We start from the raw sequence: 55766 nt of genomic DNA on the forward strand, positions 1-55766 counted from the left end.
CGGTCGTTCCCCGCCCGGGAACGACCGCGACCCCGTCCTCGGCACCGTGGGCTCCGGCGCATGAAAGGGTGGTCCCCGTGAGCTGGAACCCCCTCGTCGGCGCGTGGTCGCGCCGCTCCAACCCCGAACGGTTCGACACCTACACGCGCTGGTCGCTGTACGTGGTGGCGACGTTCGAGCTCTACGTGGTGCTCTGGATCGTCGGGGAGAGACCGACGGGGCACCCCGCGCTGCTCGCCCCGCTGATCGGGCTGAGCCTCGCGCACACCGCGTCCTGCATCGTCGTGATCCGCTACGGGATCACCCGGTTCCTCGGGGGTCCGCCGCCGCCCCGCTGGGCGCTCGGCAGCCTGGGGGCCCTGGCGGTCGCGACGAGCGTCGTCGGTGTCGCGGCCTACCCCGTGGGGGACGGGTCGATCTTCCTGGGCAACACACCGGTCCTGGTCGTGACCGCGACCGCCGGCTTCTCGGTCGCCGCCTGCGCGCCGCTCCTGACCTTCCGGTGGTTGGCGCTCGGGGCGCTCGGCGTCGCGGCGGCCTCGGGGCTCGTCGCCTGGCTCGTCGCCCCGGTCCGCGACGAGACGGCCGCGGGCATGGCGGTCGGCCAGGGCGTCGCCGTCGCGATCATGTGCGTCGGCGTGTTCGCGTCCTACCGCGTGTCGGTCTGGATGCTGGGGATCGTGTGGGAGCAGGAGCGCAACCGCGTCCTGCACGCCCGCCTGGCCGTCGCCGAGGAGCGGCTGCGGTTCTCGCGCGACCTGCACGACGTGTTCGGCCGCACGCTCTCGGTCGTGGCCGTCAAGAGCGAGCTGGCGGCCGAGCTCGCGACGCGCGGTCGCCCGGGAGCCGCCGAGCAGATGCTCGAGGTGCGCCAGATCGCGCAGGACTCGCTGCGCGAGGTGCGGGCCGTGGTCGCCGGGTACCGGGCGACGGACCTGCCGGCCGAGCTCAGCGGGGCCCGCTCGGTCCTGCGGTCTGCCGACATCGAGACCACTATCGAGTCCTGCGGCGACGATCACGAGGCCGCCCTGCCCCTGGCCACGCAGGAGGCGCTCGCGTGGGTCGTGCGCGAGGCCGTGACGAACGTGGTCCGGCACTCGGACGCCGCGCGGTGCGAGATCACGCTGCGCGTCGACCGCGGCGAGGCGGTGCTCACCGTCACGAACGACGGCGTCCCCGACCTCGACCGCACCACGACCAGCCCGGGGAGCCCCAGCGGCTCCGGCCTGATCGGCCTGGGCGAGCGGCTCGCCGAGACCGGTGGTCGCCTCGAGACCCATCTCGCCCCTCCCGTGTTCCGGCTCACGGCCAGCGTCCCGCTCCCGGGCCCCGGCATGGGTAGCCTCGTCCCGCGCATGCCGCGCGGCCCCCGGGGTCGCGGGTCGGCCGCCCCCAGCCCCGCCGAGGAAGGCACCACCGCGTGATCCGCATCCTGCTCGCCGACGACGAGAACCTCATCCGTGACGCCCTCGCGACCCTGCTCTCGCTCGAGGACGACCTCGACGTCGTCGTCCAGGCCGCGTCCGGGACCGAGGCGCTCGCGGCCGCACGCAAGCACACCCCCGACGTCGCGGTGCTCGACCTCCAGATGCCCGGCCTCGACGGGATCGAGGTCGCCCGGGCGCTGGCGGACGAGGTGCCGGGGTGCCGGGCCGTCATCGTCACGAGCCACGGTCGGCCCGGGTACCTCAAGCGGGCGCTCGAGGCAGGCGTCGGGGCGTTCCTGCCCAAGACCGTCTCGTCGCGCGTCCTCGCGGACGTCGTGCGCCAGGTCCACGCCGGGGGGCGCTACGTCGACCCCGAGCTCGCGGCCGAGGCCATCGCGGCAGGCGCGAGCCCCCTGACGCCCCGTGAGGCCGACGTACTGGAGCTCGCCGCCGGGGGAGCCCCCGTCGAGGAGATCGCGACCCGCGCGTCGCTCGCCCCGGGCACGGTGCGCAACTACCTGTCCTCGGCCGCCGCGAAGCTCGGCGCGACCAACCGGCACGAGGCCGTCCACCTGGCGCGCCGCCACGGCTGGATCTGAGCCGTCGTGGCGGTGGCGCCGGACGCTGCCGACGTGGTCCTCTGCCGGGCGTCGTGCGTGCGCACCCAGGGCGTGCGGCGCCGTCGGGCCCGACGACGGCACGCGGCCCGGTAGGCTCGGTGACCGTGCCGAAAGCTCATCCTGACAGCCGCGCGTACCGCTTCGTCGCGCTCATCGTGCGACCACTCATGTTCACGATCACCCGCCGTGACTGGCGGGGCGAGGAGAACATCCCTGCCACGGGCGGGTTCATCGCTGCGGGCAACCACATGTCGAACATCGACCCGCTGACGTTCGCCCACTTCCTGTACGACAACGGTCGGGCGCCCAAGATCCTCGCCAAGGCGTCGCTGTGGAAGGTCCCGCTCCTCGGTGGTCTCCTGAACCGCACGGGCATGATCCCCGTCCAGCGCAACACCGTGGGCGCCGCGTCGTCGGTCAGCGTGGCCGTCGACCAGCTCGCGCTGGGCGAGTGCGTCGCGGTCTTCCCCGAGGGCACGCTCACCCGCGACCCCGACCTGTGGCCCATGGTCGGCAAGACCGGCGCCGCACGCCTCGCCCTCGCGAGCCGCATGCCCGTGGTGCCCATCGCGCAGTGGGGCATGCAGGACCTCCTGCCCCGCTACAGCAAGCGCTTCCGGCCGTTCCCGCCCAAGAACGTCGCCGTGCACGCGGGGCCGCCGGTCGACCTGTCGGACCTCTACGAGCGTCCCGTCGACACCGCGACCCTGCGCGAGGCCACCGACCGCATCATGGACGCCATCACGGGTCTCCTCGAGGACATCCGCGGCGAGAAGGCCCCCGCCGAGCGCTTCGACGTCCGCAAGAACCCCGGCTCGGAGGAGCGCAAGTGAGCGACCAGCAGATCATCGCGACCGTCCTGGGGTCGGGGGCCTGGGGCACGACGTTCGCCGCCGTCCTGGCCGACGCCGGCTGCGAGGTCCGCCTCTGGGGCCGCAACGCCGACGTCGCGGCCGACATCGGCTCGACCCGCCGCAACTCCGCGTACCTGCCCGGCATCGACCTGCCCGCAGGGCTCACGGCCACGACCGACGCGGCCGAGGCCCTCGCCGGGGCGCAGCTCGTCGTGGTCGCGATCCCGTCGCAGAGCGCCCGGGCGACGCTCGCGCCGCTGCGTGAGCACCTCGCGGAGGGCGTCGTCGCGGTCTCGCTCATGAAGGGCGTCGAGCTCAGCACCGACCGCCGGATGAGCGAGGTCGTCGCCGAGGTGTGGGACCTGCCGCTCGACCGGGTCGCGGTCGTGTCCGGACCGAACCTCGCACGCGAGATCGCCGAGCACCAGCCGACCGCGACCGTCGTCTCGGCCACGAACGAGGAGACCGCGCGCTTCGTCGCGGCCGCCTGCTCGTCGTCGTACTTCCGCCCGTACACGAACTCCGACGTCGTGGGCGTCGAGCTCTGCGGGGCCGTGAAGAACGTCATCGCGCTCGCCGTGGGCATCGCCCAGGGCCGAGGGTTCGGGTACAACACGACGGCCACCGTCATCACGCGCGGGCTCGTCGAGATCACCCGGCTCGGGCTCGCGCTCGGAGCCGACGCCGAGACGTTCTCCGGGCTCGCCGGCATGGGCGACCTGGTCGCGACCTGCACGTCCCCCCTGTCGCGCAACCACACGCTCGGCAAGCACATCGGCCGCGGCATGAGCCTCGACGAGGCCGTCGCTGCGACCGGGGGCACCGCGGAGGGCGTCAAGTCCTGCCGGTCGGTGCTCGAGCTCGCGCAGAAGGTGGGCGTCGACATGCCCATCACGGCCGGCGTCGTCGCCGTCCTGCACGAGGGCATGCCCGTCGACGACATGGCGCGCGGGCTGCTCGCGCGGCCCCAGAAGTCCGAGGGCGTGACGTCGGGGCGCTGAGCCGACCACGCAGCCGCCGCCTCCGGCGCCGACGAGCGATCCTCCCTCGCACGAGGGGCGACAGCGTGAGCCCGTCGGCCCTACGGTGGCTGCATGCCATGGATCAGCAGTGCGGGCGGGCCGCTCTTCTTCGTCGTCGTGCTCGTGATCGTCGCGGTCGTCGCGATCGAGCGCATGGTGAGCGGGCGCTCCCGGGACCGGCGGACCGGGGACGGGCGAGGGGCGGGTGAGAGCGCCGGAGCCGGTGCGTTCGGGGAGCTCGTCGACGTCTTCCAGCCGAGCAGGGTCCACCTGACCGAGGAGAAGGAGCGTCAGCGGCTCGACATCGCGCAGGCGCCGTCCACCGCGCCCCCGATCGACGTGGACCTCGAGTCGGGCGTCGTCGTCTTCAGCGCGGACGCGTACGAGCCACGTCCCGCTGGGTCGGAGGGGACCGAGCCGCGGACCACCGAACCGCAGGGGACCGAGCCGCGGACCGTCGCGCCGCCTGTCGGCCGCTAGCCGCGGACCGCCGCGCGCAGGGCCTGGTCGAGGTCCGCCCACAGGTCCTCGACGTCCTCGATGCCGACGCTCAGGCGCAGCAGGTCCTCGGGGACCGTGTGCGACTCGGTCGCGAACCGGCGTCGCCGCTCGAGGCTCGACTCGACGCCTCCGAGGCTCGTCGCGGGGACCCAGAGCTCGACGGCCTCGACGAGCGCGTCGGCGGCCTCGCGGCCGCCCTGGGGGCGCAGCCCGAGGATCGCGCCGAAGCCGGTCATGGTGCGGGCCGCGCGCTCGTGACCAGGATCGGTCGGCAGGCTCGGGTGGTGGACCTCCTCGACGAGCGGGTGCACCGCGAGGCGCCGGGCGATCTCGGCGGCGTTCGCCTGGGAGCGCTCGACGCGCAGAGCGAGGGTGCGCAGCCCGCGCAGCGCGAGCCACACCTCCCACGGCCCGGCGATCGCGCCGTGCAGGGTCCGGTACGCGCGCACCGTCGCGGCCACGCCCGGGTCGTTCGTCACGACGGCCCCGAGCACGACGTCGGAGTGTCCCGCGAGGTACTTCGTGACCGAGTGCACGACGACGTCCGCGCCCAGGGTGAGGGGCTGCTGCCCGAGCGGGGTCGCGAAGGTGTTGTCGACCGCCGTGAGCACGCCCTGGTCGCGCGCCGCGGCCAGGAGCACGGGGAGGTCGGCGACCTCGAGCATGGGGTTGGTCGGTGACTCGACCAGGAGCAGGTCCGCGCCGACGATCGCGGCGAGCACCTGGTCGGTGTCGGCGACGTCGACCCGGACGACCTCGACCCCGTGGCGGGCCGCGAGGTCGTCCGCGAACCCCAGAGTGACCTGGTAAGCGTGCCGGGGCAGGACGACCTTGCCGCCCGCCGGGACGAACGAGAAGACCGCCGCGATCGCGGCCATGCCGCTGCTGAACACGATGCCGGGCTCCGTGGCGCCCTCCAGGGTGGCCAGGGCTTCCTCGAACGGGTGCCACGTCTCGGTGTCCATGCGGGTGTAGAGGAGCTCGCCCGGCTGCTGCACGCCGCGCGACACGTACGTCGAGGACAGGACCACGGGCGGGTTGACCGGCCCGCCCTGCTCGCGCGGCGGGCGCCCGGCAGCGACCGCGATCGTGGCGGGGGACAGCGGGGAGCGGTGGACGGTGGGCTCGGTCGTCATGGGGGTGAGATTACGCCTGGCCGCAGGGTGGGTGCCGCGGGCAACCGCAGGGGGAGACGGGGGGTGGTGCGTCGAGTGTGCAGTTCTGGTTGTCGCCAGCCGTGCCGGGACGACCCGAACTGCACACTCGACGCGACCTCAGCCTCCGTCAGTCCTCGACCGGCCCGAGCAGCGCGCTCGCGAACGTCGAGTGCGCGGACTCGTCGTCGGACGGGTGGAAGATCCCGGCGAGCACGTCGCGGTAGAGCCTCCCGAGCTCGGAGGACGCGAAGTACGACGACCCACCGGACACCCGGATCGCCTGGTCGACGACGACGCGCGCGGTCTCGGTGGCCCGCACCTTGAGGCCCGCGACGGCCGTGAACCAGCCCGCACCCCGGTCCACGAGGGCGTCGATCTCTCCCGCGATCTGGTCGATCTGCGGGTAGATCCCGTCCATCGCGATGCCTGCGTCGGCGACCCGCCAGCGGATGTCGGGGTCCTGGGAGAGCGGCCTGCCGCCGTTCTTCATCGAGGTCCGCCGGTGCGCGTTCTCGACCGCGAGCTCGAGCGCCCGCTTGCCGATGCCCGTGTACACCGACGCGAGGAGGACCTCGAACGTCGTGAAGATCGCGAGCACGAGCGGGTCGGTCGAGGGCCCGGGGGCCAGGCGACGCACGACCCGGTCGGCCGGGGCGTGCGCGCCCACGAGCAGGGTCGTGCGGCTCTGGCTCGCGCGCATGCCGACCGTGTCCCAGTCGTCGAGCACGTCGACCCCGCCGCCCTCGCGCGTCACGAACGCGTGCACGAGGCGCGGGTCGCCCTCGAGCGAGGGGCCGTCGTCGGTGGCCGTCTCGATCCCGAGCACCCCCAGCCGCGTCCAGGCGGGAGACAGGGACGTGAAGATCTTCCGGCCGTGGAACGAGTACCCGCCCTCACCGTCGGGACGGGCCTGCGTCCTTGACCCGAACAGCACCAGGTCGTTGCCCGGCTCGGAGTAGCCGAACGCGAAGACCTCGCCGCGCGCGGCCTCCTCCAGGACGAAGTCGAGCGAGTGGTCCCCGCGCTCGTACAGGTAGCGGGCGACGCCGGTCCACACGTGGTGCATGTTCACGGCGAGCGCCGTCGCGGGCGCGGCGCCCGCGAGGCGGATCTGCTCGTGCGCGACGTCGCGCAGGCCCAGACCCGGACCACCCATCGCGGCGGGCACGAACGCCGTGAGGTAGCCGGCCGCGGTCAGCTCCTCGAGGTCCTCGGTGAAGAACGTGTTCTCCCGGTCGTAGGTCGCGGCGCGCGAGCGGATGCGGTCGAGCAGGTCGTCGGTCAGCAGCGGAGAGGTCATGCCCCCGTTCTACCACCGCTCCTCCACCTCCCGGGCACCCTGCCCGCGTGCTCCTGTTCACGCTGTCGAGCGCGGTTCCGGTAGGGTCGTCGGCGATGTCCAGCCAGCCAGAACCCAGTGCTCCCGCGCGCAAGACGCGCGTCCTCATCCTCTTCGGCGGACGCTCCGGCGAGCACGTCATCTCGTGCGCCACCGCGGGTGGCGTGATGCGCGCGATCGACCGCGAGCGCTACGAGGTCATCCCCGTCGGGATCACCAAGGCCGGGCAGTGGGTCCTCGCGGCCGACGAGCCCGAGCGCTGGGAGATCACGCCCGGCAACCTGCCGGAGGTCACGGCGACGGGCGGCGAGGTGCTGCTGCCGCTCGCGGTGGGTCAGCGCGAGCTCCGGGTCCTGGAGCCGGGCCAGTTCCCGCGCGAGCTGGGCGAGGTCGACGTCGTCTTCCCGCTGCTCCACGGTCCCTTCGGCGAGGACGGCACGCTCCAAGGCCTGCTCGAGCTCGCCGACGTCCCCTACGTGGGTCCAGGCGTGCTCGCGTCGGCCGTGGGCATGGACAAGCAGTTCATGAAGCTCGTGCTCGCGGGCCAGGGGCTGCCCATCGCGCCGTACACGGTCATCCGTCCGGGGGAGTGGGACCGCAACCCGGCCGCCTGGACCGAGACCGTCGCGGGCCTGGGCCTGCCCGTGTTCGTCAAGCCGGCCCGTGCGGGGTCGAGCCTCGGGATCACCAAGGTCGACGACCTCGCGGACCTGCCCGCGGCGATCGCGGAGGCCCGCCGCCACGACCCCAAGGTCCTGGTCGAGGCCGGGGTCGTGGGGCGCGAGATCGAGTGCGCGGTCCTCGGCGGTCGTGAGGGCGAGCGCCCGCGGGCGTCGCTGCCCGGCGAGATCGTCGTGACCGACGCGCACCACGGCTTCTACGACTTCGAGGCCAAGTACCTCGACGAGGCGGGCGTCGAGCTGAGCTGCCCGGCCGACCTTCCGCCGCACCTCGTCGACGAGGTCCGCGACGTCGCGGTCCGCACGTTCGAGGCCGTGGGCGCCGAGGGGCTCTCGCGCGTCGACGTCTTCGTGACGACCGACGGTCAGGTCATCGTCAACGAGATCAACACGATGCCGGGCTTCACGCCGTTCTCGATGTACCCCCGTATGTGGGAGAAGTCCGGGATCACGTACCCGGAGCTGATCGACGAGCTCATCCAGCTCGCGCTCCAGCGCCCGACCGGGCTGCGCTAGGTCAGACCGGCGTGCGCTGGGCGCGGTCCCGTCCGGGCGCCGCGCCCGGCACGGCGCCCGGACGGGCCGCGGGACTCACAGGCAGTAGCGCGTCTGCTCGACCTTGGACACCGCCCGGTTGAGGTCCGAGACGAACGACGAGGTGCGGCTCGTGCTGACGGCCGGGGGGAGCTGGACCTCGACCGCGGGGTCGCGGCCGTACGTCACGAACGTCCAGGTGTCCTTGCCGTCGTCGGTGACGATCCAGTCGACGCTGCCTGCGTTGCTCGGCACGCCCATGCACCCGGCCGTGGTGGGCTCGGGCGGGGTGACGCCGCAGCGCAGCGTCACGGCTGCTCCGGGCTCGCCCCAGGCGGCGGTCGCCTGGCTGTCGGTCTTGATCTTGGGGAGGCCGGCGAGCTCGTCGGGGACCGCGAGGACGACCTCGGCGCACTTCGGGTTCGCGGCGTCGTCGGCGACCGGGACGCCGATGGTCGGTGCGCAGGCGCCGAGGCCCGCGGTGACGGCGACCAGCAGGATCCCGGCGAGCGTCCGGCGTCGGGCAGGGGTACGGGGGGCGTTCAGCACCCTCCAACGGTAGCTGCTCCGGCGGGCGTGCCGGTCCCGCGTAAGGTGGCGCCGTGACCGATCCGAACGAGAACCCGACCCTGGTGCGCGAGACCTCGGAGGAGGAGCTGCTCGCGGCGATCTTCCCGCTCCTGCCGACGGGCGAGGCGACGCTCGTCGGGCCGGGCGACGACTCGGCGGTGGTCAGCGCGCCCGACGGGCGGTTCGTCGTCTCGACGGACGTCCTGGTCGAGCGCCGCCACTTCCGCGCGGAGTGGTCCACGGGGTACGACGTCGGGTGGCGAGCCGCGATGCAGAACCTGGCCGACGTCGCGGCGATGGGGGCGCGGCCCACGTCGCTCGTGGTCTCGCTCGTGGTCCCGGGGCACCTGCCGGTCGAGTGGGTCACGGGCCTCGCACGCGGCCTCGCCGCGGCGTGCGCGCCGAGCGGCGCGGCCGTCGTCGGGGGAGACCTGTCGAGCGGTGACGACGTGGTCGTCGCGGTCACCGTCCACGGGGACCTGGGCGGGCGGGCGCCGGTCCTGCGGTCGGGTGCCCAGGTGTCCGACGTCGTCGCGCACGCCGGGCGCAGGGGCTGGTCCGCCGCGGGGCTCGCCCTGCTCGATCAGGACCTGGGGGACGTGGACCGCGAGCTGGTCGACGCGTACCTGCGGCCCGAGCCGCCCCTCGCCGCGGGGCCTGCGGCGGCCGACGCAGGAGCGACCTCGATGCTCGACCTGTCCGACGGGCTGCTGCGGGACGCGGGCCGTGTCGCCCGCGCGAGCGGTGTCGGGATCGACCTGGGCCTCGACGCGTTCGCGGCGGACCTCGACCGGCTCGCTCGTGCGGCGTCCGCCGTGAGCTCGGTGACGGGGCGACGTCCGGCCGGGGAGTGGCCGTCGGCCGCGGAGGACGTCGCAGGGTCGGGGGACCGGGCCGCGCTGGCTCGCGACTGGGTCCTGACGGGCGGCGAGGACCACGGGCTGCTCGCGACCTTCCCGGTGGGGACGGTCCTCCCCGAACCCTTCCGGGCGGTCGGGCGGGTCGTGGCCGCGGGGCACCCCGGGCAGGACGCGCGTCCGGCGGTCACGGTCGACGGGGCCGCGCCCCGAGCGCACGGCGTCGGGTGGGACCACTTCCGGGGCTGAGGCCCTCGGACGACGGTCGAGGGGGCCACCCTCGCGGGTGACCCCCTCGACAGGAGGATGTGGGCGCCGGCGTCAGGACCTGCGGCGGTACCGCACCTGGGTCAGGTCACGGCCGCCGATGTCGTCGCGCCGCTCGACACCGTCCGGGGCGAACCCGTGGCGGCGGTAGAAGTGCTGGGCACGGTCGTTGTCCTTGAGCACCCACAGGGAGACGGGGGTGCGCGGGGGGACCTTGCCGAGCATGGTCCGCATCAGGTCGCGGGCCACCCCACGGCCCCAGGCCTCGGGGTCGAGGTAGATGGCGTAGATCTCGAGGTCGCCGTCGTCGGCGTCCTCGTCGCGGGCCGGCCCGATGCTGGCGAAGCCGAGGGCGCGCCCGTCGGCCTCGGCGAGCAGGATGTCCGCCCCCGAGCTCGTGAGGTTCGTGGTCCAGGCGGACTCCCGCTGGTCGTGGTCGAGCGAGGCCAGGTACTCGTCGGGGACGATCCCGGCGTAGGCCCCACGCCAGGAGGCGATGTGCACCTGAGCGATCGACGCCGCGTCCTGCGGTGTCGCCGTGCGGATCGTTACCTCGTTGAGTTCCGTCACCATGACCAAATCCTGCCACTTCCGTGGAGATTCGCCAACCCTTTTTGTCCAGATCTTCAGCAAATCTCCCCAAGGGGATGTGTTGTCGGCTTCGACGAGGGGGAGCGGGCCGTCGGCGTCGCCCCTCGCGGCCCGTCGTCCACCGATCCTCTCAGCCTTTGTCGGCGGACGCCTGCCGGGTGTCGGCAGGGTGCCCCGCGACCGCTCGTCGGACGTCGTCGGCGATCAGCCCACCGTTGATCGCGGCGGCGACCTGGACGCCGGCGGCGGCCGCGCCGACGACCTGCGCCATCAGGTTCGTGACGTTGCCCGCGACGTGGACCCCGGGCAGCGCGGTCGCCCCCGTCGGGTCGGCGGGCACGTACGTCCCGACCACCGTGCCGTCGACGACCTGCTCCGCGGTCTCGATCCCCAACGACTCCAGGACCGCGGACCGGGCGGTGAAGCGGGGCGCGACGACGAGCGCGGCGCACGGCACCACGTCGCCGGACTCGAGGCGCACACCGACCAGCCCACCGTCCTGGACGTCGAGCGACTCGACCACACCGTCGACCAGCGTGATGCCCCGCGCGTCGAGCGCGGCGAGGGTCGTCGCGTCGGGCGAGGGCGACCCGTGGAGGAAGAGCGTCACGTCGTCGGTCCACTGGCGCCACATCTGGGCCTGGTGCAGCGCCATCGGGCTCGTGGCGAGGATGCCCACGGCCTGGTCGCGCACCTCCCAGCCGTGGCAGTACGGGCAGTGCAGGACGTCCTTGCCCCAGCGCTCGGCGACCCCGGGGACCGCGGGCAGCTCGTCGACGAGGCCCGTGGTGACGAGCAGCCGGCGGGCGCGCAGGTCCCGGCCGTCCGTGAGCCGGACCTCGAACGTGCCGTCCGCCAGCCGGGCGGCGGTCTCGACCGTGCCCTGCGTGACGCGTCCGCCGTACGCCGTGACCTCGCCGCGTCCGGCGGCCAGGAGGCCCGCGGGTTCCTCGCCGTCGCGCGACAGGTAGCCGTGCATGTGCGCGGCCGGGGCGTTGCGGGGGCGCCCCGCGTCGACCACGAGCACGCTGCGTCGGGCGCGGGCGAGCGTCAGGGCTCCGCTCAGCCCTGCGGCGCCACCCCCGACGACGATCACGTCGTGGACGCCGGACGTGCTGTCGGTGTGCGTGATCTCACCCGTGGCGGGTGTCGTGCTCGTGCGGGTCATGGGGACCACCTCCTCGACGAGCATCGGTGCGTGGAGTCGAAGGTGGCAATTCCTGTTGCCGGAGTGGCAAACTCGGGTGCATGGACGCACCAGAGGACGACCCGTTCGCAGCAGCCCTCGAGGCCGTCGGCCCCCGGTTGCGCGCGCTGCGCCGGCAGCGGCAGCTGACCCTCGTCGAGCTCTCCGACCGCACGGGCATCTCCGTGAGCACCCTGTCCCGCCTGGAGTCGGGCGGGCGTCGCCCCACGCTCGAGCTCCTGCTGCCGCTCGCCCGCGAGCACGAGGTCCCGCTCGACGAGCTCGTCGGCGCCCCGCCCACGGGGGACCCGCGCATCCACGCGCGGCCGGTCAAGCGGGGCGACTCGACGATCCTCCCGCTGTCCCGCCGGCCCGGCGGGGTCCAGGCCTACAAGCAGGTCCTGCACGGACGGGCCTCGGACGTCCTGCCGGAGACCAAGGTGCACGAGGGCTACGAGTGGCTCTACGTGCTGGGCGGGCGGCTGCGGCTCCTGCTCGGCGAGCACGACCTGGTGCTGGGCGAGGGCGAGGCCGCCGAGTTCGACACGCGCACCCCGCACGCCGTCCTCAACGCCGACGAGCACCCGGTCGAGCTGCTCGTCCTGCACGGCCCCCAGGGCGAGCGGGCGCACTTCCGGGCCAGGCCCCGGCAGCGTCGCGCCGACTGACGCGGCCGTCGCCCTCGACGACCCCGCGCACCGCGGCCCCCGCCCGCAGGGGAGCGCCGCCGTCGGGCACGGGAGTTCGCCCGGGGATGCTCCCCGGGAACGCGAAAGCCCGCCAGGACGAGTCCTGACGGGCTTTCGGCGAACGAGCGGGAAGGCTCAGACGTGACGGACGACCTTGCCGGCCTTCAGGCACGAGGTGCACACGTTGAGACGCTTCGGGGTACCCGAGACGATCGCACGGACGCGCTGGATGTTCGGGTTCCAGCGACGCTTCGTACGGATGTGCGAGTGCGAGATGCTGTGCCCGAAGCTCGGGCCCTTGCCGCAGACTTCGCAGTTGGCAGCCACGATTTCTCCTGATCGTCGTGCACGCCTCCGCGAAAGGACAGCGGCGACGTAGTGAATGGTCTGTGGGGTGAACGCTCCGAACCAGCACGCAGGCCGGGGAACGTCCGTGGTCGCCCGGATCTGTCCGGGCAACCTCCATAGGGTAGCCGATGGCCGCCCTCCACCCCAAACCGACCCGAGAGCGTGCATGGTGCAGCGCGCGGGGCGGACTACGGTGGTCCGGTAAGTATCGCAGGCTCTGCGGGGGTTCGGCACCCCCGTGCGCCCGACCCCGACGAAGGAGCCCCACGAGCGTGACGGACGGCACGGAGCACATCGAGCCCGCGGTGGTGCGGGCGTGGGTGGCGGAGACGGTCCGGACGCTCGGCGAGGCCAGGGCGCGCATCGACCGCGCGAACGTGTTCCCCGTGGCCGACGCCGACACGGGCACCAACCTCTTCCTGACCGTCACCGAGGGAGCGCGCGCCGTGAGCGAGGTGCCCGACGGCGCGCCCGTCGACACCGTGCTGCTCGCCTTCGCGCGGGGCGCCCTGATCGGGGCCCGCGGCAACTCGGGCGTGATCCTCAGCGAGTTCCTGCGCGGCTTCGCGGGCGCGACCACGGTCGCCGACGAGCCCGTGGGGTCCCTGCGGGTCGCGACCCGCCTCGAGGCGGCGGCGCGCTCGTCCTACGCGGCCGTCGCCGTCCCGGTCCCCGGCACGATCCTCACCGCGGCCGACGGGGCCGCCGTCGCGGCCCGCGCCGCGGCGGACGCCGGAGCGGACCTGGGCGGCGTCGTGCTCGCGGCGCGCACAGGAGCGCGCGAGGCCATGCTGCGCAGCCCCCGGGAGCTCGCCGTCCTGTCCCGTGCGGGGGTGCTCGACGCCGGAGCGTTCGGGCTCGTGCTCGTCCTCGGCGCGCTGTGCCGGGCGCTGGGGGCCGACGACGGTGCAGGCGGCGACCCTGCCGACGACGGCATCGGCCCGGACCGTCCTGTGTCGGTGGCCGACGGCAGCATGGCCTCCATGACGAGCGGGGCCGGCAGCGGCGACGTGATCGATGTCACGTCAGGAGGAGGTCCCGCGGCGGGTGCTGCCCCCGCGGCGAGCGCAGTCGCGCAGGGGAGCGACGTCGTCGGGCCGGCATCCGGTGGGGTGCCCGCCGAGCACACGCCCGTCGGGATAGACGGCGAGTTCGAGGTCATGCTCGTGGTCGACGGCACCGACGGCACAGGCACCCCGGTCCCCACGACGCCGCTCGCCGACGCGCTGCGCGCAGCCCTCGCGCAGGTCGGCGACTCGGTCGTCGTCGTGGGGGAGGGCGTCTGGCAGGCCCACGTGCACACCGACGACCCCGCGCGCGCCGTGCAGGCCGCCCGCACCGCGGCCGGCGACGCCCGGCTGCGCCAGGTGTGCGTCCGGCACCTCGCGACGCAGGTCGCGGCACGTGGGCTGCACGGGCACACGGCCCCGACTCCCGAGGAGGTCCCCGAGCACGGCGTCGTCGCGATCACCTCGGCCCCCGGCCTCGTGCCGGACCTGGCCCGCAGCGGTGCCGTCGTCCTCCTCGTGACCGACCGTGCGCCGACCCCGGGCGAGGTGCTGCGCGTGGCCGTGGACGCCGGAGCGCGCCGCGTCGCCGTCCTGCCCGGGAGCCAGGCCGCGGCCGACGTGGCCCGCGAGGCAGGCCGTCTGGTCGGACCGGGCACGGGCGACCTGCGGGGCATCGAGGTGCTCGACGCCCCCACCGACCTGCACGTCGTGGCCGCGCTCGCGGCAGCGACCCTGGGCTCGGCCGACGACGTCGTCTCCCTCATGCGGGAGACCCTCGACGACGTCCGGGCCGTCCAGGTCCCCGCGGACGGAGCGCTCGTGCGGCCCGCGCTCGAAGGCCTCCTCCGGGACGACGACGAGGTGCTGACCGTCCTGCCCGGGCGCCGGGTCGACCCTGTCGTGATCGACGTCGTCGCGGGCATCGCCCGCCAGCGCGTCCCGGGCATCGAGGTCGTCGTCCTCGGCTCCGGGCGCGACCACGCCGACCTGGAGCTGGGAGCAGAATGAGCAGCGACCCTCGTGCCACCGCCCCCGGGGCGGACGCGGACCACCTGACCGGCACCCGCCGCCTCGCGGGCGACCTGGTGACCGGACCCGTCGACCGCTTCGCCGAACCCCTCGCCACGGTGCTCGGGCCGCGCTCGGCGGGCGCCCTCGCCAAGCTGGGCCTCGAGACCACGGGCGACCTGCTGGGGCACTACCCGCGCAGGTACGGCGACCCGGGCAGGCTCACCGACCTCGGTGGACTGGTGCTGGGTGAGCACGTCACGATAATGGCCAGGGTCGTCCAGGCGACCGTGCGCGCCATGCGCTCGCGCGGCGGCGCCATGCTCCAGGCCGAGGTGACCGACGGCGTCCACCGGCTCTCGCTGACGTTCTTCGCCAAGGGCACCGGTGCGCTGCGCACGCACGAGAGCCGGCTCCAGCCCGGCCGCACGGGCCTGTTCACGGGCGTGGTGAGCGCCTACCGGGGGTCCCGCCAGCTCACGCACCCGGACTACCTCATCATCGGCGTCGACGCCGATGATGAGGAGGCCGCCCTCATCGAGGCGCGCCGCCCCATCCCGCTCTACCCGGCGAGCGCCTCGATCCCGAGCTGGCGCATCCAGAAGGCCGTCCGGCAGGTCCTCGACCCGCTGACCGAGGACGAGGTGCCCGACCCTCTGCCGCCCGCCGTGCGCGAGGCCCGGGGCTTCGGGTCCCGGCACGCGGCGCTCAAGGACGTCCACGAGCCCTTCGACACGCGCCAGTGGCAGCACGGCCGGGACCGGCTGCGCTACGAGGAGGCATTCGTCCTCCAGGCCGCGCTCGCCCAACGGCGCGCGCGGGCAGAGGCCGAGGAGGCGACGGCGCGGCCGCTGCGCGCACCGGGCGAGCCCAGCGCGCTCGCGGACTTCGACGCGTCGCTGCCGTTCACGCTCACGGCGGGCCAGCGCGAGATCGGCGAGGAGATCTCGGGCGAGCTCGCGCGCTCGCGGCCCATGCAGCGCCTGCTCCAGGGCGAGGTCGGCTCGGGGAAGACCGTCGTCGCGCTGCGCGCGATGCTCCAGGTGGTCGACGCCGGAGGGCAGGCCGCGCTGCTGGCCCCCACCGAGGTGCTCGCCTCGCAGCACGCCCGCACCCTGCGGACCCTGCTGGGACCGCTCGCGGAGGAGGGCATGCTGGGCGGCGCCGACCACGGCACGCGCGTCGCGCTCCTCACCGGGTCGATGGGGGCCGCCGCCAAGAAGGGCGCGCTGCTCGACGCCGCGAGCGGCCGGGCCGGGATCGTCGTCGGGACCCATGCGCTGCTGAGCGAGAACGTGCAGTTCGCGGACCTCGGGCTCGTCGTCGTCGACGAGCAGCACCGGTTCGGCGTCGAGCAGCGCGACGCGCTGCGCGCCAAGGCCCGCACCAGCCCCCACCTGCTCGTCATGACCGCGACACCCATCCCGCGCACGGTCGCCATGACGGTGTTCGGCGACCTCGAGACGTCGTCCCTCACCGAGATCCCGGCAGGCCGCGCGGGCATCACGACGCACGTCGTCCCCGCGGACAACGAGGCCTGGATGCACCGGACGTGGCAGCGGGTGCGCGAGGAGGTCGACGCCGGGCACCGCGCCTACGTGGTGTGCGCGCGGATCCACCCCGACGAGCCAGCGGCGGACCCGGGCGTCGACGGCGCGGGCGCACCTGCGGGCGCAGGCGCCGCCTCGAGGAGGAAGACCCGGACCGACGACTTCGACGAGGTGCCCGACTTCCTCGACCTCGACGGACAGGGCGGCGCCGGGTCGGACCGTCCGCCGCTGCGCGCCGTGCTCGAGGTCGCCGAGGAGCTCGCGAGCGTGCCGGCCCTGCGGGGGCTCGCCGTCGGGATCCTGCACGGGCAGATGGCGCCCGCGGACAAGGAGAAGGTCATGGCCGACTTCGCGTCCGGGGCCGTCCAGGTGCTGGTCTCCACGACCGTGGTCGAGGTCGGCGTGGACGTCCCCGACGCCACCGTCATGGTCGTGTTCGACGCCGACCGGTTCGGCCTCTCGCAGCTGCACCAGCTCCGCGGTCGCGTGGGCCGTGGGTCCGCACCGGGGCTGTGCCTGCTGGTCTCGACCGTCGAGCCCGGGACGCCCGCAGCCGTGCGCGTCGAGACCATGGCCGAGACGACCGACGGGTTCCGGCTCGCGACCGTGGACCTCGAGCTCCGCAGCGAGGGCGACGTGCTGGGCGCGGCCCAGTCCGGCAGGGCGAGCTCGCTGCGGTTGCTGCGCGTCGTCAAGGACGTCGCGGTGATCGAGCAGGCGCGCGCCGACGCCGCCGAGGTCGTCGCGGCCGACCCCGACCTCGAGCAGCATCCCGAGCTGCGGGCCGCGATCGCCAGCCAGCTCGACCCCGAACGCGAGGAGTTCCTGGAACGCGCGTGACGGTCCTGCTGGCCGAGGGTGACGGTTCCACCCGCCGAGGGTGACGTGCCGGGCCGCCGAGGGTGACGGTTCCACCCGCCGAGGGTGACGGTTCCACCCGCCGAGGGTGACGGTTCCACCCGCCGAGGGTGACGTACTGGGCCGCCGAGGGTGCCACCGTCGACGCCGGGGGACGCACAGGGCGACGGGAGCGCGAACTAGGCTGTCCGCATGACGAGGATCGTGGCCGGGACGGTCGGCGGACGCAGCCTGCAGGTACCCCCCAAGGGGACGCGTCCCACCAGCGACCGGGTACGTGAGGCGATCTTCTCGCGGCTCGAGCACTACGGGGTCCTCGACGGCGCCTACGTCCTCGACCTGTACGCGGGGTCCGGCGCGCTGGGCCTCGAGGCCGCCTCGCGCGGTGCGCAGAAGGTCGTGCTCGTCGACGCCGCCCGCGTCGCGGCCGAGGTCTGCCGGGCCAACGTGAAGACCCTCGGCCTGACGAACGTGCAGGTCGTCCAGGACAAGGCCGAGCGGTTCGTCCAGTCGCCCCCGTCGACCACGTGGGACGTCGTCTTCATCGACCCGCCCTACGACGTGTCGGAGGCCGTGGTCGCCGAGCTCCTGCGCCAGCTCGCGGCAACGTCGGCGCTGGTCGAGGACGCGGTCGTCGTGGTCGAGCGGTCGACGCGCAGCCCCGAGCAGACCTGGCCGACCGGGTGGGAGCTGCTCGCCCGCAAGGACTACGGCGAGACCGCGGTGTACTACGCGGGCCCCGCGACGGCCGAGGAGCCGCAGGCCGACGCCTCCTGACCTGGGGCCGCCTGGCACCGCTCACGGCACCAGACGGGTGCTTCGGTCCGAGACGGGTCTCCCGCCACGGTCCGAACCACCCGCCACGGTCCGCAGCACCCGTCTCGGTCCGAGCCACCCGTCTCGCGGACGGACGGGCTCAGCCCGCAGCGGGCGCCCGCAGCGAGGACCCGTCGAGCAGCCCGACGGGCACCCGGTCCAGCTCGTCGACCCCGAGCAGCGCGACCCTGTCGCCCGACAAGGCGTCGAGCAGGGCGCGGGTCGGGGCGTCGTCGGCCAGGGACCCCTCGCTGCCCTCGAAGTACTCCCGCAGGAACGTGCGCAGCGGCGCGGCAGGGACGCTCGTCGCCTCCGGGGCCTCGGTCGCGAGGGTCATGAGCAGCAGGGCCGGGACCCGCTCGGCCCCGGGCTCGTTGCCCGGCTGGAAGTACGGCACCGCGAGCACGCGTCCGCCGTGGCGGGCGTAGAACCGCAGCCGTGCCTCGGGGTCGCCGTGCGCCTCGCTCGCGGCATGGAAGCGCGGGTGCTCGACCTCTCCGAGCACCATGACCGGACGCAGGTTCGTCAGCCACGCGGAGACCGCTGCCCCGAGCAGCGCGGCGCCGATGCCACCTCCGCGGCGTCCCGGGGCGATCGCCAGGTACTGCACCAGCAGGACGCGTGCCTCGGCCGACCAGGACCCGACGACGCCCGCCACCACGCGGCCGGTCGGCTCCGAGCCGGTCGCGCCCGGCACGGTGCTCACCCCGTCGGGCCCGCCAGGCCCGGCGCCCACCCCGTCAGACCCGGTGCCCGCCCCGCCCGGCCCCGAGCCCACCGCGGCCGGAGCGGCTGGGGGAGCGGCGCCGTCGGGCACCTCGACGACGCCCAACGACTCCAGGTGACCTGCCGCGTGGTCGGCGAGGAACGAGTCGAGCGAGACGAGCTCGGCAGGCGGGAACGACGGGCTGAGCACGTCCCGGTAGAGCTGCGTGAGCTGCTCGACGGAGCGCAGGGGGACGACGACAGGGCTGGACGCGGGAGGCATGGCCCCATCCTGCCGCGCCCGTGGCTCCCGCGCAGGACGGTCGAGCGGGGCCCGGTCGGGCCGTCGTCCCGGCCAGGCACCGGCCCGGCGCCGGCCCGACACCGGCCCGGCATCGGCCCCCCGCAGGTTGCCCGAGCGCCCTGACCTGCCCGGATTCCCGGCGGGCGTGTACTACCGTGGCGAGGTGACCATCGCCGTCTGCCCGGGGTCGTTCGACCCCCTCACCCTCGGCCACCTCGACATCGTCCGCCGAGCGCGGTCGCTGTTCGACGAGGTGGTCCTGGGGGTCGCCCGCAACTCCTCCAAGTCCGCTCTGCTGAGCGCCGAGCAGCGTGTCGAGATCGCTCGCGCGGCGCTCGCCGTGAGCCCGGGTCTCGAGGACGTCCGTGTCGAGATCGTGCCCGGTCTCCTCGTGGACTTCTGCCGCGACGTCGGCGCGGTGGCCGTCGTCAAGGGGCTGCGGGGCGGTGCGGACTTCGACGCCGAGCTGCCCATGGCCCTCATGAACCGCCACCTCGTGGGCGTCGAGACGGTGTTCGTCCCGGGCGACCCCGCCCTCGCCCACATCGCGTCCTCGCTCGTGAAGGACGTGGCCCGCTTCGGCGGTCCGGTCGACGACCTGGTGCCCGCGGGCGTCGGCGACCTCGTGCGCCAGGCGCTCGCGGACCGCGCCGCCCGTGCGGCCCGTGCCGACGGACCGGCGCAGCAGGGCACCCCCACCACGGAAGGAACAGGCCGATGAACGACCACCCTCTCGGGCAGACCGAGGACGAGGCGCAGACCGAGGCCGGTCTCCACGTGATCCTCGACGACCTGGCTCTCCTCGTCGAGAACGCGCGGGCGATGCCCATGTCGTCCTCGGTCCTCGTGCACAAGGCCGACGCCCTGGCCCTCGTCGACGAGATGCGCCAGGCGCTGCCCGAGCAGCTCGCGCACGCGGACGAGGTCCTGGCCGAGGCCGACGCCGTCCTGGCGGACGCGAACAGGCAGGCCGAGGACATCCTCAACACGGCGCGCGCCCGGGCGATCGAGCTCGTCCAGAAGGAGCAGGTCGCGGTCCAGGCCGAGTCCCGCGCCCGGGCGATCGTCGAGGAGGCCGAGCGGACCGCCGCGGAGCTGCGCGTCGACGCAGACGACTACTGCGACCGTCGCCTCGCGGAGTTCGAGGTGGACCTCGGCAAGATCATGGCGCAGGTGCACGCGGGGCGCGCCAAGCTCGCGCAGCGGATCGGGGACTACCAGGGGCAGGCGGACGGCGTCTGACCGGCCGGAACCCGGGCAGCTCGCGAGGTTCGACGGCAGTTCCGTGATGCCGTAAGATAGTCCGTTGGTCCTGCCTGTCATCGGCTGGGACCGAGGACGCTCGTCCATCCCCCGAGTTCTCGCGGGACGGACGTGTGCGCTGTGACCTTGAACACTGGTGGCCCGCTGGGGTCGCCGAAACCCTGTGGAGGAACCCATCACTCTCGACTCGCGCTCGCCTCTTGTGCTCGACACGTACGAGCTCGGTCGGCGTCCCGGATCGATGCGTGAGGTGACTCGCTCGGTCAAGGCCCCGGCCGACCTCGGAACCGTCGTGATCGGCATCCCTGAAGGCACCGACCTCGAGCTGGACGTCCGGCTCGAGTCGGTGATGGACGGTGTGCTGGTGACGGGGACTGCTCAGGCCCAGGCGGTCGGGGAATGCGTGCGGTGCTTGGAACCGGTGACGGCTGACGTCGTCGCGGACATCCAGGAGCTGTTCGTGTATCCCGAGCGTGCGAAGGCCGCGGCAGAGTCCGGTGACGACGAGGACGAGGTGTACGAGCTCGAGGGCGACCTGATCGATCTCGAGCCCGCGCTTCGGGATTCCGTCGTCACTGCACTACCATTCAGACCGTTGTGTCAGCCCGATTGCCAGGGCCTGTGCTCCGAGTGCGGAGCACGTCTGGCAGAGGATCCTGATCACTCGCACGACATTGTCGATCCCCGGTGGTCGGCACTACAGAGCATGCTCGAGGATCCGAGCGTGTCCGACGAGACGAAAGAGAGCTAGCCGTGGCTGTTCCGAAGCGCAAGATGTCGCGCAGCAACACCCGTGCGCGTCGTTCGCAGTGGAAGACCACCGCCGCGAACCTCACGACCTGCCCGCAGTGCAAGGGCGACAAGCTGTCGCACGCTGCGTGCCCGACCTGCGGCACCTACAAGAGCCGTCAGTACGTCGAGGCGCTGCGCACCGAGCACGCAGGCTGAATAGCGTGACGCCGGACGCCCCCGCGGCCGCCGGTCTTCTCGAGAGGCTCGGGATCCACCTGGATCCCGAGCTTCTCGTGCTTGCACTGACGCACCGTTCCTTCGCGCACGAGCACGGCGGGATCCCGACCAACGAGCGCCTCGAGTTCCTCGGCGACGCGGTCCTGGGCCTGGTCGTGACCGAGGCGCTGTACCGCCGCCACCCCGACCTCCCCGAGGGCGAGCTCGCCAAGATGCGCGCCGCCACCGTCTCGCAGAAGTCCCTCGCCGCGATCGCGCGCACCCTGGGGCTCGGCGGGTACATCCTGCTCGGCAAGGGCGAGGTGCGCACGCGCGGCAACGACAAGGACTCGATCCTGTCGGACACCGTCGAGGCCCTCATCGGTGCGACCTACCTCAGCCACGGTCTCGAGGTCGCCCGCGACCTGGTGCACCGTCTCGTGGACCCGACGCTCGCCGTCGCCGCGGACCTGGGTGCGGGACTTGACTGGAAGACCTCGCTCCAGGAGGCGGCCGCCGCACGGAACCTCGGCGCCCCCGCGTACGCGAGCCAGGGCGACGGGCCCGACCACGCACGCACGTTCACGTCCGAGGTCTCGCTCGACGGCGTCGTCTACGGGACCGGCAACGGTTCGGCCAAGAAGTACGCCGAGCAGGACGCCGCCGAGATGGCCTACCGGGCGATCGTCGAGCTGCCGCTGCCCGCTGCGGCCGCGCCGGCCGCCTCTCCGGGCGAGCCGGCCGACGGGGCGCACGGGACCGTTGCCTGAGCTCCCCGAGGTCGAGACCGTCCGCGACGGCCTCGCCCGTCACGTCACGGGCCGGGTCGTCACGGGCGTCGAGGTCCTGCGCGACTACTCGGTCCGCCGTCACGAGGGCGGCCCCGAGAGCTTCCGCGGCCAGCTCGTCGGCCAGCAGGTGGGCGCCGCGGTCCGCCGCGGCAAGTACCTGTGGCTCCTGCTGTCGCAGCCACCTGCCGCCGTCCCGGGTCGCAGCCCCCTGCCCGACGGCGCAGCGCCCGCAGGCGCGCACGTCACCGCGCTCATGGCGCACCTGGGCATGAGCGGCCAGCTCCTGGTCCGCTCGGGCGCCGCCGCGGTCGACAAGGTGCCGCACCTGCGCGTCCGGCTCGAGCTGTCCGCGCTCGCCGGCGAGCCCGGGACGCCGCGGACCCTCGACTTCGTGGACCAGCGCACGTTCGGGCACCTGTCGGTCACGGACCTCGCACCCACCCCCGACGGCGGCCCCGGTGGCTGGGGCTCGGACCTCACGGAGATCCCCGAGCCTGCCGCCCACATCGCCCGCGACCTGCTCGACCCCGCGCTGCGGCGCGACGACCTCGCGAAGGCGGTCCGTCGTCGTCGGACGGGCATCAAGCGAGCCCTGCTCGACCAGCGCCTCGTGTCCGGCGTGGGCAACATCTACGCCGACGAGGCGCTGTGGCGCGCCGGCCTCCACTACGCGCGCCCCACCGACACCCTGCGCCTGGCCGAGGCGCACCGCGTGCTCGACGCCGCCGAGGAGGTCATGCGAGAAGCCCTCGCCCAGGGCGGTACCAGCTTCGACGAGCTGTACGTCAACGTCAACGGCCAGTCCGGGTACTTCTCGCGCTCGCTCGCGGTGTACGGCCGCGAGGGCGAGGAGTGCACGCGCTGCGGGGCGCTCGTGCGGCGCGACGAGTTCATGAACCGGTCGTCGTACACGTGCCCCGTCTGCCAGAAGGTGCCGCGGAACGCTCGCTGGTAGGCGCCCGTGCGGCGGGCGCTCAGCCGCGCGGGACCACGTTGCGCAGCGGACGACCCGCGCGCAGGTTCGCCAGGTTCTCCCGGACCAACGCCGACGCTCCCTGCGGGCGCCCGCCCGCGACGTGCGGCGTGACGATCGTGCGCGGGGCGTCCCAGAGCGGGGAGCCGGGCGGGAGCGGCTCGGTCTCCGTCACGTCCAGGGCTGCTCCTCCCAGCCGGCCCTCGCGCAGCGCGGCGACCAGGGCGCCCTCGTCGACCGTGGCACCCCGGCCCACGTTGACGAACACCGCGTGGTCCGGGAGCGCGTCGATGAGTGCGGCGTCGAACGCGTGGCGGGTGGCCGGGACGGCAGGCAGCAGCGAGACCAGGACGTCGGTCGTCGCCAGGACGCGTGGCAGGTCCTCGTCGGTCACGACGGGGAAGCCGTGCCGTTCGCCCGCCGAGCTCGCGACTCCCGTGACGTGCGCCCCCAGCGCCGCGTAGAGAGGTGCGAGCGCGGCCGCGATCGACCCGAAGCCCCAGATCGTGACGCGCGCGCCGTGCAGCGTGAAGCGCCCGCCCGTCGCCGGGTCGGCCTGCTCGTCGACCATCGCGGAGTCCCAGCGGCGCTCGCGCTGAGCGGCCCCCAGGCGGTCCAGACGACGGACCGCGGCCAGCGTGAGGGCGAGGGCGTGCTCGGCCACGGGACCGTCGTGCAGCGACCGGCCGTTCGTCACGACCACCTCGGGCGCGAAGCCCGCCGCGAGGATCGCGTCCGGACCGGCGGCGAGCGTCTGCACCCAGCGGAGCCGGGGGAGGTGGGCTGCGGCGTCGGCGAGGTTCTCGGGCGAGTTGGCCCACGCGACGAGGACCTCGGCGTCGCGGTGCTCCGCGGGCAGGGGAGCGGCGGCGTCGTACCCGACGACCTCGACCGGAGCCTCCCGGTCGTCCCGGCCCGGTGAGGCGTCGCCGGTCGAGCCGTCGTCCGTCGAGACGTCGCCCGGTGAGGTGTCCCGGTCCGCCGGGGCCGTGGGGCCCGGGGTGAGGTCGAGGGCGATCGTGCCGGGGACGAGGATCTTCACGCGTGGCTCCAGACGAGGGGGACGGTGCGACGGCCGACGAGGTGCCGCCGGGCGGCCGCCGAGCGGACTGCCGGTGCAGTCCCGACGCGCGCCCGACGCGGCCGACACGCCGACGCTACCAGCGCCGACGGGCCTGCCTGCCGGGCCGAGCGACGGCCAACGGGGCTTCTCACGTTCCGGGAGCGCAAACCGGCGCCTGGCGATATGTTCGCAACGTCTGGCACGTCCCAGAAGCTCACGGCGACCCGCCCGTCCAGGGGGTCTTGGCGGCACGGAGGAACGATGACCTCATCCACAGCGGAGTCGGGCGAGGCGGGGGCGACCTCGGCGGCAGCGACGGGAACCCGCGGGGCACCGCCGACGCGTGAGGAGATGCGCGCGGCGATCACGGCCAGGACTCCCAAGAACTACATCACCTGGCTCATGCTCGCGTTCATGATCACGTCGTCGGTCGCGAGCCTGCGTGCCGCGCCGACCATGGCGGTCTACGGGCTGGCGGCGGTGTTCCTGTACATCGTCCCCGCGCTCGTGTTCCTGCTGCCGACGTCGCTCGTCTCGGCCGAGCTCGCGTCCGGCTGGTCCGGCGGCGTGTACCGCTGGGTCGCGGACGGCATCTCGAAGCCCGCGGGCTTCCTCGCGATCTGGTGCCAGTTCGCGATGACGATCTTCTACTACCCGAGCCTGCTCGGGTACGTGGCGAGCACCTTCGCGTACGTCATCAACCCGTCGCTCGCGAGCAACGGGGTCTACGTCGCGATCGTCATCGTGGTGCTGTTCTGGACCGGGGTCTGGGTGTCGTCGCAGGGCACCAAGGCCGTGGCGGGACTGTCGAGCTTCGGGCTCATCATCGGGACGCTCGTGCCGGGTGCGCTGCTCGTCGTCCTCGGGCTCGTGTTCCTCGGGCAGGGCAACACCTCGGCCGCCCCCATGGACGCCTCGCACCTGCTGCCGCAGTGGACGGGCATCGCGTCCCTCGTGCTCATCGTCAACAACTTCCTGTCGTACGCGGGCATGGAGATGAACGCGGTGCACGTGACGAGCCTGCGCAAGCCGGCGAAGGAGTTCCCGCGCTCGATGTTCCTCGCGATCGGCCTGGTGCTGGTGATCTTCATCCTCCCGGCGCTCGCGATCAGCTGGGTCATCCCGGCCGACCAGCTCAGCCTCACGGCGGGCGTCATGCAGGCCTTCGACGCGTTCTTCGCGAACTTCGGCGTGAGCTGGTTGACGCCGATCCTGGGTCTCATGCTCATCGCGGCGTCGCTCGGCGGCATGCTGACGTGGCTCGCCGGCCCCTCGAAGGGTCTGCTGACGGTCGCGCGTGAGGAGGGCTACCTGCCGCCCTTCCTGCAGAAGCTGAACAAGCACGGCGTCCAGCAGAACATCCTGGTCTCGCAGGGCCTCGTGACCACCGTGATCGCCCTGCTGTACGCGTTCATCCCGGACGTGTCGAGCTCGTACTGGATCCTGTCGGTCATCACGACGCAGGTGTACCTGATCATGTACCTGCTGCTGTTCGTCGCGGCGGTCCGGCTGCGACGGAACAAGCCCGACCACCCGCGCGGGTACCGTGCACCGGCGCTCACGCTGCTGTGCACCGTCGGCTTCCTGGCCTCGGTCGCAGCGATGATCATCGGCTTCGTGCCGCCCGCACAGTTCTCGAGCGGCAGCCCCGGGGTCTACCTGCTGATCGTGGGCGGCGGTCTCGGGGTCGTCGGGATCCTGGTGCCCGCGCTCTTCTACTTCCTGCGCAAGCCGGGGTGGAAGAACCCGGACAACGTCGGAGGGCCGGAGGAACCGCTCGTCGACGCCCCCGCCGACGGACCGAAGGAGGCGTGACATGACCACGACGTCCACTGCCGAGGGCCCCGACGGTCTGCCGCAGCACGAGGACGAGCCGGGCGACCCGCGCCGGTGGATCCTCTACACCGCGGCAGCGCTGCTCGCGGTCGCGGTGGGTGTCCTCATGGCGGTCCTGTACAACAACTACCACGCCGCGCAGGACCGCGAGCTCGCCGAGCAGCGGGCCTCCGAGCTGCACGCCAAGTTCGAGGCGATCGGCATCACGGCGTTCGACGAGGACCAGATCGTCGCGGTGCTGGGTGCCGACGGCGGCGGGTTCTGCACCGACCCGGCGGCGCTGGTCAAGGCGACCGCGAACCTCGGGTCGACGAACGGGGCCACCGGTCCGGGCAGCAGGCCGTCGCTCGTCGACGAGCGACGGCTCCAGGGGGACCGCTTCGTGATCGAGGTCTACTGCCCCGAGCAGCTCGACGACTTCGACGCCTACGTCGACTCCCTCAACCTCGACGAGAACACGACCACCCAGGAGGACTCGTGACCAGCACACCGGCAGATCTCGCCCCCGTCCAGGCTCAGGTGGCGTCGCTGCTGCCGCGGGCGCTCGACGACCTGCGGACCCTCGTCGCGATCCCGTCGGTCGCCGACGAGCGGCTGTTCCCGAAGGAGGAGTGCGAGCGCGCGGCCCGCTGGGTCGCCGACGCGTTCCGGGCCGAGGGCATCGACGACGCGCACCTCGAGGAGACCCCTGACGGGTCGAACGTGGTCCTGGGGTACCGCCCCGGCCCTCCCGGGGCACCGACGGTCCTGCTCTACTCGCACTACGACGTGCAGCCGCCGCTCGACGACGCCGCGTGGCGCACGCCCCCGTTCGAGCTGACGGAGCGGGACGGGCGCCTCTACGGTCGGGGCTCCGCGGACTGCAAGGGAAACATCGTCACGCACCTCACGGCCCTGCGGGCCCTGCGGGCGCTCGGCGGCGACGACTACCCGGTCGGCGTCCGCATCGTCATCGAGGGCTCCGAGGAGCAGGGCACCGCGGGCCTCGACCAGTACGTCGAGGCCCACCCGGGCGAGCTCTCCGCGGACGCGATCCTCGTCGCGGACACGGGCAACGCGACGCTGGGCCTGCCGACGCTCACCGTGTCGCTGCGTGGTGCGGCCAACGTGGTCGTGACCGTCGAGGCGCTCGAGGGGGAGATCCACTCGGGCATGTTCGGGGGAGCGGCGCCCGACGCGCTCGCGGCCCTCGTCCACATCCTGTCGTCGTTGCGCGACGACCAAGGCAACACCACGATCGACGGCGTCCCGCCCGAGATCGCCGACGCGACCTGGCCCGGCGTCGACTACGACCCCGACCAGTTCCGCAGCGACGCCGGCATGCTCGACGGCACGCGCCTCCTCGGGTCGGGACGGGTCTCCGACCAGCTCTGGGCGCGTCCGGCCGTGACGATCCTGGGCATCGACGCGCCGGACGTCGTCGGCTCGGCCGCCGCGATCCAGCCGCGCGCGGCCGCCCGCCTCAACCTGCGCATCCCGCCCGGTGCGGACGCGCGCGACCTCCAGGACAGGCTCGTGGCCCACCTGGAGAACCACGCGCCCTGGGGGGTCAGGGTCACGACGGTGCGCGACGCCGTCGGGCAGCCGTTCCAGGCGCGCACCGACGGCCCCGTCTTCGACACGCTCTCGCGAGCCCTGGCGGACGCGTTCGGCAAGGAGACCGTGACGGCCGGCCAGGGTGGGTCGATCCCGCTGTGCAACGTGCTCGCGTCCGGGTACCCCGACGCGCAGATCGTGCTGCTCGGCGTCGAGGAGCCCGCGTGCCTCATCCACGCACCCAACGAGTCGGTCGCGCCCAGCGAGATCGAGCAGCTCGCGGTGGGCGAGGCCCTGTTCCTGTCCAGGCTGGGTGCGTCCCCGGTCTGAGCCGCGCCGCGCGGTCCGTGTCGGCGGGCGGACGTAGGGTCGTCCCGACGGGCGAAGCCGCCCGCGGACAGGGAGGCGGAGCATGGGGACGTGGGGCTCAGGACCGTTCGAGAACGACGGGGCGGGCGACCTGCTGTCGGCGCTGCGCGCGGGGAGCTTCGGGATCGAGGACTTCAGCGGGTACCTCGACGAGGACTACCTCGAGGTCGACGACGCGCAGGCCGCGATCGCGATCGCTGAGGTGATCGCCGTGGCGCGCGGGCTCAGGCCCGCGGACGCGCACCTCGAGGGGGTCGACGCCGTCGCGTTCGCCGCGTCGTTGACCGACCAGCAGCGAGCCTGGGTCCTCACGACCCTGGAGCGTGCGGTCGAGGGCAGCGACACGTCCGAGCTCCACGAGCTCTGGGCCGAGAACGGGCCCGAGGGCCTCGCGGAGTGGCGGGACCCGGTCGTGAGCCGCCTGGCGAGCCTGCGGCCGCCGGGCTGAGCCGTCCCTGCGCGCGCTGCCCGGTGACGCCGGTTCAGACGCTCGCGGCCTCCTGTGCGAGCGCCCAGCGGTAGCCCTCGTCGTGGGCCAGCAGCTCGGTGTGGGTGCCGCGGGCCAGCACGGTCGCGGGCGAGTCGGGGGACGCGTCGGCAGGCCGCCCCAGGAGGATCACCTCGTCGACCGCGGCGAGCGCCGACAACCGGTGCGTCGCGACCACGATCCCGCGCCCGTCCGTGCGGCTGGTCTCCACGAGGTGGGTGAGCAGCTCGTCGGCCGTCGCCGGGTCGAGGTGCTCGGCGGGTTCGTCGACGAGCAGCAGGGGAGCGGGGGCCAGCAGGGCGCGCGCCACGAGCAGCCGACGGCGTTCCCCGCCGGAGATCGTCGTCGCGTCCGGGCCGAGGGTCGTGTCGACACCGTCGGGAAGCCCGGCGAGCCACTCGCCGAGGCCCACGTCGACCATGGCCGCCGACGCCTCGTCCGGGGTCACGTCGCCCCGGGCGACGCGCAGGTTCTCGAGCACCGTGGTGTCGAAGACGTGCCCGTCCTCGGCGACGAAGACGACCTGGTGCGCGACGTCGTCGGGCGTGAAGGTCCCGATCGGTGCGTCGCCGAGGGACACGTTCCCCGCGATCTGGGGGATCAGCCCCGCGGTGGTCATGAGCAGGGTCGTCTTGCCGACCCCCGAGGGGCCGACGACCGCGACCGTCCGGCCGGGGCGGACCACCAGGTCCACCCCGGTGACGGCGGCGCGACCGTCCCAGCCGCACGCGACGTCGGTCGCGGTGACCGTCGGCTCGTCGGGGCGAGCGTGGTCCCCGGCGCGTGCCGGTTCCGACGCGTCGGGAGCTCCGGCCGCGTCGAGCAGCTCCATGATGCGGCGCGCGGCCTGGCGGGAACGGTGCAGCTGCACCGCGGCACCGGGCAGCACCCCCGCGGCCTCGAACACCGCGAGGGGCGTCAGCACGACGACGGCGAGCTCGACCGGGGTCAGCGTGCCCGCGGCGACGGCGGGGATCCCGAGCAGCAGCGCGGCGAGCACCGCGAGGCCGATCGCGGCGTTGTTGATCGCGGCCGCCGTGCCCGAGGTCCGTGCGCCGGAGTTCGTCACGGACGCCAGCTCGCGGTCGGTGCGCCGCAGCGAGTCCATCCGCTGGGCGAGCCGCCCCGAGACGGCCAGGGGGCCCGCGCCCTCGAGCGTCTCGAGCACGGTCGAGGTCATCTCGGCGCGCGCCGCGGCGCCGCGCTCCTCGGTCCGGCGGGCGGCCAGCGCGGAGAGCCAGGGCCCCAGGACGCCCGCGAGCACCAGGCACGCGAGCAGGGCCAGGCCAGCCGAGGGCAGGAACGCCCCGACCAGGATCACGGAGCCCGCGGACACCACGAGCGCGACCCCGGCGGGGATCACGGCCTTGACGACGACGTCGCCCACGGAGTCGACGTCGGCCCCCACGCGAGCGAGCAGGTCGCCGCGGCGAACACCTGCCACGGCCGCTGTACGACCCGAGGCCAACGAGGTGTACACGTTCGCGCGCAGCGAGGCCATGCCGCGCAGGGCGACGTCGTGCGAGGCCAGGCGCTCGAGGTAGCGGAACACGCCGCGCGAGATGCCGAACGCGCGGACGGCCACCGTCGCCATGGACAGCTGCAGCACGGGCGGCATCTGCGAGGCGCGCGCGATGAGCCAGGCCGCCACGGCCGCGAGACCCACCGAGCTCGCCAGGGCCAACGACCCGAGACCGATGGCCTTGGCGGCCCGGCCCCAGCTCACGTCGAGGAGCCGGACCGCGCGCCACAGCGGGTCGGCGCCGGTCGAGGCCGACGCGTCGTGGTCGGCGCCCCTGCGCCCGCCCCCGCGGGCGGACGGGCCGGAGGACTGGTCGAGGTCGCTCATGCGACGGCTCCTGACGAGGTGGCGGACGCTGCGGGCGCGACGGGACCGCCGTCGGGTGCCCCGTCCGGGGAGGAGGGCGGGAGCGCGGCCGAGGACACCGTCACGACCTGGTCGGCGAGCTCGACGAGGCTCGTACGGTGCGCGACCACGACGACCGTGCGTCCCTGGTCGCGCCACGTGCGGACGGCGTCCAGCACGGCCTGCTCGCCGCGCGCGTCGAGGTGGGCCGTGGGCTCGTCGAGCACGACGAGCGGCACGCGGGCCGGGTCGCCGAGCAGCGCGGCCGTGAGGGCCACACGCTGGCGCTGACCCACGCTGAGGCCCACGCCGCCCTGGCCGATCGGGGTCGACCAGCCGTCGGGCAGCGTGTCGAGCACAGCGTCGAGCCCGGACAGGCGCGCGGCGTCGGCGAGATCGGCGTCGGAGACCTCACGGCCGTCGAGCACGACGTCGCGCACGGTCCCCGGGGTGAGCGTGGGGCGCTGCGGCACCCAGGCGACCTGCGGCCACCAGGTGGTCGGGTCGACGTCCGCGAGGTCGACGGGCTCGCCGTCGCGAGGGGTCACGAGGACGCGCCCGGAGTCGGGGGCCAGGAGGCCCAGGAGCACCAGGGCCGTGGTCGTCTTGCCGGAACCGCTGGGCCCGGTCAGGGCGACCACGGTGCCCGACGGCGCCGCACCGGTCCCGGGGGTGTGGTCGCCCGGGTCGTCGGTCGCCGCGGGCCCGGCGCCGAACGTCGCCGTCAGCGAGGCGGGGGCCAGCACGTCGCGGTCTCCCGCGCGCACGCTCACGCCGTCGAACGTGATGCGCGCCCCGGCGAGGGCCGGGGCGGGGGCGGTCCCGACGGGCCGCAGCGGCTCGTCGAGCACCTCGAAGACCTGGTTCGCCGCGGCGATCCCGTCGGTCGACGCGTGGAAGTGCATGCCGACCTGGCGCAGCGGCAGGTAGACCTCGGGCGCCAGGACCAGGACGGCGAGCGCGGGCTCGAGACCGACCTCGCCGTACACGAGGCGCAGCCCGATGCCGACCGCGACGAGCGCGACCGACAGCGTCGTGAGCAGCTCGAGGACCATGCCCGACAGGAACGCGACGCGCAGCGTGCCCATGGTGGCGCGGCGGTTCGCGTCGCCGAGGGCCTTGACGCGCTTCTCCGGCCCGTGCTCGCGACCGAACGCGCGCAGGGTCGGGAGCCCGGCCAGCAGGTCCAGGACCTGGGAGCCGAGCCGCTGCATGACCTTGAGGCGGCGCTCGGACGTCCCTGCCGTGAGCTGCCCGACGAGGATCATGAAGAGCGGCACGAGGGGGATCGTGACCGCGATGATGATCGCGGAGATCCAGTCGAGGCCCAGCACCACGGCGAGCGTCGCCGGGGTGACGGTCGCCGCGAGCAGGAGCTGGGGCAGGTACCGGACCATGTAGGGCTCGAGGTCGTCGAGCCCGCGTGTCGCGAGCGTCGCGACGGCCGGCCCGCGGCCGGTCGCCAGCCAGCGGGGCCCGAGGGCCACCGCATGGCTGACGACCTGCTCGCGGAGCTCCGCGACGGTCGTGATCGCGGCCTTGAGCGCGAACCTCTCCTGCGCCCACGCGACCCCGGCGCGCACCACCACGACGGCGGCGAGCCACGAGAGGGGGGTGGCGACGTCGGGCAGCGAGAGGCTGCCCTGGATCGCGGGGGCGAGGACGCTCGCGATGAGCAGCGCCTGGGCCACGACGAGCCCGGCCGTGACGAGGCCGAGCACCGCCGTGAGCACGACGTACCCGCGGGCCGCCCGCGCCTGACGCAGGAGCCGTGGATCGAGGGGCTTCACGCGGAGGTGCTGCCGGGGTCGTCGTTCGTCCGGCCCGACGCCGTCGCGTCCGCCCCCGAGACCTTCTCACCCGTGGCGGGGGTCAGGTCCAGGTTCTTGGCGCTGCCCGAGGACGGACCGCCGAACGCCGAGTCCTTGAGCTTCTTGAGCGAGAGCCCGATGGGCGGCGGGATGTCCTTGGTCGACAGGCGACGGCGGAACACCCAGTACGTCCACGACTGGTAGAGCAGCACGAGCGGGACCATGAGGGCCGCGACCCACGTCATGACGGTCAGCGTGTACTGCGTCGAGGACGCGTTGTCGATGTTCAGCGAGTTCGCGGGGTCGAGCGCGGGCATCACGTCGGGGTACATCGACCCGAAGATCAGGACGGTCGCCGAGAGGATCGCGAGCGCGGAGAACAGGAACGCCCAGCCCTCGCGAGCCTTCGCGTTGGCGAGCACCACGCCGATCAGCGAGAGCGCCGCGACGACGACCGCCGCCCAGGTCCACGGCACCGAGTAGGCGACCTGCGCCCACACGGCCCAGCCGCCGGCCACGACGACCGAGGCGAGCGAGAACCACCCGGCCAGGCGGCGGGCCTTGACGCGGATCTCACCGTCGGTCTTGAGGGCGATGAACACGGCACCGTGCATGAGGAACAGGAGCGTCGTGGTCAGGCCGCCGAGCAGCGCGAACGGGTTGAGCAGCGCCCAGAAGCCGCCGACGTACTGGTGGGCCGCGTCGAGCTCGACGCCACGCACGAGGTTGGCGAACGCGACGCCCCACAGGATCGCGGGGATCCACGAGCCGAAGACGATCGCCTGGTCGCACCGGGCGCGCCAGCGGTCGTCGTTGATCTTGCCGCGGTACTCGAACGCGACCCCGCGCACGATGAGCGCCAGCAGGATCAGGAAGAGCGGGATGTAGAAGCCCGAGAAGAGCGTGGCGTACCACTCGGGGAAGGCCGCGAAGGTCGCGCCGCCCGCGGTGATGAGCCAGACCTCGTTGCCGTCCCAGACCGGGCCGATCGTGTTGATGACGAGGCGCCGCTCGGTGTCCCGCTTCGCCTTGTCCTTGTTGCGCGACAGGATCGGCATGAGCATGCCGACGCCGAAGTCGAATCCTTCGAGGACCAGGTAGCCGATCCACAGGATCGCGATGAGCACGAACCAGAGAATGGTGAGTTCCATGAGTACTGGGTCTCCTTGAGCCGTCAGAGCGCGTCAGTACGCGAAGGACAGGGGGCGTTCGGACTCGTCGCTCGAGTCCGGGTCGTCGGGGTCGCCCTTGGCGCGCGCCTCGGGAGAGTCGTCGTGCACGATCTCGGGCACGCCCTCGACCGCGTAGCGGTGGATGAGCTTGAACCAGACGGCCGCGAGGATCCCGTAGACGAGCGTGAAGACGATCATCGAGGTCAGGACCATGCCGGGGCTGACGACCGTGGACACGCCGCGCTCGGTCAGCAGACGGATCGAGTCGATGCCCGACGGGTTGGGTGCGACGACCCACGGCTGGCGCCCGGTCTCGGTGAAGATCCAGCCGAAGGACGACGCGATGAACGGCATGGGGATGGCCCAGATGCCGACGCGGGCGAACCACTTGTTGTCCGTGACCCGGCCCTTGCGGGTGAGCCACAGCGCCATGACGGACAGGGCGATCGACCCGACCGCGAAGCCGATCATGAGGCGGAAGCTCCAGTAGGTCAGCGCCAGGTTGGGGGAGTAGTTGACGGGCTCGCCGGCCGCGGTGACGTCCCCGTACCGCTCGGTCATGGACTGCTGGACCTCGTCGACGCCCGGGAGGGGCGCGCTGAAGCTGCCCTCGGCGAGGTAGGAGGTCAGGCCCGGGATCTCGAGGATGTGGTTGACGCCCTCGCACGAGTCGGACAGGTCGCCGATCGCGAGGATCGAGAAGGGAGCGCCGTCCGGCGAGCTCTCGCACAGGGCCTCGGCGGCGGCCATCTTCATGGGCTGCTGCTGGAACATGAGCTTGGCCTGGAAGTCGCCGCTCACCGCGACCCCGAGCCCGCCGACGATCATCGCGATGACGCCGAGCGTGATGGCCGGGCGGTAGACGTTGCGTGCGAGGTCGATGTTCTCGGCCTTCTTGGTCCGCACGAGGCGCACCATCCACCAGGCGGCGATGCCCGCGACGAAGGTGCCCGCGGTGAGGAACGCGGCCGTGATGGTGTGGGGGAACGCTGCCCAGAGCGTGTTGTTGCCGAGCACGGCCCAGACGTCGTTCATCTCGGCGCGGCCGGTCTCGGGGTTGTAGATGGTCCCGACCGGGTGCTGCATCCAGGAGTTGGCCGCCAGGATGAAGAACGCGGAGATGTTGACGGCGATCGCGACGGCCCAGATGCACGCGAGGTGCACCTTCTTGGACAGGCGGTCCCAGCCGAAGATCCACAGGCCCAGGAACGTCGACTCGATGAAGAACGCGGCGAGCGCCTCCATGGCGAGCGGGGCGCCGAAGACGTCCCCGACGAAGCGCGAGTACTCGCTCCAGTTCATGCCGAACTGGAACTCCTGCACGATCCCGGTCACGACGCCGATCGCGAAGTTGATCAGGAGCAGCTTGCCGAAGAACTTGGTGAGCTTGAGCCACCGCTCGTTCCCCGTGCGCACCCATGCGGTCTGCATGATGGCGACGAGGGGAGCGAGCCCGATCGTCAACGGCACGAAGATGAAGTGGTAGACGGTCGTGATGGCGAACTGCCACCTTGCGAGTTCGAGGACGTCCACAAACGCTCCTGGGGGGTTCCTGGGGGCTACCGGGGGATCCTGAGGGGTGTCTCAGGGCAGGGTCAGCGTTCCTACTGCCGACGCTATGACCAATCTGCACCATCGGCGAGAGGGGGAAGCGCCAAAACTCTCGGGAAACGACAGTTTGTGAGAACCTTCACAAGGTCCGGGTCGGGACCTTGGTCCTCTGGACGACACGGACGACGGACCTGTAGATGCCCATCTGATCGACGTCGGCTGTGCGATACTTGACCCAGCAAGGGGGACCACATCTCCTCCGCGCCCAGTACGTGCTCGACGCAACCGCAGTCCGCGGCTCGCGGAGCGCCGCCGAACGGGATGAATGGCCCGGACGGCGAAGCGCCCCCCGCCGCCCGCCCTTGCCCGAGCCGCCACCGCCGACTTCCGTCGCGGGGACGACAGCGCTGCGATGCGCACGTCCCGAGCGACGACAACCGCCCGAACGGGCCGCACGATGTGGGACGGACCTTCGGGGTACCAGGAGCGCATCGCGTGACCCTCGACAACACCCCTGACACGACGAGCTCGTCGAACGCTCAGGACGCAGCACCCGCCAAGAAGCCGGCCCGACGACGCGTCACCCGGACCGCCGCGGCACCCGGTTCCGCCGAGGCCGCCGCCCAGGCGGCAGCGGTCCAGATCTCCCTCCCCGCCGCGAAGGCCACCGCGCAGCCCGCGGCCGTCAACCCCGACGCCCCCACGGGCTCGCTCGGGATCGACCTCCCGACCGCAGAGACCGCCCCGCGCCGCTCACGCCGCGTCGTCCGCCCGACGACGACCCCCGCGGCCTCGCCGGCCGCTGGCGCATCCGCCGAGAAGCCCGCCTCCTCGACCCCCGCGAGCGCGCCGTCGCCCGTCGAGAAGACCTCCGCACCGGCCCAGGCGCCCGCCGAGGACGTTCCGGCCGACGCCCCTCGTCGGGGCGGCAAGCGAGGCGCTGCGGCCCGCGCCGCTGCCGACGCGCCGGTCCTCGACGTGCTCTCCGAGCTCGGCCTCAAGCCCGCCGCCGAGCAGGACGCACCGGCCGAGAAGCCCGCCCGCGCCCGTCGCACCCGCAAGCCTGCGGCCGAGTCGGCGGCCGAGCCCGCCGCGGCACCCGTCGTCGAGGCGCCGGTCGTCGAGGCGCCGGCCGCCCCGGCTCCCGAGGCGACCCCCGCGACGGACGAGCCTGCCGCCCCGGCGACCACGCGCCGTCGGGCGACCCGGTCCTCCGCTGCGCAGACCGCCGCGCCGACCGTCGAGACCGCCGAGGCGCCCGCCGAGAAGGCCCCCGCCGCCAAGCGTCGCCGCGCGACCTCGAAGGCGCCGGTCGAGGAGACCGCTCCCGTCGTCGAGGCTCCCGTGGAGCCCGCCGCGCCCAAGGTCCGCTCGCGCCGCGTCAACAAGGTCCCGGCAGCGGCCGAGGCCGAGGCGACCGCCCCGGTCGCCGAGGAGGCGCCCGCGTCGCCCGCGTCGACCGGTGGCGGCTCCGCCACCCCGCGTCTGGCGACCACCGCACTGCTGTTCCAGGCGCCGGACCCGGCTGCCGCACCGCGCCGGTCGCGCCGTGTCGTGCGCCCCACCACCTCCCCCGCGGACGCCCTGCCGAGCTTCGCCACGCCGGGCACCCGCGTCGTCGAGGAAGCGCCGGTCGAGACCCCGTCCCCCGAGGTGCCCGTCGCGCAGGCCACGCAGGCAGCCACCGAGCAGCCCTCGGTGGAGCAGCGCGAGGCGCCCGCCCGCACGCGCGGCGGCCGCGGCCGGTCCGCGCGCCGCGGGGCAGGCGCGCCGTCGACCTCCGCGCCGACGGCCCCCGCCCAGGCACCGGCCCCCGCCGCCGAGCCCGCTCCCGAGCGGACCCCCGTCGTCGAGGCCGAGCTCGCCGGAGCGGACCTGGCCGCGGTCGAGGAGATCGAGCTCATCGAGGCCGAGCTCGTCGCCGAGGGCGTCGAGATCCCGGCCGACGCGTTCGAGGCCGACGACCTCGAGATCGTGGTCGAGACCGACGAGCAGCCCGCGTCCGCCGAGGACGACGAGCAGGGCGTACCGCGCCGTCGCCGCCGTCGCGGTGGCCGCGGCCGCCGCTCGCGCGGTGGCGACTCGCGCGCCGACGGCGACGAGTACGGCGACGACGAGGCCGACGACCGGTCGGAGCAGCCCTCGGGCGCCGCGTCCGAGGGGGAGCCGGGCGACGACACCGCCGAGGAGCAGGACCAGCAGGACGAGCACGTCGACGAGCACGACGGCGAGGAGGGCTCGGGATCGAGCCGTCGTCGTCGCCGTCGTCGTCGTGGCGGTCGCGCCGAGGGCGGCGAGAGCGCCGGTGTCACCACCTCGACGTCGTCCAGCCGCACCCGCACGCGGGAGCGCAGCGGGAGCACCTCCTCCGACGAGGTGACCGCGCTCAAGGGCTCGACGCGCCTCGAGGCCAAGCGCCAGCGCCGCCGCGAGGGCCGCGACGCCGGTCGTCGCCGCCAGATCATCACCGAGGCCGAGTTCCTCGCACGCCGCGAGTCGGTCGAGCGCTCCATGGTCGTGCGCGAGAAGAACGGCCGCACGCAGATCGCCGTGCTCGAGGACGGCGTGCTCGTCGAGCACTACGTCTCGCAGCAGTCGCAGGTCTCGATGGCCGGCAACGTCTACCTGGGCCGTGTCCAGAACGTCCTGCCGTCCATGGAGGCCGCGTTCATCGACGTCGGCAAGGGGCGCAATGCCGTCCTGTACGCCGGCGAGGTGAACTGGGACGCCGTGGGCCTCGACGGGCAGCCGCGCCGCATCGAGCAGGCGCTCAAGTCGGGCGACTCCGTGCTGGTCCAGGTCACGAAGGACCCGATCGGCCACAAGGGCGCTCGCCTCACGTCGCAGATCACCCTCGCGGGCCGCTACCTCGTGTTCGTCCCCGGCGGCGGCATGACCGGCATCTCCCGCAAGCTCCCGGACACCGAGCGTGCCCGCCTCAAGAAGATCCTGCGCGAGGTCGTCCCCGAGGGGTCGGGCGTGATCGTGCGCACGGCCGCCGAGGGCGCGAGCGAGGACGAGCTGCGCGCCGACGTCGAGCGCCTGCAGAGCCAGTGGGAGGCGATCGAGAAGAAGGCGAAGTCGGTCTCCGCCCCGGCGCTCCTCCAGGGTGAGCCGGACCTCGCGATCCGCGTCGTCCGCGACATCTTCAACGACGACTTCAGCTCGCTCGTCGTCTCTGGCGACAACGCCTGGAACGAGATCTCGAGCTACGTCGCCGAGCTCGCACCGGACCTCAAGGAGCGCGTCTCGCGCTGGACGTCCGAGAAGGACGCCTTCTCGGCGCACCGCGTCGACGAGCAGCTCGCCAAGGGCATGGACCGCAAGGTCTGGCTGCCCTCGGGCGGTTCGCTCGTGATCGACCGCACCGAGGCCATGACGGTCGTCGACGTCAACACGGGCAAGTTCACCGGCTCGGGTGGCACGCTCGAGGAGACGGTGACGCGCAACAACCTCGAGGCCGCCGAGGAGATCGTCCGCCAGCTGCGCCTGCGCGACATCGGCGGCATCATCGTCATCGACTTCATCGACATGGTGCTCGAGTCCAACCGTGACCTGGTGCTGCGTCGCCTGGTCGAGTGCCTGGGCCGAGACCGCACCAAGCACCAGGTCGCCGAGGTCACCTCGCTCGGCCTGGTCCAGATGACGCGCAAGCGCGTGGGCCAGGGCCTGGTCGAGGCGTTCAGCGAGACGTGCGACCACTGCAACGGTCGTGGCTTCATCGTGCACACCGACCCGATCGAGAAGTCGGGCGGCTCGAACAACGGCGGCGGCCACCAGCACGCCCCGGCTCCTGCCGCCGCGCAGGAGGAGCCCGTCGAGTCCGAGGGTTCGCGCTCCCGGTCGCGCCGCAAGCGCGCGACCAAGGAGACGGCGCCGGCCACGGCCCCCGCGGTCCCGGTGCTGCCCGAGGTCACGTCGGAGGCGCGCGAGGCCGTCAAGGCCACGCTCGCCACGATCGCGGCCGCGGCGGCCCACGCGCACGAGCACGACCACGAGCACGACGGCGTCGCGCCGGTCGAGCAGGTCACGGTCGCCGAGGCGTCCGTCACCGAGGTCGAGGCCGTCGAGCCGGCCGAGTCCGAAGCGGTGGGGATCGAGACCGCGCTGACGGACGTCCAGTCCACGGAGGGTGCCCCGGAGGTCGCCGACGACCAGGACTCGTTTCCGGTCGAGCAGGCCGCCGCTCACGAGGCGGCTGCTGGGGAGGCTGCGCCGGCGGCTGACCTGACCGACGAGGTGTCCGACGTGGGCGTCCCGTCGCAGGGCGACGTCGACTGACGCACGCTGCACCACCGATGACGGCGAGGGATCCGCAGGTGCCGGTCTACGGCGTCGGGCATGCTGCCCGGCTCCGGGGTTGGCGGCCTACGGACCTCGCCGTCTTCCGTGAGTGGCTCCGTCCCCACCACGAGTGGCACGAGTGGGACGGTCCGTACTACCCCGTGCCCGACGACGAGCAGGCCGACGCGCGCGTCGCCGCCCTGGCGCAGATGCCGCCCGACGTCGTCGACGGCCTGCCGCCCCGCTCGGCCGTGATCGCGGACACCGACGACCACCTCGTCGGCACCGTCTCCTGGTACTGGGAGTCGCAGGAGACCTCGTGGGCCCGCATGGGCATCGGCGTGTACGACCCGGCCGTGCGCGGGCGTGGGATCGGTCGCGAGGCCCTCGCGCTGTGGACCACCTACCTGTTCTCGGTGACCGACTGGGCGCGGCTGGACGTCGCGACGTGGTCCGGCAACGGCCCCATGCTGGGCGTCGGCCGACGCCTCGGGTTCGTCGAGGAGGGCCGCTTCCGCGACGCGCGGGTCGTGCGTGGGCAGCGGTACGACGCGGTCGTCATGGGCGTGCTGCGCTCCGAGTGGGACGCGCGAGGCTGATCCCCGGGGCGCTCCGGACGGACCCGCCGCCGACCTCGTCGCACGGTCCGCCGCATGGTCTACTGGCTGCGTGGACGACGTGAGGCGGGGACGGGTCGAGGTCATCAGCGGGCCCATGTTCGCGGGCAAGACCGAGGAGCTGCTGCGGCGCGTGCGCCGGGCGCAGATCGCGGGGCGCCGCGTCGAGGTCGTGCACCACGCGCTCGACGACCGGCGCGGCGAGGGCCTCGTCAGCTCGCACTCGGGACTCGACATCCCCTCGCGCGCCGCGACGACCGCCGCGGAGATCCTCGACCTGATCGACCCCGCGGTCGAGCTCGTCGCCGTCGACGAGGCGCAGTTCTTCGGTCCGGGCCTCCTCGACGTCGTGCAGCACGCGGCCGACGCGGGCCTCGTGATGATCGTCGCGGGGCTCGACGTGACGTTCGACGGGCGCCCCTTCGAGCCGATCCCGGCGCTGGGCGCGCTGGCCGAGCGAGCCGACCGGCTCACGGCCGTCTGCACGGTCTGCGGCGAGGACGCACCCTTCCACGAGCGGGTCGTCGTCGGCCGTGGCGACGACGGACGTGGTGACGCCCTCACCGCGGGGGCCGAGCACGTCGGCGGCGTCGAGTCCTACCAGGCGCGGTGCCGCGCCCACTTCTCGGCGGCGCGCTGGCGCACGGGCCAGGGCACTACGACCCGATGAGCGGTACGAAGCTGTAGCTCCCGTGCCGGCTCGTCACGGTTCCCGTCAGGTGCTGCTCCACGAGGACGAGCACGTGCTGCACCGGGATCACGAGGCGCCCGCCGATCGAGAGCTGGTCGACGAGCTCCTGCGGCAGGACCTGGGCCGCCGCCGAGACGAGGATGCGGTCGTAGCCGCCCATGGTCGGGCGCCCGAGCACGCCCGGCTCGGCGACCTCGATCCGCGCCCACGACATGGGGTAGGTCGCGAGGTTCGCCGCCCCCCACTCCGCGAGGTCCGGATCGATCTCGACCCCCACGACGCTCCCGCTCGACCCGACCAGGTGGGCGAGCAGCGCCGTCGTCCACCCCGAGCCCGACCCCACGTCCAGGACGCGCGCACCCCGCGGCACCTGGAGCAGCCGCAGCGTGTCGGCGACCGTCCGGGGCTGGGAGTTCGTCTGGCCGTGGCCGATCGGCAGGGGCCGGTCGTCGCGTGCGTACGGGCGCTGGTTGCGCGGCAGGAAGCGTCGCCGGTCGATCGCCGACATCGCCGCCGAGACCTCGTGCGCGTAGATGGCCTGGGTTCTCCGACCGTTCGGCACTGGGGATCGCCTCCTCGGGACCTCCTCCCAGAGTAGGACGGGCGGGGGCGGGCCGCGTGATCGAGCACCTGCGCGGGGGCGCACGCGGCGGTAGGGTCCGGCGCATGACGAGAGGGACGTGGTGCTCCTCGGCGACGAGCCGCAGCGTGCGGGGCGTCGCGTGCGCGGCCGTGGCGGGCGCGCTGGGCGTGGCCGTCCTCGCGGGCTGCGAGACGGGGGAGCCGCAACGTCTGCGGGTCGAGTGGGTGCTCCTCGCGCAGGACGGGACCGCCCTGGAGGTCGCCGTCTTCGCCGGGGGCAGCACGTGCATCGACGTCGACGAGGTCGAGGTGGACGAGAGCACGGAGACCGTCGAGGTGCGGGCCTTCGTCCGCCGGACGGCGGGCGCGTGCAGCGAGGACTTCGGGGTCCGGCTCACGACCCTCGCGCTCGAGGAGCCGCTCGGGGACCGGGATCTCGTCGGGTGCGCCGGCGACGCGGTCCAGGTCAAGGGGTGGGGACGGGCCGCGGACACCGACTGCACCGAGCAGAAGCCGGGGCTGGTGCCCGGGACGATCGAGGTACCGGTCGGCTGACCGGGAAGGGTGCGCGAGGCGGGACTCGAACCCGCACGTCCGAAGACACCAGGACCTAAACCTGGCGCGGCTGCCAATTACGCCACTCGCGCGCCCGCACAGTCTACGGGCGCGCGAGGGGTGTGCCGGTCGGGGGCTCGCTGGCCGGGCGACCTACTTCTTGGGGTCGATCCCCAGGTCACGGCGCAGCTTGGCCACGTGGCCGGTCGCCTTGACGTTGTACTGCGCGAGGGCCACCTTGCCGTCGGGGTCGACGACGACGGTCGAGCGGATCACGCCCGTCACGGTCTTGCCGTAGAGCTTCTTCTCGCCCCACGCCCCGTACGCCTCGAGCGTCTCCTTGGACTCGTCGGACGCGAGCGGGAACGTCAGCGACTCCTCCTCTGCGAACTTCACGAGCTTGGGCAGGGCGTCGGGCGAGATCCCGACGACCTTGTAGCCCGCGCCCTGGAGCGACGCGAGCGAGTCGCGGAAGTCGCACGCCTCCTTGGTGCAGCCGGGCGTCGAGGCTGCGGGGTAGAAGTAGACGATGACCGAGCTGCCACGCAGGTCGGACAGCGTCACGGAGCCGCCGTCGGCGGTGGGGAGGGTGAAGTCGGGTGCGTCGTCTCCGACGGCAAGGCGCGTGCTCATGGAACTCCTCGTGGTGCGTTCGCGGTTCACACCGAGCCTAGAGGACACCGGTAGCGTGGGGACCGTGAGCACGACGACCCCCTCCCCGCACGACGCCCCCGCGCCCGAGCCGGACGAACGCCCCGAGCCTGCCGCCCCGGCCACGACCTCCCGGAGGAAGACCTCCGCGACGCGCGCGACGCCGTCGGGCGGCGAGCCCGAGCGGCTGCCGCTGCGCATGCTGCACGACCGCCTCCTGGTCCTGCCCGAGGTCGACTCGTCCGAGCGGCAGTCGTCGGCCGGGCTCGTGATCCCCGCGACGGCCGTCGGGCCCAAGCGCCTCGCGTGGGCGCAGGTCGTCGCGACGGGTGAGAACGTGCGGCACGTGGGCCGGGGCGACCGTGTGCTGTTCGACCCCGAGGAGCGGGCCGAGGTCGAGCTGAACGGCAAGAGCTTCGTGCTGCTGCGCGAGAAGGACGTCAGCGCGGTCTCTCAGCCCGAGGAGACGAGCGGCAAGACCGGGCTGTACCTGTAGCGGGCGGCCGGCCCCGTCGAGGCGCCCGCGCGGCCCGCCGACGGCGGCCCACGACGCCCGCGAGGCCCGCCGACGGCGGCCCACGTGGCCCGACGAGGGGGCCTCGCACGCCGTTGTCGCGCAGGTCACAGCCCCGCCCGGCTCCCTGATTTGTCTCCGGGGGGCCGGTTCAGTAGTGTTTCTTCTCGCGCGCCATTAGCTCAATTGGCAGAGCAGCTGACTCTTAATCAGCGGGTTCATGGTTCGAGTCCATGATGGCGCACCACGATCACGGCCCCGGAGACGGGGCCGTCGTGACGTCCGCGACGACGGACGGGCAGGACAGCACGACCAGCACCACGCGCCATTAGCTCAATTGGCAGAGCAGCTGACTCTTAATCAGCGGGTTCATGGTTCGAGTCCATGATGGCGCACCACCACGAAGGCCCCTCACCTGCGGAGACGCGGGGGAGGGGCCTTCGTCGTCCCCGGCGCACGGCCGTCCGTGAGACGCGCTTCACAATCGGCCGCCCCGCGGGCTATGGTCTGCCCGTGAACCTGCTCACCGCACACACCTGGTGGCCCGACCGCTGACGGTCGGACGCTGTGGCGTGCTGACCGAGCCCGACGAAGGGCGGTCCAGCAGGTCTCCCGGAGTGGATCGCCCGGAACGTGCCCCCGCACGTGCCCATCCACGAAGGAGAGAGTTCCTTGACGACGTCCCCCCTCCCCACCCCTGCGCCCCCGGCGCCCGCCACCCCGACCGCTCGCTCGCTCGAGCCGCTCGGCGTCGAGATCCCCTCCACCGTCCCGACGCACTGGTACAACCTGAACGCGGACCTGCCCGAGCCTGTCCCGCCGCACCTGCACCCGGGCACGCTCGAGCCGCTCGTGCCCGCGGACCTGGCCCCGTTGTTCCCCATGGCGCTGATCGAGCAGGAGGTCAGCACCGAGCGCTACATCGAGATCCCGCAGACGATCCGCGAGATCTACGCGATGTGGAGGCCGGCGCCGCTCATCCGTGCGCACCGCCTGGAGCGCGCTCTCGGCACGCCCGCCCGGATCTACTACAAGTACGAGGGCGTGAGCCCGGTCGGCTCGCACAAGCCGAACACGGCGATCGCGCAGGCGTACTACAACGCGATGGAGGGCACGACACGGCTCACGACCGAGACGGGCGCGGGGCAGTGGGGGGCCTCGCTCTCGATGGCCGCGGCGCTCCTGGGGCTCACGTGCGAGGTGTGGCAGGTGCGGGCGTCGTACGACTCGAAGCCGTACCGCCGTTTCCAGATGGAGGCGTACGGGGGCGTGTGCCACTCGTCGCCCTCGGAGCTGACGGCGTCGGGGCGCGCGATCCTCGCGAGCGACCCGGACACGACGGGCTCGCTCGGCATGGCGATCAGCGAGGCTGTCGAGGTCGCGGCGCAGGACCCGCAGGCGCACTACTCGCTGGGCAGCGTGCTCAACCACGTGATGCTGCACCAGACGGTCATCGGTCAGGAGGCCCTGGTCCAGCTCGAGGAGGCGGGTGAGCCCGTCGCCGACGTGGTGTTCGGGTGCGCGGGCGGCGGGTCCAACCTCGCGGGTCTCACGTTCCCGTTCCTGGGGCGCAACCTGCGCGAGGGCACGACGACGCGGCTCGTCGCGTGCGAACCAGCAGCCTGCCCGTCGCTCACGCGGGGCGAGTACCGCTACGACCACGGTGACGTCGCGGGGCTCACGCCGCTGCTCAAGATGCACACGCTGGGCAAGGACTTCGTGCCACCGGCCATCCACGCGGGCGGCCTGCGCTACCACGGCATGTCGCCCATGGTGTCGCACGCCGTGAACCTGGGGCTCATGGACGCGATCGCGATCGACCAGGACGAGGCGTTCCGGGCGGGGCTCGAGTTCGCCCGCTCGGAGGGCATCATCCCGGCGCCCGAGTCGACGCACGCGGTCGCGGCGGCGATCGCGTACGCGCGCACGCTCACGGAGCCCGAGGTCGTGGTCATCGGCCTGTCGGGCAACGGCCAGCTCGACCTGCCGGCGTACTCGCAGTACGTCTGACGCCCGGCGCGAGGGCGTCTCTCGGGCACCCGCCTAGACTGGGCGGGTGCCCGAGACCCTCTCCGAGGCCCGCGAGCAGGGCTTCCGTACCGACATCGTGTCCTTCGTCCGCCGCAGCGGTCGCCTCAACACCCGCCAGCAGCGCGCGTGGGACGACCACGCCGACCAGTTCGTCCTGGACGTCCCGCGGTCGATCGCGCGCACGTCCGTGGACCCGGCCTTCGTGCTCGACGTCGTCGCGACCTTCGGGCGGACCGCTCCGCTCGTGGTGGAGGTCGGGTCGGGCCTGGGGGAGGCCGTGGTCCACGCTGCCGAGACCGCCCCGGAACGCGACTTCCTGGCCGTCGAGGTCTACACCCCGGGCCTCGCGCAGACCGTGCTGCGGGCGACGCAGCGGGGGCTGACGAACCTGCGCCTGCTGCAGGCGAACGCGGCCGAGGTGCTCACGACGACCCTGCCGGAGGGCTCGGTCGACGAGCTCTGGGTCTTCTTCCCCGACCCGTGGCACAAGGCCCGCCACCACAAGCGTCGTCTCGTGACTCCCGAGCTCGCGGAGCTCGCCGCGCGCGCGATCCGTCCGGGAGGGACGTGGCGGCTCGCGACCGACTGGGCGGAGTACGCGGACCAGATGCTCGAGGTCGTGGGCGCGAACCCGTCGTTCGAGAACGTCCACGGGGTGGGCGCGGTCGCGCCGCGCTTCGAGGGGCGCGTGCTCACGAGCTTCGAGAACAAGGGCCACGCGGCCGGGCGGGTCATCACGGACCTGGAGTTCCGCCGGGTCTGAGGCCGGGCGGAACTCGCCCCGGGCAGGTCGCCTCGCGGCCTGGTCGGCCTGGTGCTGCGGGCGCGTCGTGGGGCGGCGCGCGGTCGCCCCGCCGTCGCCCCGACGGCGCCCCGACGGCGCCGCTCACCTCGCGTGGGCCGTCGAGCGTGCAGCTCGGGTCGTCGTCGGCGCACGGGGGCAGCCTGAGCTGCACGCTCGGTGTCCGGGCCGTGCTCGGTGACTGCCCCGAGGCGCGCACACCTCGTCCCGAGATGCCTCAGCCGCCGGTGAACATCAGGGTGAACAGCTCGGCATCCGCCGCGACGCACGGCTCGGCGAGGGCGTCGAACGCGTCGCGCCAGGCGTCCGACCTGATGACGGTGGGTTCGGTCCTGGCCCAGGTCTCGACCGCGGGGACGGTGTCCTGCAGGTCGGCGACCGCCAGGCTCACGGCACTCTCGCCGTCCGAGGGGATGCGATGCAGCACGTGTGTCGCGACCTCGTACCAGCCCTGCTGCTCCTGGACGGCCATGCGACCCTCGCTCAGGGCGATGTCCGCGTTCTCCACGATCGACTGGACGTCGGAGACTGCCGCGCACGCGGCGGCATCCTGCGCCGTGTCACCCTCGGACGCGGCCTGCGCCACCTCGCCCGTGGGCCCGGGAGGGGCGCTGCTCTCCCCGCTGCAGCCTGCCGCCATCAGCGCCACCAGCACCAGGGCCGAAGCCCCGGCCGTCGTGCTTCCTCGCATGAACGCACCCCCGTCGTGATCGTGTGGCCTGAGACTACACAGCGCGAACGGTGTGAGCTGCACAGGTGCAGCGCCGGCGCACCGTTTCGCGGTGTCGTGGATCCATCGTGCGTGCCGAGTCTGCAGTTCGGGTCGTCCCTGGCGCCTGCGGACAGCCCGAACTGCACACTCGGCACGCGCGCCAGCCGCCCGCCCGCGCCGGCTCGCTACGGCAATCCGCTCGCGTCCAGCCCGCCGCACGCCCTAGGGTCCCGGGCATGCCCCCTGAGACCTCCCTGCCCGACGGCGCCGCTCGCGTCGGTGAGCCCGCTCCCGTCCTCGTCGTCACCGGTGCCATGGCCTCCGGGAAGTCGACCGTGGCCGACGCCCTGGCCCGGTCCTTCCCCGTCGCGGCTCACGTGCGCGGCGACATGTTCCGCCGCTTCGTCGTGAGCGGGCAGGCGTCGATGGACCCGCCTCTCTCGGAGCGGGCCCGCGCCCAGCTCGACCTGCGGCACGCTCTCGCGGCCCGCGCGGCCGACACGTACGCGGCCGCTGGGATCACGGCCGTCGTCCAGGACATCCTGCTGGGGCCCGACCTGGCCCGGTTCACGGCGAGCCTGTCCACCCGGCCGCGCTACGCCGTCGTGCTGGTGCCCGATGCGGCGGCCCTCGCGGCGCGTGACGCCGCCCGGCACAAGCAGGCCTACGGCGCGTGGACCCCCGACGAGTTCGCCGCGGCCGCTCGCGAGACCCCGGGCGGGCTGCACCTCGACACGACCGGGTGGACCGTCGAGGAGACGGTCGCGCAGATCCTCGGGCGTCTCGACGAAGCCCGCGTCGACGACGCGACCTGAGGCGGGCCCCGCCCCTGCCCGGCGGGCGACCGCGCGAGGTCCCGCTAGGCCGGTCCGACGCGCGTGACGGGTGTGGTCGACGTCCAGACCGGGTCCGTCGCGATGTGCGTCAGCCGCCAGCCGGCACCGGTCCTGCGCGCCCTGAGCCGGTAGACCGCTCCGAGGGTGACGGGCTTGTCCGCCCGCGGCTCGCGTCGTGCGAACGTGGCGACGACGTTCGCCCGGACCTCTGCGTGATCGTGCGCGAGATCGACCAGGACGTTTCCGACGAGGTGCTGGACGCCGTCCTCCGGCCGATGGTTGCGCGCGGCCTGGGCGATGACGGCGTCGATCCCGTGCACGGTGCCGCCGGGGGTGCTGGCGTGCGCGTCCGGGACGAGCAGGTCGCGGAGCCGGTCGGTGTCGCCGTCGTCGAGGGCGGCCGTGAGCCGGGAGACGAGGCGTGCGACGTCCTCGCGGTCGAGCAGGCCGCGCAGGGCGTCCTGGTGCGTGGTGGGAAGGGGGGAGTCGTCGAGCACGGGCATGGGAGCCTCCGAGGGTCGGGTACCACCGCAGATCGTTGGAGCTCCCAACATATCTAGTGTTGGTGTTACCCACAATAGGTAGCGCCAACAAAGCGTAGGATCGGGGCATGGAGATCGAGACCGCCCCCGAACGCCTCCGGGCACTGCCCAGCTGGCTGCTCGCCCAGGCGGCGCTCGAGGCAGCCAGGACCGTCTCGGAGTACCTGTCCGCCGTGGGTGCGCACCGGTCCCACTACGCCGTGCTCGCGGCGCTGGAGGAGTTCGGCCCAGCGAGCCAGGCCGCACTCGGGCGCCGGTGCGGGATCGACCGCAGCGACATGGTCGCGCTGCTCGACGGGCTGGCAGCCGACGGTGACGTCGAGCGCCGACCCGACCCGTCCGACCGGCGTCGCAACACCGTCACGCTGACACCGAGGGGGGTGCGACGGCTCGAGGAGCTCAGCGCCGTGCTCGGGAACGCGCAGGACGCGCTCCTCTCGCCGCTGCCGAGCAGGGACCGCGACGCGCTGGTCGCCCTGCTGCGCGCGCTGGTCACCGGGCACGACGCGCGCCGCTAGCGGGCTGCGCGCTCCTCCCCGGGCGCCCGCCCCGCGTCCCGGCGGGCAACCGCTCGCGGTCCGGGTCACGATGGGAGGCATGAGCACCGACCCACGCACCCAGGCCACCCCGGACGAGACCTACGACGTGATCGTGATCGGTGGTGGGCCCGTCGGCGAGAACGCCGCCGACCGTGCGAGCCGCACCGGGCTGAGCGTCGCCGTGGTCGAGGCAGAGCTCGTCGGAGGGGAGTGCTCCTACTGGGCGTGCATGCCGTCCAAGGCGCTGCTGCGCCCCGGCGCGGCGCTCGCGGCCGCGCGTGCGGTTCCCGGCATCGTGGCCGACCCGGTGCTCGACCCCGCCCCGATCCTGGCGCGCCGCGACGAGATGGTCTCGCACTGGGACGACTCCGGGCAGGTCCAGTGGCTCGACGGCGCCGGGATCTCGCTCGTGCGCGGGCTCGGCCGGCTGGTCGGGGCGAAGCTCGTCGAGGTCAGCCCCGAGGACCCCGACGCCGACGTCGACGACCTCCCCGAGACCCGCCTGCTCGCCGCACGGCACGCCGTGATCGTCGCGACGGGCAGTGTGCCCGTCCTGCCCGACACCCCGGGCCTCGCCGAGACGGACCCGTGGAGCAGCCGTGAGGCCACGAGCGTCCAGGACGTCCCGACCTCGATCGTGGTGGTGGGCGGGGGAGTCGTGGGCGTCGAGATGGCGACGGCGTTCCGCGACCTGGGGTCGCAGGTCACGCTGCTCTCGCGCGGTCGCCTGCTCGGGCGCTCGGAGCCGTTCGCGGGCGAGGCCGTCGCGGCGGGCCTGAAGAGGATCGGCGTGGACGTGCGCCTGGGCGTGAGCGTCACGGGAGCGACGTCCCTGCCCGACGGCGGATCGCGCCTCGCGTACGACGGCCCGCAGGGCAAGGGGTCGGTCGCGGCGGCGCAGGTGCTCGTCGCGACGGGCCGCGTGCCGCGCACCGCGGACCTGGGGGTCGACGTCGTCGGGCTCGAACCCGGGAAGGCGCTCGCGGTCGACGACCAGCTCGAGGTCCAGGGGGTCGACGGCGGCTGGCTGTTCGCGTGCGGCGACGTGACGGGGCGGGTGGCGACCACGCACCAGGGCAAGTACCAGGGGCGCGTCGTGGGCGACGTGGTCGCGGCACGGTTCGGGAAGGCGAAGCCCGGGCAGGCGGCGGCGGCCGGCGGGGACGGCGAGAGCCCCGAGCCGTGGAGCCGCTACGCCGCGACCGCAGACCACGGTGCGAAGACCCAGGTCGTGTTCTCCCGCCCCGAGGTCGCGTCGGTGGGGCTGACCGAGGCCGAGGCCAGGAAGGCCGGGCTCCCGGTCAAGGCGGTGTCGTACAAGCTCGGGTCGGTGTCCGGGGCGGTGCTCGTGGCCGAGGGGTACGAGGGGACCGCGCAGATCGTCGTCGACACCGACCGGCAGGTGATCGTGGGCGCGACGTTCGTCGGGCCGGACGCGGCGGAGATGCTGCACGCCGCGACCATCGCGATCGTCGGGCAGGTGCCGCTTGCACGCCTGTGGCACGCTGTGCCCGCCTACCCGACGATCAGCGAGGTCTGGCTACGGCTGCTCGAGACCTACGGCCTGTAGGCGCGCGGGCCCGAGCAGCCGCCTGCTCGGTCAGCCGAGCTGGCCGTCCGAGGAGAACACGAGCCCGAGCACGATCTCGCCCTGGAGCAGCGCCGACTTGGTCAGCGGCCCGCCCACGTCAAGGTTCACGAAGTTGGTCACGTTGAGACCGTAGGTCTCCTCGAGCCCCGGCTGGCAGAACGCGCGCTCCGGGCACTCCGGTCCGGCGCCGAGAGTGACGCCGCCGGGGCAGGCCTCGGCCAGCTCGCTGAGCGTCGACACGTCGTACTTCTCGGCGAAGGCCGTCGTGACGGCGAACGCGTTCTGGTCCTGGGCCGCCGACGGCTCGCCGAACGTCAGTCCCTTCTGCGTCCCGAGGTCGCGCAGCGCGGTCACCGTGGCGTCGAGGTCCCCGCTCGCGAGGGGCTCGGCGTCGGGGCCGTTGATCTCCTTGTTGAGGAACTCGGTGAGCGTGCCCACGTACTCGGGGAACACGCTGAGCTGCCCCGACTCGAGCGCGGGCAGGTACGTCTCGCGCGCGTCGACGGTCTGGACCGTGGCGTCGTAGCCGGCCGAGCGCAGGACCGCGGCGTAGATCTCGGCGAGCGTCGTGCTCTCGGAGAAGTTGGCCGCACCCACGACGAGCGAGGTGCCTGCTCCCGGGGTCGAGGTCGCTGCGAGCCCCTCGTCGTCGACGAACTTCTGCGCGGCCTGCGAGGACGTCTGCCGGTCCACGTCGACGGCCTTGTTGAGCGCGATGAGCTTGTCGGTGGTAAGTGCCGCGGACACGGTGTCGAGCAGCTCCAGCACGGCGGGCTGGTTCGCGACGGCCGCCGCGTTGGCCGCCGGGATGATGTTGTCGACGGTCTGCAGCTTCTTGTCGTCCTCGAGGACGACGAGCGCGTCGCCCGCGACGGGCTCGCACACGGTGCCGCTCGCGGTCGACGTGGAGCCTCCGGACGCCTCGGTGCCGGAGGAGCCGGCCTCGCCGCACGCCGCGAGAGCGACGACGAGGAGGGCGGAAGCGGTCAGGGTGCGGAAGGTGGTGGATCGCCGTGACATGGGTGTCAGGTGCCTCTCGGGTCGTCGGCTCGCACGGACAACCCATTCCACCCCCCGGGAAGGGCACCGGCAACCCGAGCGGCACCTCAGCGCACGGTGCCCGCCTTGACCCGCAGCGGTGCGGGGGTCACCGCCCGCTGGACGAGCGCGAGCACCGCGTCCACCACGAGGCACAGCACCGCGATCACGACCCCCACCGCGAGGACCTGCCCGTAGCGCTGGTTGGAGAACCCGACCCGCAGGGGTACGCCCAGCCCACCGCCCCCGACGAAGGCCGCGAGCGTCAGCACCGCGATGACCTGCACGATCGCGGTCCGCAGTCCCGCCGCGACCAGGGGCACCGCGAGCGGGACCTCGACGAGCCACAGCGATCGCTGCGAGCTCATGCCCATGCCGCGTGCCGCGTCCTTGACGTCGGGGTCGACCTCGGCGACGCCCGTGTAGGCGTTCGCGAGGATGAGCGGGATCGCGAAGATCACGGCCGAGATGACCGCGGCCCGGTCCCCGAACAGCCCGCCCGCCGCGAGGATCAGCAGGATCCCGAACGTCGGCAGCGCGCGCGAGGTGTTCACGACCACGATCGTCGGGCCCGCGCCCTTGCCCGAGTGGCCGAGCCAGATGCCCGCGGGCAGCGCGATGAGCGCGGCCAGGAGGACCGCCACCGCGGTCATCTCCAGGTGCTCTCCCGTGCGGACCAGCAGCCCGTCGGGCCCTGTCCAGTTGAGCGGGTCGTTGAGCCACGTCAGGGCTTCCTGGACGACGTTCATGCGGTCCGCTCGTTCGCCGCTTCGGCTGCCTGGGCGACGGCCGCATCGGTCGTGCCCCGCCTCGTCGAGCCCTCCGTCGTGCGGTTCGCCGTGCCCGGCGCGCGGGTGCGCGACCACGGGGTCAGGGCCCGACCCAGCAGCAGGAGCAGCAGGTCGAGCACGACGGCCAGCAGCAGGCACAGCAGCGTCGCGGTCATGATCTGGGCGTTGTAGCTCGACCGGAAGCCGCGGAACATCAGGGTGCCCAGCCCGCCGAACCCCGCGACGAACCCGACCGTGACGAGCGCCACGGTCGAGACCGTCGCGAGCCGCACACCGGTCATGATGCTCGGCAGCGCGTTGGGGATCTCGACCGAGGTGAGCAGGCGCGTGGGTCCGTAGCCCAGGCCCTTGGCCGCGTCGCGCACGTCGGGGTCGACGCCCTGCAGGCCCACCAGGATGTTGCGCACCAGGATGAGCAGGGCGTACATCACGAGACCGATGAGCACGGGCGTCCGTCCGATCCCTGTGAACGGGACGAGGATCGAGAACAGCGCGAGGGAGGGGATCGTGTACATGACGCCCGTCGTGCCGAGCACGGGGACGGCGAGCCAGCGCACACGGTGCGCGAGCGCCGCGAGCGGCAGGGCGATGACCAGCGCGATGAGCACGGCCTGGATGGTGATCGTCGTGTGCTCGACGAGCGCCTGGGAGATCTCTCCCCAGTTGTTCTGAACGTAGCTCCACGAGAACCACGGGTTGGGTGGCATGCCGTCGAACCTATCCCGGGGCACCCACCGCTCGCGCGACGGGGTGGTGCGCCGGGTAGCGTCGTGGCATGGCGAGCACCCCGACCGGCACCACCGAGGCCACCCCAGCGTTCCCGACGATCACCGACGAGACGGCGATCGTGTTCGACGGCGTCCGCAAGGAGTACCCCAACGGGACGGTCGCCGTGGGCGACCTGTCGCTGAGCGTGCGCGAGCACGAGATGCTCGCGCTCGTGGGGCCGTCCGGCTGCGGGAAGTCCACGACGCTGCGCATGACCAACCGCCTCGTGGAGCCCTCGGCCGGGCGCATCCTGCTGCGCGGCGAGGACATCACGCAGGGCGACCCCGTGGCCCTGCGGCGGCGGATCGGGTACGTGATCCAGAACGTCGGCCTGTTCCCGCACCGCACCGTCGCCCAGAACGTGGCGACCGTGCCGGGGCTCCTCGGCTGGGACAGGTCCCGCACCCGGGCACGGGTCGGCGAGCTGCTCGAGCTCGTCGGTCTGGCCCCCGACACCTACGCCAAGCGCTACCCGCACGAGCTCTCGGGCGGTGAGCGTCAACGCGTCGGCGTGGCCCGGGCCCTCGCGACCGACCCGCCCGTCCTGCTCATGGACGAGCCCTTCGGAGCCGTCGACCCCGCCGGGCGCCGACGGCTCCAGACCGAGTTCCGGCGCATCCAGCGCGAGCTCGGGACCACGGTCCTGTTCGTGACCCACGACATCGACGAGGCCGTCCATCTCGCCGACCGCATCGCGGTCTTCAGCTTCGGCGGGCACCTCGAGCAGCTCGCCGAACCGCTGACCGTCCTGGCCCACCCCGCGAGCGACCCCGTGCGCGAGTTCATCGGGGAGGGCGCGCCGGTCCGCATGCTCGGGCTGGCCATGGTGCAGCGCGCGGACCTCGAGGGCGCGGACCTCATCTCCGCTCCCGCCCCCGACCCGATCCGCCTGGGCGCGCCGCTGTCCGTGGCCTTCGAGGCGATCGCGGCCCTGCCCGGCTCCGCGATGGGCCGGGTGCCCGTCGCGGACGAGGCGGGCGACGTCGTCGGGTCCCTCACCGCGGACGGGATCCTCGCCGCCCTCCGACGCACCGCGGACGCCGCCGCGGTCTAGCGGACGGTCCGGCGCGCGACGGAGATCTCACCGTTCTCGCGTGTACGGTGCGCGCGGGGCGTCTAGGCTCGTACGCGTGACCACCACCTCGCGCATCGCCATCGCCACCTGCTCCGTCCTGCCCCGCCTCGACCCCGACGACGCCCCCCTCGTGGGAGCGCTCGAAGCCCGGGGCATCGAGGCCGTGCCGTCGGTGTGGGACGACGAGTCGGTCGACTGGTCCTCGTTCGACGCGGTCGTCGTGCGCTCGGCCTGGGACTACGCGCCGCGCCGCGACGAGTTCGTCGAGTGGGCCGAGCGGGCCGGTCGGGTGCTCAACCCCGCCGCGGTCATCAGCTGGAACACCGACAAGCGCTACCTCAAGGAGCTCGAGGAGCAGGGCGTCCCGGTCATCCCGACGCTCTGGCTCGACCCGAGCCAGAACCTGTCCTCGCGCGCCATCCACACGCGCCTGCCCGCGCAGGGGGACTTCGTCATCAAGCCCGTCGTGAGCGCCGGGGCCAAGGACACGGGGCGCTACCAGTCCGGCGAGGCGCACTCGCGCGGCCTCGCGATCCAGCACGCCAAGAACCTCCTGGCCTCCGGCCGGCAGGTCATGGTCCAGCCGTACGTCCGCAGCGTCGACACCGCGGGCGAGACCGGCCTGATCTTCATCGACGGCGAGTTCTCGCACGCCGTGCGCAAGAACGCCCTGCTGACCGGCCCGCACCGTCCCACCCAGGGCCTGTACAAGCAGGAGGAGATGAGCCGCTTCGAGGCGAGCCCCGAGCAGCTCGCGGTCGCCGAGCAGGCGCTCGCGGTCGCGGCCAGGGCGGTCCCGGGGCAGGAGCCCAACCTCTACGCGCGCGTCGACCTGGTGGGAGGGGACGACGGCGCCCCCATGGTCATCGAGGCCGAGCTCACCGAGCCCTCGCTCTTCTTCGCGCTCGGCAAGGGCTCGCTCGACCGCTTCGCGGACGCGGTGGCACGGCGGCTCGAGCGCAGCCCCGAGGCCTGACGTCCCAGGGCGGCGCGACCGTCCCGGGCCCTCGGTCGGCGGGGGCGCTTCGCCCGACCCCGGACGTGATGAAGGCCCGACGAGCGATGCTCGTCGGGCCTTCACCATGCCGGGAGATTCTTGCCGGGTGATCTGCCGAGCTGGTCGTGCTGGTGCTGCTGCGTCAGGCGTTGACGACCTCAGGGGTGGGGTTCGCGGTGCCGGTGCTCAGCGCGGGGGCTGCTCCGATGCGACGCAGGGCGTAGCCGAGGAGGCCGAAGAGGACACCGAGGCCCATGACCAGTGCGCTGACGCCGTAGGAGACGACCGAGGTGAAGAGCGAGGCGCGGAGGAACGAGCCGTTCATGACCGTCGCGCGGGTCGGGTCTTCCTTGTCGAGCTCGGCGTAGGTCTTGCCCTCGCTCATCTTGAGCGCGTGCTCGTTGATGATCTCGGCCTGGGCGTAGGCGCTGAAGGGGCCGCGGACCGGCGAGCCGGCGAGCATCGAGGCGTCCTCGGAGACCGTGATCTTCTCGGCGGCCAGCTGCGAGGTGATCGTGGCCCAGGTGGCTGCGCCGGCGAGCAGCAGCACGAGGCCTGCGATCATCGTGACGAGGCCGATGAGGCGGACGGAGCGGGCGGGACCAGCGGTGCTGGTGCTCATGGTGTGACTCCCAGAAGAAGAGGTCGAGGCGACCTGAGATGAGGTGCGAAGGGGTCGAACTTCGTTGCGATCCCTATGCTGGGAGCGCTTCGATAAGTCGACCCTACAGACCTTGTGAACACCTTCACAAGCGAGAAACTGTGGCCTCCGTCACGCGGAGATGACAGAGTGTCAACGTCGGGAGAAGTGAGCGGACAGGCCGTTCCGCGGCGTAGGGCCGAAGGATTCCCGACCCCGGGACGAAGGTCCCGAGGGGCCCTGCGGGACCGGCCCGCGACCACCAGGAGGACGGCATGGGAGCCGACCCGGACCACGACCTGCAGCACGAGCTCGAAGCCGTCGAGGCGGCCTGGGGGCGAGCCATCGTCGCCAACGACGCCGACGCCATCGGCTCCTTCATGACCGACGACTGGCAGATCGTCGGCGAGGACGGCAGCACGACCCGCGAGGACTTCCTGGCCCTCGTGCGCTCGGGCGACCTCACGCACGAGTCGATGGGCAAGATCACCGGGAGCGTGCGCCCGCTGGGCGACGTCGCGGTCGTCGTCGGCCGCGGCGCCAACACCGGGCACTACCAGGGCCAGGCGTTCAGCTCCGACGAGTGGATCACCGACGTGTTCGTCCGAGGCGCCGACGGATGGAGGTGCGCGCACACGCACCTCACGGCAGCCCGCGACCTTCCCTGACCACCGGTGTCGTCGCGCTGCCCGAGCCGGCCCGTCGCGATCGGCGGACGAACCGAGGAGGCGCGCGGCGCCGTCGGACCTACGGGGTCCAGTCCGGGCGCAGCGGGAAGCCCGACGCCCCGCCCGGCTCGGGGCGCACCGCGAGCACCTGGTGGAGCTGGATCTCGTTGCGCTCGAACGCGAGCCGCGAGCCCGCCATGTACAGGCCCCACACGCGGGCCGTGCCGATCCCGACGTCGGCCACGCACTCGTCCCAGTGTCGCGTGAGGTTGGCGCCCCACT

55 protein-coding genes and 3 tRNA genes (1 of these 58 running past the window's edge) are annotated in these 55766 nt (G+C 73.3%); 36 read left to right on the top strand and 22 right to left on the bottom strand.

Annotated features, from left to right (window positions below):
- Positions 1-77 precede the first annotated feature (77 nt).
- From ACFVQ3_RS15740 to ACFVQ3_RS15760, 5 genes are all read left to right on the top strand, one after another.
- Positions 78-1424 (top strand): sensor histidine kinase, encoded by a 1347-nt coding sequence (locus ACFVQ3_RS15740; RefSeq protein WP_387640900.1) that lies wholly within the window; start codon positions 78-80, stop codon positions 1422-1424.
- On the top strand, positions 1421-2026 hold the full coding sequence (locus ACFVQ3_RS15745) for a response regulator (protein ID WP_387640903.1): 606 nt from the start codon (positions 1421-1423) through the stop codon (positions 2024-2026). Before ACFVQ3_RS15740 ends, ACFVQ3_RS15745 begins: the two co-directional genes overlap by 4 nt.
- 188 nt (positions 2027-2214) lie before the next feature.
- Positions 2215-2880, top strand: coding sequence for a lysophospholipid acyltransferase family protein (locus tag ACFVQ3_RS15750; protein ID WP_387640906.1), 666 nt, complete (start codon positions 2215-2217; stop codon positions 2878-2880).
- The gene (locus tag ACFVQ3_RS15755) at positions 2877-3902 is read left to right on the top strand and encodes an NAD(P)H-dependent glycerol-3-phosphate dehydrogenase (protein WP_387640908.1); all 1026 of its coding nucleotides are present in this window, start codon (positions 2877-2879) and stop codon (positions 3900-3902) included. The genes ACFVQ3_RS15750 and ACFVQ3_RS15755 overlap by 4 nt, the downstream gene beginning before the upstream one ends.
- 93 nt (positions 3903-3995) lie before the next feature.
- Positions 3996-4403 (top strand): DUF6191 domain-containing protein, encoded by a 408-nt coding sequence (locus ACFVQ3_RS15760; RefSeq protein ID WP_387640910.1) that lies wholly within the window; start codon positions 3996-3998, stop codon positions 4401-4403.
- Here ACFVQ3_RS15760 and ACFVQ3_RS15765 read toward each other — a convergent pair.
- Complete coding sequence (locus ACFVQ3_RS15765; RefSeq protein WP_387640913.1) at positions 4400-5560, bottom strand: trans-sulfuration enzyme family protein; 1161 nt, start codon at positions 5558-5560, stop codon at positions 4400-4402. The genes ACFVQ3_RS15760 and ACFVQ3_RS15765 overlap by 4 nt on opposite strands.
- 148 nt (positions 5561-5708) lie before the next feature.
- Positions 5709-6881 (bottom strand): acyl-CoA dehydrogenase family protein, encoded by a 1173-nt coding sequence (locus tag ACFVQ3_RS15770; protein WP_387640915.1) that lies wholly within the window; start codon positions 6879-6881, stop codon positions 5709-5711.
- Between the two features lie 95 nt (positions 6882-6976).
- Between ACFVQ3_RS15770 and ACFVQ3_RS15775 the strand changes: the two genes are divergently transcribed.
- Positions 6977-8116, top strand: coding sequence for a D-alanine--D-alanine ligase family protein (locus ACFVQ3_RS15775; RefSeq protein ID WP_387640917.1), 1140 nt, complete (start codon positions 6977-6979; stop codon positions 8114-8116).
- Positions 8117-8191: 75 nt separating this feature from the next.
- Here the strand turns inward: ACFVQ3_RS15775 and ACFVQ3_RS15780 are convergent, their stop codons facing one another.
- Complete coding sequence (locus ACFVQ3_RS15780) at positions 8192-8683, bottom strand: DUF3515 domain-containing protein (RefSeq protein ID WP_387640920.1); 492 nt, start codon at positions 8681-8683, stop codon at positions 8192-8194.
- Positions 8684-8736: 53 nt separating this feature from the next.
- On the opposite strand from ACFVQ3_RS15780, the gene ACFVQ3_RS15785 reads away from it, so the two are divergent.
- Positions 8737-9810: a thiamine-phosphate kinase gene (locus tag ACFVQ3_RS15785; RefSeq protein ID WP_387640922.1), complete on the top strand. Its 1074-nt coding sequence runs from the start codon at positions 8737-8739 to the stop codon at positions 9808-9810.
- Between the two features lie 72 nt (positions 9811-9882).
- Here ACFVQ3_RS15785 and ACFVQ3_RS15790 read toward each other — a convergent pair whose 3' ends face one another.
- Positions 9883-10401, bottom strand: coding sequence for a GNAT family N-acetyltransferase (locus tag ACFVQ3_RS15790; protein ID WP_387640924.1), 519 nt, complete (start codon positions 10399-10401; stop codon positions 9883-9885).
- A 148-nt stretch (positions 10402-10549) separates the two neighbouring features.
- Complete coding sequence (locus ACFVQ3_RS15795) at positions 10550-11587, bottom strand: NAD(P)/FAD-dependent oxidoreductase (protein ID WP_387640927.1); 1038 nt, start codon at positions 11585-11587, stop codon at positions 10550-10552.
- Between the two features lie 80 nt (positions 11588-11667).
- On the opposite strand from ACFVQ3_RS15795, the gene ACFVQ3_RS15800 reads away from it, so the two are divergent.
- Positions 11668-12273, top strand: a complete 606-nt coding sequence (locus ACFVQ3_RS15800) for a helix-turn-helix domain-containing protein (RefSeq protein ID WP_387640930.1) — start codon at positions 11668-11670, stop codon at positions 12271-12273.
- Positions 12274-12429: 156 nt separating this feature from the next.
- Here the strand turns inward: ACFVQ3_RS15800 and rpmB are convergent, their stop codons facing one another.
- Positions 12430-12621 carry a 50S ribosomal protein L28 gene (gene rpmB, locus ACFVQ3_RS15805; RefSeq protein WP_030150850.1) on the bottom strand — a complete coding sequence of 64 codons (192 nt, stop codon included), beginning with the start codon at positions 12619-12621 and terminating at the stop codon, positions 12430-12432.
- Positions 12622-12914: 293 nt separating this feature from the next.
- On the opposite strand from rpmB, the gene ACFVQ3_RS15810 reads away from it, so the two are divergent.
- From ACFVQ3_RS15810 to rsmD, 3 genes are all read left to right on the top strand, one after another.
- Positions 12915-14660, top strand: a complete 1746-nt coding sequence (locus ACFVQ3_RS15810) for a DAK2 domain-containing protein (RefSeq protein ID WP_387640934.1) — start codon at positions 12915-12917, stop codon at positions 14658-14660.
- On the top strand, positions 14657-17050 hold the full coding sequence (locus tag ACFVQ3_RS15815) for an ATP-dependent DNA helicase RecG (protein ID WP_387640937.1): 2394 nt from the start codon (positions 14657-14659) through the stop codon (positions 17048-17050). The genes ACFVQ3_RS15810 and ACFVQ3_RS15815 overlap by 4 nt, the downstream gene beginning before the upstream one ends.
- Positions 17051-17260: 210 nt before the next feature.
- A complete protein-coding gene (gene rsmD, locus ACFVQ3_RS15820) occupies positions 17261-17845 on the top strand; it encodes a 16S rRNA (guanine(966)-N(2))-methyltransferase RsmD (protein WP_387640940.1) in 585 nt (194 codons plus the stop codon).
- A 139-nt stretch (positions 17846-17984) separates the two neighbouring features.
- Here the strand turns inward: rsmD and ACFVQ3_RS15825 are convergent, their stop codons facing one another.
- The gene (locus ACFVQ3_RS15825; RefSeq protein ID WP_387640943.1) at positions 17985-18872 is read right to left on the bottom strand and encodes a hypothetical protein; all 888 of its coding nucleotides are present in this window, start codon (positions 18870-18872) and stop codon (positions 17985-17987) included.
- A 184-nt stretch (positions 18873-19056) separates the two neighbouring features.
- Here ACFVQ3_RS15825 and coaD point away from each other — a divergent pair, with 184 nt between their 5' ends.
- The 6 genes from coaD (at position 19057) to mutM (ending at position 22850) form a co-directional block, all read left to right on the top strand.
- Positions 19057-19614, top strand: coding sequence for a pantetheine-phosphate adenylyltransferase (gene coaD, locus ACFVQ3_RS15830; protein WP_387640946.1), 558 nt, complete (start codon positions 19057-19059; stop codon positions 19612-19614).
- A complete protein-coding gene (locus tag ACFVQ3_RS15835) occupies positions 19611-20135 on the top strand; it encodes a hypothetical protein (RefSeq protein ID WP_387640949.1) in 525 nt (174 codons plus the stop codon). The genes coaD and ACFVQ3_RS15835 overlap by 4 nt, the downstream gene beginning before the upstream one ends.
- A 184-nt stretch (positions 20136-20319) precedes the next feature.
- A complete protein-coding gene (locus tag ACFVQ3_RS15840; protein ID WP_056648462.1) occupies positions 20320-20907 on the top strand; it encodes a DUF177 domain-containing protein in 588 nt (195 codons plus the stop codon).
- 2 nt (positions 20908-20909) lie between these two features.
- The gene (rpmF, locus tag ACFVQ3_RS15845) at positions 20910-21104 is read left to right on the top strand and encodes a 50S ribosomal protein L32 (RefSeq protein ID WP_030150858.1); all 195 of its coding nucleotides are present in this window, start codon (positions 20910-20912) and stop codon (positions 21102-21104) included.
- Between the two features lie 5 nt (positions 21105-21109).
- The gene (rnc, locus tag ACFVQ3_RS15850; protein ID WP_387640951.1) at positions 21110-21874 is read left to right on the top strand and encodes a ribonuclease III; all 765 of its coding nucleotides are present in this window, start codon (positions 21110-21112) and stop codon (positions 21872-21874) included.
- A complete protein-coding gene (mutM, locus tag ACFVQ3_RS15855) occupies positions 21867-22850 on the top strand; it encodes a bifunctional DNA-formamidopyrimidine glycosylase/DNA-(apurinic or apyrimidinic site) lyase (RefSeq protein ID WP_387640954.1) in 984 nt (327 codons plus the stop codon). The genes rnc and mutM overlap by 8 nt, the downstream gene beginning before the upstream one ends.
- Before the next feature lie 19 nt (positions 22851-22869).
- On the opposite strand, the gene ACFVQ3_RS15860 is transcribed toward mutM, so the two are convergent.
- Positions 22870-23910: an NAD(P)-dependent oxidoreductase gene (locus tag ACFVQ3_RS15860; protein WP_387640957.1), complete on the bottom strand. Its 1041-nt coding sequence runs from the start codon at positions 23908-23910 to the stop codon at positions 22870-22872.
- A gap of 282 nt (positions 23911-24192) precedes the next feature.
- Here ACFVQ3_RS15860 and ACFVQ3_RS15865 point away from each other — a divergent pair, with 282 nt between their 5' ends.
- From ACFVQ3_RS15865 to ACFVQ3_RS15880, 4 genes are all read left to right on the top strand, one after another.
- A complete protein-coding gene (locus tag ACFVQ3_RS15865) occupies positions 24193-25746 on the top strand; it encodes an APC family permease (protein WP_387640960.1) in 1554 nt (517 codons plus the stop codon).
- A 1-nt stretch (position 25747) separates the two neighbouring features.
- Entirely contained in the window at positions 25748-26248 is a 501-nt protein-coding gene (locus ACFVQ3_RS15870; protein WP_387640963.1) for a hypothetical protein, read from the top strand.
- On the top strand, positions 26245-27633 hold the full coding sequence (locus tag ACFVQ3_RS15875; RefSeq protein ID WP_387640966.1) for a dipeptidase: 1389 nt from the start codon (positions 26245-26247) through the stop codon (positions 27631-27633). The genes ACFVQ3_RS15870 and ACFVQ3_RS15875 overlap by 4 nt, the downstream gene beginning before the upstream one ends.
- An 82-nt stretch (positions 27634-27715) precedes the next feature.
- Complete coding sequence (locus ACFVQ3_RS15880; protein WP_387640968.1) at positions 27716-28120, top strand: DUF4259 domain-containing protein; 405 nt, start codon at positions 27716-27718, stop codon at positions 28118-28120.
- A gap of 34 nt (positions 28121-28154) precedes the next feature.
- On the opposite strand, the gene cydC is transcribed toward ACFVQ3_RS15880, so the two are convergent.
- The 4 genes from cydC to ACFVQ3_RS15900 are packed head-to-tail and all read right to left on the bottom strand — an operon-like array spanning position 28155 to position 34542.
- Entirely contained in the window at positions 28155-30008 is a 1854-nt protein-coding gene (gene cydC, locus ACFVQ3_RS15885; protein WP_387640971.1) for a thiol reductant ABC exporter subunit CydC, read from the bottom strand.
- Complete coding sequence (locus tag ACFVQ3_RS15890; RefSeq protein WP_387640973.1) at positions 30005-31816, bottom strand: ABC transporter ATP-binding protein/permease; 1812 nt, start codon at positions 31814-31816, stop codon at positions 30005-30007. Before ACFVQ3_RS15890 ends, cydC begins: the two co-directional genes overlap by 4 nt.
- The gene (gene cydB, locus ACFVQ3_RS15895) at positions 31813-32988 is read right to left on the bottom strand and encodes a cytochrome d ubiquinol oxidase subunit II (RefSeq protein ID WP_387640976.1); all 1176 of its coding nucleotides are present in this window, start codon (positions 32986-32988) and stop codon (positions 31813-31815) included. Before cydB ends, ACFVQ3_RS15890 begins: the two co-directional genes overlap by 4 nt.
- Positions 32989-33021: 33 nt before the next feature.
- Positions 33022-34542 carry a cytochrome ubiquinol oxidase subunit I gene (locus ACFVQ3_RS15900; protein ID WP_387640979.1) on the bottom strand — a complete coding sequence of 507 codons (1521 nt, stop codon included), beginning with the start codon at positions 34540-34542 and terminating at the stop codon, positions 33022-33024.
- A 513-nt stretch (positions 34543-35055) separates the two neighbouring features.
- On the opposite strand from ACFVQ3_RS15900, the gene ACFVQ3_RS15905 reads away from it, so the two are divergent.
- The 3 genes from ACFVQ3_RS15905 to ACFVQ3_RS15915 all read left to right on the top strand — a co-directional run bounded on the left by ACFVQ3_RS15905 (position 35056) and on the right by ACFVQ3_RS15915 (position 40131).
- Positions 35056-38841, top strand: coding sequence for an Rne/Rng family ribonuclease (locus ACFVQ3_RS15905; protein ID WP_387640982.1), 3786 nt, complete (start codon positions 35056-35058; stop codon positions 38839-38841).
- Between the two features lie 38 nt (positions 38842-38879).
- Entirely contained in the window at positions 38880-39443 is a 564-nt protein-coding gene (locus tag ACFVQ3_RS15910; protein WP_387640985.1) for a GNAT family N-acetyltransferase, read from the top strand.
- Positions 39444-39513: 70 nt separating this feature from the next.
- A complete protein-coding gene (locus ACFVQ3_RS15915; RefSeq protein WP_387640987.1) occupies positions 39514-40131 on the top strand; it encodes a thymidine kinase in 618 nt (205 codons plus the stop codon).
- Here the strand turns inward: ACFVQ3_RS15915 and ACFVQ3_RS15920 are convergent.
- Positions 40118-40714, bottom strand: coding sequence for a protein-L-isoaspartate O-methyltransferase (locus ACFVQ3_RS15920; protein WP_318244100.1), 597 nt, complete (start codon positions 40712-40714; stop codon positions 40118-40120). The genes ACFVQ3_RS15915 and ACFVQ3_RS15920 overlap by 14 nt on opposite strands.
- Before the next feature lie 104 nt (positions 40715-40818).
- On the opposite strand from ACFVQ3_RS15920, the gene ACFVQ3_RS15925 reads away from it, so the two are divergent.
- On the top strand, positions 40819-41289 hold the full coding sequence (locus ACFVQ3_RS15925) for a hypothetical protein (RefSeq protein ID WP_387640991.1): 471 nt from the start codon (positions 40819-40821) through the stop codon (positions 41287-41289).
- Between the two features lie 10 nt (positions 41290-41299).
- Here ACFVQ3_RS15925 and ACFVQ3_RS15930 read toward each other — a convergent pair.
- A tRNA-Leu gene (locus ACFVQ3_RS15930) sits at positions 41300-41381 on the bottom strand.
- 61 nt (positions 41382-41442) lie between these two features.
- The gene (gene bcp, locus ACFVQ3_RS15935; RefSeq protein WP_336705971.1) at positions 41443-41922 is read right to left on the bottom strand and encodes a thioredoxin-dependent thiol peroxidase; all 480 of its coding nucleotides are present in this window, start codon (positions 41920-41922) and stop codon (positions 41443-41445) included.
- Between the two features lie 205 nt (positions 41923-42127).
- Here bcp and ACFVQ3_RS15940 point away from each other — a divergent pair, with 205 nt between their 5' ends.
- From ACFVQ3_RS15940 to trmB, 5 genes are all read left to right on the top strand, one after another.
- A complete protein-coding gene (locus ACFVQ3_RS15940; RefSeq protein WP_387641067.1) occupies positions 42128-42436 on the top strand; it encodes a GroES family chaperonin in 309 nt (102 codons plus the stop codon).
- A 189-nt stretch (positions 42437-42625) separates the two neighbouring features.
- Positions 42626-42701 (top strand) — tRNA-Lys (locus tag ACFVQ3_RS15945).
- A 75-nt stretch (positions 42702-42776) separates the two neighbouring features.
- Positions 42777-42852, top strand: a tRNA-Lys gene (locus ACFVQ3_RS15950).
- A gap of 274 nt (positions 42853-43126) precedes the next feature.
- The gene (locus ACFVQ3_RS15955) at positions 43127-44464 is read left to right on the top strand and encodes a TrpB-like pyridoxal phosphate-dependent enzyme (protein WP_387640995.1); all 1338 of its coding nucleotides are present in this window, start codon (positions 43127-43129) and stop codon (positions 44462-44464) included.
- Between the two features lie 46 nt (positions 44465-44510).
- A complete protein-coding gene (gene trmB / locus ACFVQ3_RS15960; protein ID WP_387640998.1) occupies positions 44511-45248 on the top strand; it encodes a tRNA (guanosine(46)-N7)-methyltransferase TrmB in 738 nt (245 codons plus the stop codon).
- Positions 45249-45504: 256 nt separating this feature from the next.
- Here trmB and ACFVQ3_RS15965 read toward each other — a convergent pair whose 3' ends face one another.
- The gene (locus ACFVQ3_RS15965) at positions 45505-45978 is read right to left on the bottom strand and encodes a hypothetical protein (RefSeq protein ID WP_387641002.1); all 474 of its coding nucleotides are present in this window, start codon (positions 45976-45978) and stop codon (positions 45505-45507) included.
- A gap of 257 nt (positions 45979-46235) precedes the next feature.
- Between ACFVQ3_RS15965 and ACFVQ3_RS15970 the strand changes: the two genes are divergently transcribed.
- Positions 46236-46814: an AAA family ATPase gene (locus ACFVQ3_RS15970; protein ID WP_387641004.1), complete on the top strand. Its 579-nt coding sequence runs from the start codon at positions 46236-46238 to the stop codon at positions 46812-46814.
- A gap of 44 nt (positions 46815-46858) precedes the next feature.
- Here ACFVQ3_RS15970 and ACFVQ3_RS15975 read toward each other — a convergent pair whose 3' ends face one another.
- Positions 46859-47338, bottom strand: a complete 480-nt coding sequence (locus tag ACFVQ3_RS15975; RefSeq protein ID WP_387641006.1) for a nuclear transport factor 2 family protein — start codon at positions 47336-47338, stop codon at positions 46859-46861.
- 107 nt (positions 47339-47445) lie between these two features.
- On the opposite strand from ACFVQ3_RS15975, the gene ACFVQ3_RS15980 reads away from it, so the two are divergent.
- Both ACFVQ3_RS15980 and ACFVQ3_RS15985 read left to right on the top strand, forming a co-directional pair.
- The gene (locus tag ACFVQ3_RS15980) at positions 47446-47895 is read left to right on the top strand and encodes a MarR family winged helix-turn-helix transcriptional regulator (protein WP_387641008.1); all 450 of its coding nucleotides are present in this window, start codon (positions 47446-47448) and stop codon (positions 47893-47895) included.
- A 79-nt stretch (positions 47896-47974) separates the two neighbouring features.
- Positions 47975-49486, top strand: coding sequence for a dihydrolipoyl dehydrogenase family protein (locus ACFVQ3_RS15985; protein WP_387641011.1), 1512 nt, complete (start codon positions 47975-47977; stop codon positions 49484-49486).
- Positions 49487-49516: 30 nt separating this feature from the next.
- On the opposite strand, the gene ACFVQ3_RS15990 is transcribed toward ACFVQ3_RS15985, so the two are convergent.
- From ACFVQ3_RS15990 to ACFVQ3_RS16000, 3 genes are all read right to left on the bottom strand, one after another.
- Positions 49517-50527 carry a glycine betaine ABC transporter substrate-binding protein gene (locus tag ACFVQ3_RS15990; RefSeq protein ID WP_387641014.1) on the bottom strand — a complete coding sequence of 337 codons (1011 nt, stop codon included), beginning with the start codon at positions 50525-50527 and terminating at the stop codon, positions 49517-49519.
- 86 nt (positions 50528-50613) lie between these two features.
- Positions 50614-51294, bottom strand: coding sequence for an ABC transporter permease (locus ACFVQ3_RS15995; protein ID WP_387641016.1), 681 nt, complete (start codon positions 51292-51294; stop codon positions 50614-50616).
- Positions 51291-52043: an ABC transporter permease gene (locus tag ACFVQ3_RS16000; RefSeq protein WP_387641019.1), complete on the bottom strand. Its 753-nt coding sequence runs from the start codon at positions 52041-52043 to the stop codon at positions 51291-51293. The genes ACFVQ3_RS15995 and ACFVQ3_RS16000 overlap by 4 nt, the downstream gene beginning before the upstream one ends.
- 68 nt (positions 52044-52111) lie before the next feature.
- Between ACFVQ3_RS16000 and ACFVQ3_RS16005 the strand changes: the two genes are divergently transcribed.
- On the top strand, positions 52112-53158 hold the full coding sequence (locus tag ACFVQ3_RS16005) for an ABC transporter ATP-binding protein (RefSeq protein WP_387641021.1): 1047 nt from the start codon (positions 52112-52114) through the stop codon (positions 53156-53158).
- Positions 53159-53234: 76 nt separating this feature from the next.
- Entirely contained in the window at positions 53235-54155 is a 921-nt protein-coding gene (locus ACFVQ3_RS16010; protein WP_387641023.1) for a RimK family alpha-L-glutamate ligase, read from the top strand.
- A gap of 163 nt (positions 54156-54318) precedes the next feature.
- On the opposite strand, the gene ACFVQ3_RS16015 is transcribed toward ACFVQ3_RS16010, so the two are convergent.
- Entirely contained in the window at positions 54319-54798 is a 480-nt protein-coding gene (locus ACFVQ3_RS16015; RefSeq protein ID WP_387641025.1) for an aromatic ring-opening dioxygenase LigA, read from the bottom strand.
- Between the two features lie 293 nt (positions 54799-55091).
- On the opposite strand from ACFVQ3_RS16015, the gene ACFVQ3_RS16020 reads away from it, so the two are divergent.
- Positions 55092-55484: a nuclear transport factor 2 family protein gene (locus tag ACFVQ3_RS16020; protein ID WP_387641027.1), complete on the top strand. Its 393-nt coding sequence runs from the start codon at positions 55092-55094 to the stop codon at positions 55482-55484.
- Positions 55485-55563: 79 nt separating this feature from the next.
- Here the strand turns inward: ACFVQ3_RS16020 and ACFVQ3_RS16025 are convergent, their stop codons facing one another.
- Positions 55564-55766 carry the 3' portion of a class I SAM-dependent methyltransferase gene (locus ACFVQ3_RS16025; RefSeq protein ID WP_387641029.1) on the bottom strand. It continues 1072 nt past the right edge of the window, so only the last 203 of its 1275 coding nucleotides appear in the window; the start codon falls outside the window, past its right edge; its stop codon occupies positions 55564-55566.

The organism is Oerskovia sp. NPDC057915 (assembly GCF_042887685.1).
GTDB lineage: Bacteria > Actinomycetota > Actinomycetes > Actinomycetales > Cellulomonadaceae > Oerskovia.

Excerpts from the sequence above, each read along its gene's own strand:
- ACFVQ3_RS15970 (WP_387641004.1), top strand. The coding sequence starts at position 46,236 with ATGCCCCCTGAGACCTCCCTGCCCGACGGCGCCGCTCGCGTCGGTGAG.
- ACFVQ3_RS15995 (WP_387641016.1), bottom strand. The coding sequence starts at position 51,294 with ATGAACGTCGTCCAGGAAGCCCTGACGTGGCTCAACGACCCGCTCAAC.
- ACFVQ3_RS15800 (WP_387640930.1), top strand. The coding sequence starts at position 11,668 with ATGGACGCACCAGAGGACGACCCGTTCGCAGCAGCCCTCGAGGCCGTC.
- ACFVQ3_RS15880 (WP_387640968.1), top strand. The coding sequence starts at position 27,716 with ATGGGGACGTGGGGCTCAGGACCGTTCGAGAACGACGGGGCGGGCGAC.
- ACFVQ3_RS15925 (WP_387640991.1), top strand. The coding sequence starts at position 40,819 with ATGACGAGAGGGACGTGGTGCTCCTCGGCGACGAGCCGCAGCGTGCGG.
- ACFVQ3_RS15985 (WP_387641011.1), top strand. The coding sequence starts at position 47,975 with ATGAGCACCGACCCACGCACCCAGGCCACCCCGGACGAGACCTACGAC.
- ACFVQ3_RS15750 (WP_387640906.1), top strand. The coding sequence starts at position 2,215 with ATGTTCACGATCACCCGCCGTGACTGGCGGGGCGAGGAGAACATCCCT.
- ACFVQ3_RS16000 (WP_387641019.1), bottom strand. The coding sequence starts at position 52,043 with ATGCCACCCAACCCGTGGTTCTCGTGGAGCTACGTTCAGAACAACTGG.
- ACFVQ3_RS15870 (WP_387640963.1), top strand. The coding sequence starts at position 25,748 with ATGACCACGACGTCCACTGCCGAGGGCCCCGACGGTCTGCCGCAGCAC.
- ACFVQ3_RS15795 (WP_387640927.1), bottom strand. The coding sequence starts at position 11,587 with ATGACCCGCACGAGCACGACACCCGCCACGGGTGAGATCACGCACACC.
- ACFVQ3_RS16020 (WP_387641027.1), top strand. The coding sequence starts at position 55,092 with ATGGGAGCCGACCCGGACCACGACCTGCAGCACGAGCTCGAAGCCGTC.
- ACFVQ3_RS15965 (WP_387641002.1), bottom strand. The coding sequence starts at position 45,978 with ATGCGAGGAAGCACGACGGCCGGGGCTTCGGCCCTGGTGCTGGTGGCG.
- bcp (WP_336705971.1), bottom strand. The coding sequence starts at position 41,922 with ATGAGCACGCGCCTTGCCGTCGGAGACGACGCACCCGACTTCACCCTC.
- ACFVQ3_RS15990 (WP_387641014.1), bottom strand. The coding sequence starts at position 50,527 with ATGTCACGGCGATCCACCACCTTCCGCACCCTGACCGCTTCCGCCCTC.
- cydB (WP_387640976.1), bottom strand. The coding sequence starts at position 32,988 with ATGGAACTCACCATTCTCTGGTTCGTGCTCATCGCGATCCTGTGGATC.
- rsmD (WP_387640940.1), top strand. The coding sequence starts at position 17,261 with ATGACGAGGATCGTGGCCGGGACGGTCGGCGGACGCAGCCTGCAGGTA.
- ACFVQ3_RS15825 (WP_387640943.1), bottom strand. The coding sequence starts at position 18,872 with ATGCCTCCCGCGTCCAGCCCTGTCGTCGTCCCCCTGCGCTCCGTCGAG.
- ACFVQ3_RS15790 (WP_387640924.1), bottom strand. The coding sequence starts at position 10,401 with ATGGTGACGGAACTCAACGAGGTAACGATCCGCACGGCGACACCGCAG.
- ACFVQ3_RS15835 (WP_387640949.1), top strand. The coding sequence starts at position 19,611 with ATGAACGACCACCCTCTCGGGCAGACCGAGGACGAGGCGCAGACCGAG.
- cydC (WP_387640971.1), bottom strand. The coding sequence starts at position 30,008 with ATGAGCGACCTCGACCAGTCCTCCGGCCCGTCCGCCCGCGGGGGCGGG.
- ACFVQ3_RS15770 (WP_387640915.1), bottom strand. The coding sequence starts at position 6,881 with ATGACCTCTCCGCTGCTGACCGACGACCTGCTCGACCGCATCCGCTCG.
- ACFVQ3_RS16015 (WP_387641025.1), bottom strand. The coding sequence starts at position 54,798 with ATGAGCACCAGCACCGCTGGTCCCGCCCGCTCCGTCCGCCTCATCGGC.
- ACFVQ3_RS15760 (WP_387640910.1), top strand. The coding sequence starts at position 3,996 with ATGCCATGGATCAGCAGTGCGGGCGGGCCGCTCTTCTTCGTCGTCGTG.
- ACFVQ3_RS15975 (WP_387641006.1), bottom strand. The coding sequence starts at position 47,338 with ATGCCCGTGCTCGACGACTCCCCCCTTCCCACCACGCACCAGGACGCC.
- ACFVQ3_RS15765 (WP_387640913.1), bottom strand. The coding sequence starts at position 5,560 with ATGACGACCGAGCCCACCGTCCACCGCTCCCCGCTGTCCCCCGCCACG.
- ACFVQ3_RS15980 (WP_387641008.1), top strand. The coding sequence starts at position 47,446 with ATGGAGATCGAGACCGCCCCCGAACGCCTCCGGGCACTGCCCAGCTGG.
- ACFVQ3_RS15865 (WP_387640960.1), top strand. The coding sequence starts at position 24,193 with ATGACCTCATCCACAGCGGAGTCGGGCGAGGCGGGGGCGACCTCGGCG.
- ACFVQ3_RS15775 (WP_387640917.1), top strand. The coding sequence starts at position 6,977 with ATGTCCAGCCAGCCAGAACCCAGTGCTCCCGCGCGCAAGACGCGCGTC.
- ACFVQ3_RS15815 (WP_387640937.1), top strand. The coding sequence starts at position 14,657 with ATGAGCAGCGACCCTCGTGCCACCGCCCCCGGGGCGGACGCGGACCAC.
- ACFVQ3_RS16005 (WP_387641021.1), top strand. The coding sequence starts at position 52,112 with ATGGCGAGCACCCCGACCGGCACCACCGAGGCCACCCCAGCGTTCCCG.